Origin of the sequence: Kitasatospora sp. NPDC018619, assembly GCF_044391605.1 — a bacterium.
Taxonomy (GTDB): Bacteria; Actinomycetota; Actinomycetes; order Streptomycetales; family Streptomycetaceae; genus Kitasatospora.
In genome coordinates this window covers 354,220-410,505 of the sequence record NZ_JBISAI010000004.1, presented here as the reverse complement: position 1 = coordinate 410,505, position 56,286 = coordinate 354,220, and the positions used below count along the sequence as shown (strand labels likewise).

Genomic DNA, 56,286 nt, shown 5'->3' with positions numbered 1-56,286 from the left:
GACCTGGTGGTGGGTGAAGTCGTCGGCCTGCGGGTGGACGCCGAGGTCCTCGTCGTACGGGACGTACATCGCGGCGGCCGCGTCGCGCCAGGCGGCCGTCTCCTCGGTGTCCACGCCGAGCCGCGCGGCCTCGCGCGGGTGGCGCACCGCGGCCTCGGCGGCGGCGCGCAGGTTGGTCTGCGCCATCAGGTTGGTGAAGACGTTGTTGTCCGCGACGGCGCTGTACTCGTCGGGGCCGGTGACGCCCTCGATACGGAACTTCCCGGCCACGTCGTGGTGGCCGAGCGAACGCCACATCCGGGCCGTCTCGACGAGCAGTTCGAGCCCGTACTCGCGCTCGAACTCGGCGTCCCCGGTGGCCCGGACGTAACGGGCGACGGCGGCGGCGATGTCGGCGCCGATGTGGAAGGCCGCGGTGCCGGCCGGCCAGTACCCGGAGCACTCCTCGCCGCGGATCGTCCGCCACGGGAACACCGCGCCGGACAGGCCGAGTTGGGCCGCCCGCTCACGGGCCAGCGGGAGCGTGGTGTGCCGCCAGCGCAGGGCCTGGTTGACGGCGCTGGGCAGGCAGTAGGTGAGCACCGGCAGCACGAAGGTCTCGGTGTCCCAGAAGCTGTGCCCGTCGTATCCGGGCCCGGTCAGCCCCTTGGCGGGGATGGCCCGCTCCTCGCTGCGGGCGCCGGCCTGGAGGACGTGGAAGACCGCGAACCGCACGGCCTGCTGGAGTTCGACGTCGCCCTCGATCTCGATGTCGCTGGTATCCCAGAACTCCCGCAGGAAGGCGGCCTGTTCGGCGACCAGACCGTCCCAGCCGGTGTACCGGGCGGCCGTCAGCGCGGCCTCCACCTGGTCCCGGACGGCGGGCAGCGAGCGGGTGCCGGACCAGCCGTAGGCCATGAACTTGGTCAGTCGCAGCCGCTGCCCGGCCTTGAGCACCGTGGTGACGCTGATCCGGCAGTGGTCGGCCTCGGACTCGGCGACGGTGTCGGACTTCTCCGGGCCCTCGATGACGTGGTCCATCCCGGCCGCGACCCGGATGCCGCTGTAGCGGGTGCGGTGCACCAGCACGGCCTTGCTGCCGCTGGCGTGGTGCGCCTCGGGGAGCAGCGGCGCCTCCATCACGGCGGCGGTCCGCGGGTCGCCCTCGGGGCCGCCGGGCAGCTGCTCGTTGGCGACCAGCTCGGACTGGAGGACGATCCGCACCGGGCCGTCCACCGCCTCGACGCTGTACTCGACGGCGGCGACGGCGCGCTGGGTGAGCGAGACCAGCCGGGAGGAGCGCACCCGGATCGTCCGCCCGGCCGGGGAGGTCCACTCGGCCTCGCGGTGCAGTATGCCCTCTCGGAAGTCCAACCAGCGCTTGTGGCCCAGGAGTTCGCCGTAGCGCAGGTCGAAGGGCTCGTCGTCCACCAGCAGCCGGATGATCTTTCCGTTGGTGACGTTGATGACGCTCTGGCTGGACTCCGGGTAGCCGTAGCCGCCCTCGCCGTACGGCAGCGGGCGCAGCTCGAAGACGCCGTTGAGGTAGGTGCCGGGCAGGCCGTGCGGCTCGCCCTCGTCCAGGTTGGCGCGCAGGCCGATGTGGCCGTTGGAGAGCGCGAAGACGGACTCGGCGCGGGCCATCGAGGCCAGGTCCAGGCCCTGTTCGGTGATCTGCCAGGGGTCGACCGTGAAGTTGTCCGCCGGGCTCATGCGCCCTCCTCCCCCAGCAGTTCGGCGAGGTCCCGGACGACCACGGTGGCGCCGTCCCGGCGCAGTTCGGCGGCCTGGCCGGTGCGGTCCACCCCGACCACCGCGCCGAAGCCGCCGGCCCGGCCGGAGGCCACCCCGGCCAGCGCGTCCTCGAAGACCGCGGCGTGGGCCGGGTCGACGCCCAGGGCGCGGGCGGCGTACAGGTAGGTGTCGGGGGCGGGCTTGCCGGGCAGGCCCTGCGCCCTGGCGACGTTGCCGTCCACGATCACGTCGAACAGCTCCTCGATGCCGGCCGCCCGCAGCACGTCGCGGCAGTTGGCACTGGAGGAGACCACCGCGCTGGGCAGCCCCGCCGCGCGCAGCCGGTGCACGTAGTCCACCGAGCCCTGGTACGGCTGGACGCCCTGCTCCCGGATCAGCCGCAGCACGGTGTCGTTCTTGGCCCGGCTGATCCCCTGGACCGTCCGGGAGTTGGGCGGGTCGTCCGGGGTGCCCTCGGGCAGCTCGATGCCCCGGCTGAGCAGGAAGGCGCGGGTGCCGTCCAGGCGCGGGCGGCCGTCCACGTAGGTGTCGTAGTCGGTGACGGCGTCGAAGGGGACGAACTGCCCGCCGGTGCGGGCCGATTCGGCGCGCAGGAAGGCGTCGAAGGTGTCCTTCCAGGCCGCGGCGTGCACCTTCGCGGTCTGGGTGAGCACTCCGTCGAGGTCGAAGAGGAAAGCGCGGATGTCGTCCGGTAGCCCCAGCATGGGTGCAGTCTTACCCGGGAAACGCCGGGAAGCCCCCCATTCCCGGCGGCGCGTCGCGGGAAGGGCGGCTTCCGGCGGCCCGGGCGGGCCGGGGCGGGCCCGCCCCGCCCGGCCGCGGCGGGGTCACAGCGGGTCGGGCACCTGCGCCTCGGGCGCCTCGATGACCGCGAAGACCGCGCCCTGCGGGTCCTGGACCACCGCCATCCGGCCGGACTGCATGTCGAAGGCCGGCTGGACCACCGAGCCCCCGGCCTTGACCAGGGCGTCCACCGTGGAGTCGGTGCCGTCCACCGAGAAGTAGGTCATCCAGTGCGAGGGCGTTCCGGGCGCCAGGTAGTCGGGGATCGCCTGCATGCCGCCCACCGTGCGCTCGCCGACGTTGAGCGAGAAGCAGCCGTCCATGCCCTGGATGGTGGCCGGGCGCAGCCCGAGGGCCGGCTGGTAGAAGCGGCCGGCCGCGGCGGTGTCGGCGGTGTTGAGCTCGTTCCAGACCAGCGCGCCGGGCTCGTTGACCACGCCCGCGCCGATGAAGTCCATCGCCTGCCAGACCCCGAACACCGCGCCGGTCGGGTCGGCGGCGACCAGCATCCGGCCGATCGTGCCGACGTCCATCGGGTCGCACAGGACGGTGCCGCCGGCCCGCGCGATGGACTCCCGGGCCGCGTCGGCGTCGTCCGCGGCGAGGTAGGTGGTCCAGGCGACGGGCGGCTCCGGCTGGCCCTCGGGCGCCGACCTCGCCATGATCCCGGCCACCGGGCGGTCGTTGAGCGTGCACACGGCGTAGCCGCCGAACTCGGCCGGGCCGACCTCGCCCTGCCAGCCGAACAGGTCGCGGTAGAAGTCGAGCGCGGCCTGCTGGTCGCTCGCCATCAGGTCGACCCAGCACGGGGTGCCGGGCTTGTACGGATCGGTGACTACGGGCATTGCTGGGCCTCCCGGAGGTGGTGGTGGCCGGCTGTGGTGGGCGGGGCGGTCGGGCCGCCGCCGCGGCCGGGCCGGGTGGGGTGCGGCCGGCCGGGGCGACGGCGGGTACACCGCCACCATCGGCCCGCCGCCGCGATCCCGCCACCGGACGGCGCCCTGCGGGCGACCGGCGGGCGGGCCGGCCCGGCCGCCGGGGTGTTCACGGGGCGTCGTGGCGGTGCGCGGTGACGAAGTAGGGCTGCTCCTTGCCGCTCTGCGCGTAGTCCTTGAGGCGGACCAGCAGCTCGGCCCAGGTGCCGGCCACCGCCGGGACGCCCTCCTCGCTGCCCGGCTGCCAGCCGCCGTGCCGGAACAGCAGCCGGGTGTGCTCGGCCTCGGCGGGACGGTCGGCGGGGGCAGGGGCGGCAGGGCGGTCGGCGGGGGCAGGGGCGGCGGGGCGGTCGGCGGGGGCAGGGGCGGCGGGCCGGTCGGCCAGGTCCCAGCTGATCCAGGTGCCCGCCCAGTGCGGCGGGAAGGACCCGGCGTTGGTCCACACCACCCGGTCCCGGTCGGCCCGTTCCACCCGCAGCCGCAACGGCTCGGGGACGCCGGGCAGCTCGAACAGCAGGACGTCGTCGTCCCGGTCCACGCCGGTGGTCCACCAGGCGGTCAGCCCGCCGTGGGTGGTGAGCGCGGCGAGCACGACGTCCCGGGGCGCGGCGATGTCCAGCTGGAGGGCGATCTCGGGCACGGGGACCGCCTTTCGGAGACAGGCCCTACCGCCCCACCATGGCACGACCCCCGGGCCCGCGCGCCCCGGAGGACGCCGGCCCGGGGGTCGTCCCCGTGCTCCGGCGGGTGCGGTCAGCCGCCGGAGCCGTAGCTGGTGTTCGCGCAGATGTCGTCGTCCGCGGACCGGGCCTCGTTGGTGATGGTGGTCGGCAGCGGCTGCGGGGGCGCCGGGACGCCCGGGGTCGCGGTCGGTGCCCCGCCGGCGGCCATCCCCATCGCGGCGGCGAAGTCCTGGCCGGTGATCACCGAGATGCCCCGGGCTCCGCTGGGCTCCAGGCTGGCGCCCGGGAACAGCGCGGCGACCTTCTCGGCGTTCGCCTTCTGCCCGGATCCGTACTCGATCGTGGTGGTCTTGTACCTGGTGCTCGACGCCTGACCGGCCGTGCTGGCGGCGAACTTGGCGCCCTTCAGCTGCTCCGTCGCCTTGCCGGCCAGGCCGTTGACGGTCGTTCCGTTGTAGACCGCCACCCGGACCGCGGAGTTGCCGGCGTCCCCGGCCGACGTGGCGGGAGCGGCCGGGGTGGTGGGCTGCGCGGGCGCCTGCGGGGCCGGGCTGGTGCCCTCGGCCGGGGCGTCCGGCTGCTGGCCGGTGGCGTTCTGGCCGTCGATGGTCTGGTCGGCCTTGAGGGTCGCCCAGAGCTTGGCCGCGTCCGCCTGGACGATGTCGAGGTCCTGGTCCTGGGTGCGGTAACGCCAGGGCACCGTCACGAACTTGAGGTCGTGCATGTCGATGTTCTTCAGCGACAGGCCGAAGGAGAGCAGCTTGTCGGCGGAGTCCAGGCCCGGGTCGACGACCAGGGACTTGGTGGCGGCGTCCGCCAGCGGCAGGAGGGTGGTGGGGTTCATCCCCTCCTTCTTGATCTTGCTGGCCAGCGAGCCGAGGAAGGCCTGCTGGCGCTTCATCCGGCCGATGTCCGAGCCGTCGCCGATGCCGTGCCGCAGCCGGACGTAGTCGAGCGCCTTCTGGCCCTGGACGGTCTGCTTGCCCTGCGGCAGGACGACCGCGCCCTTCTTGGGCAGGTTGGGGTTGATGTCGCCCTCGTAGATCGGCTTCGGCAGGCAGATGTCCACGCCGTTGACGGCCGAGGTCATCGAGGCGAAGCCGTTGAAGTCGACCACGAGGGTGTGGTCGACGCGGATGCCGGTGAGCTTCTCCACCGCGTTCTGGGTGCAGGCCGGGTTGCCGTCGTCGCTGCCGCCCATCGAGAAGGCGGCGTTGAACAGGTCGGTGTTGCCGCCCTTGGTCCACTTCCCGTTGGGCAGCTTGCAGGACGGCATCTCGATCTTGGCGTTGCGCGGTATCGAGATCCCCACGGCGTGCTTGTGGTCGGCGTAGACGTGCAGCAGGATCGTGGTGTCCGAGCGGGCACCGCCGTCCTCGCCGCCGCCGAGGTCGGCGTTGTTCTTGCCGCGGCTGTCCGAGCCGATCAGCAGCACGTTGACGGGCCGGTTGCCGTCCGCGTCGGCCTGGGCCTCCGGGGGGCGGTTACGGGCTATCGCGTCGCCGTCGAAGGACTTGATGTTGGCGTTCAGCTTGAGGTAGATCGCGCCGCCGATGCCGGCGACGACCACCAGCACGCCGGCCGTCGACCAGGCGACGATCTTCTTCACGTTCTTCTTGGGCTTGGCGCTCTTGCGCGCCGCGGCCCGCCCGCCCGCCGCCGGGGCGGCGTCCGCCTTCCCGCCACCGCCCTTGCCCTGGGCGGCACGGCGCGCCTCCGCCCGGCCGCCGGCCCTCGGGGAGGGCACGGAGCCCGCGGCGTCCTCCGTCGTGGGCACGTCCTCACCCCGAGCCGGGCTCTCGCCCCTCCGACCTGACATGCGCGTACCTTTCACCGACGGAAGCGACGCCCCTGACGATCCGGCGCACCGCACACAGAGAGACGGTCCGGACCGTTCCCAGGTTGCACATACGACCGTCACCACTAACCGACGATCGTGGCTTCCGATCATATTTAGGCCCGACGCGATCACCGACCCTCGGGCCTCGGCCAACCCCGCCGCCCGGCGGGGAACACCCCCGCAGAACAGCGGAAAACACCCGATTCCGACGTGACCCATGCCACGTCGGCGTCCCCGCGCCGACGCCGGTTTCCGGCCACGGCGGAGCCCGGCGGGAGGCGCCGCGCGGCCCGGGCGCACACCGCCCGCGCCACGCACCCGAGTTCGCTCAGCCACGGCCACGACGGCGGCCCGCCCGGACCGCCGAGGCCGCGAGGGCGACCACCGTGACCAGCCCGGCGCTCGCACCCGTCACCGCCGACGCCCGGGTCAGGGCGGTCCGGTCGGGGGGCGGCGCGACGGACACCGGCTCGGTGGTGGCGCCGGGCGCGCCGGTGGCCGGCGGCTGGGCCGTCACGGCGGCCACCACGTCCAGTGTCCCCCAGCCCACTGCGGGGTCCGGAAGCGTCGAACCCGGGCGGTACGCCGTCGACTTGAGCCGTTCGGCGACCTGCGCCGGGGTCCACCCCGGCTCCCGGGAGACCAGCGGGGCGGCCGCCCCGGCGACCAGCGCGGCGGCCCCGCTGGGCCCCGAGGAGGTTGAAGTAGCCGCCCCCGGGTCCGGCGGCCTGGAGCCCCTCGCCGGGGGCCGCCAGGTCGACCCGCACGCCCGGAGCGCCGGCACCGGAGGAGCCCGCACCCGCGGCCCCCGTGGGACGGCCCGCCGCCCGGCCCGACCGGGGCCGCCACGAGCACTCCCGGGAGCCCGGCCGGGAAGACCCCTCCCCTGCCCTGCTGCCCGTCCGGCCCGGCCGGGGCGACCAGCAGCAGGCCCTTCGCCGCGGCGTACTCGACGGCGTCGGCGAGCGCCTGGTTCGACGCCGGCACCGGATCCCCGACCACGGCGACCCGGGCGCCGCCGTCGGCCGCCGCCCGGATGCCCTGGGCGAGCAGGTCGGGCATGGTCGTCCCGGCGTCGTCGGTGACGGCGACGGCCGGCACCGTCGCCTCCGGCGCGAGGCCGGCCGGTCCGCTGTCGGGGGTGCGGCGGCCGGCGACCAGCCCGGCGAGGAAGGTGCCGTGGCCCACGCAGTCCCGCCCGGCGTCGCCCTGCCCGTGCAGCCGGGGGCCGAGCCGCAGCCGCCCGGCCGGCACCCCGGAGCCGGTGCCCGCCGAGGCGTCCACGCCGGAGCCGAGCACGGCGACCGTCACCCCGGCACCCCGGGAGAGCGGCCGGACCGCCCCGGGCCGCAGGTGGACCTGGGCCCACGGGGGCCGGTCCACGGCGGTGCGGGCGGACGGCTCGCGACAGCCGTTCTCCCGGACGTCGGGGAGCGTCTGGGCCATCGCCGGGAGGTCGCCGGCCGCGGGCGTGGCGGCCGCCACCGCCCCCGCCAGGGCGGGCCCGGCCCGCCGGCCCGTGCCCGCGGGCGTCATACCGAGCTGCCCAGCCGGTCCACCGCGATGTCCTGCGGCAGCAGCAGGCTCAGCTCGGAGAGGTCGGCGAAGTCGAGCCGGCTGAGCCGGCCGGCCTGACGGGTGATCATGCCCTCCAGGGTCTGCCGGGCGAAGCGCCCGTTGCCGAAGGTGCGGTCGCGCGGGACGGCCCCGAACAGCCCCGCCAGCGCCTCCAGGGTCTCCGGCGCGCAGGTGTAGCCGGCCTGCTCGGCGAGCCGGCCCACGATGGTGACCAGCTCGTCGTCGGTGTAGTGGCCGAACTCCACCTGCCGGGAGAAGCGGGAGGCCAGGCCGGGGTTGGAGGCCAGGAAGTGCCGCATCTCGTCCTCGTACCCGGCGACGATCACCACCACCTCGTCCCGGTGGTCCTCCATCAGCTTCATCAGGGTGTCGACGGCCTCCTGGCCGAAGTCGCTGCCGCCGCCGTGGCGCGGGGTGAGCGTGTACGCCTCGTCGATGAAGAGCACCCCGCCGCGGGCCCGGTCGAAGGCCTCCTTGGTGAGCTGGGCGGTGTGGCCGACGTAGCGGCCGACCAGGTCGGCGCGGGCCGTCTCGACCAGCTGCCCGCCCGGCAGCACGCCCAGCTCGGCGAGGAGCTGTCCGTAGAGCCGGGCGACGGTGGTCTTGCCGGTGCCGGGCGGCCCCGCGAAGACCAGGTGGCGGCTGATGGTGGCGGTGGGCAGCCCGGCCTCCTCCCGCCGGCGCACCTGGCGGATCAGGTTGACCAGGTCCTCGACCTGCTCCTTGGCGGCCGGCAGGCCGACCATCGCGCGCAGTTCGGCGAGCAGCTCGGTGCCGTCCTTGCGGGCGGCCCTCGGGGCCTCGCCGGGAGCGACGTCCCCGGGGACCAGCAGGGCCAGGTCGCGGTCGGAGATGTCGGCCCGGGTGGAGAGCCTGGTCGCCTGCCGGTCGACCATCTCCTCGAACACCTTGCGGGCCGCCCGGCCGTTGCCGAAGTCCTCGCCCTTGGGCATCCGCGCGAACAGGGCGGACAGCGCCTCCCGGGTGCCGTCGACCAGCTCGTAGCCGTGGCCGGCCGCGGCCCGCTCAACGATGGTGACCAGCTCCTCCTCCGAGTAGTTGGCGAACTCCACGGTGCGGCTGAACCGCGAGGCCAGGCCCGGGTTGGAGGCCAGGAAGTCGGTCATCTCGGCGGAGTAGCCGGCCACGATCACCACGACGTCGTCGCGGTGGTCCTCCATCAGCTTGACCAGGGTGTCGATCGCCTCCCGGCCGAAGTCCGGCCCGCTGCCGCCGGAGCCCGCCGAGAGCGTGTACGCCTCGTCGAGGAAGAGCACCCCGCCGAGCGCCGACCGGAACACCTCGGTGGTCTTGAGCGCGGTGCCGCCGATGACGGAGGCGACCAGGTCGGCGCGGGCCACCTCGGTCAGGTGGCCGCTGCGCAGCACCCCGAGGTCGGCCAGGATGCTGCCGTACAGCCGGGCCACGGTGGTCTTGCCGGTGCCGGGCGGGCCCGCGAAGACCAGGTGGCGGCTCATCGGCAGCGCGGGCATCCCGGCCAGCTCCCGGCGCCGGGCCAGCTTGTTGAGGTTCACCAGGGTGGCGACCTGCTCCTTGACCCCGGCCAGGCCGACCAGCGACGCCAGCACCTCCAGCGGGCCGGGCCGGGCGGCCGGTGGGGACGCGCTCCCGGGAGCGGGCTCCCCGGCCGGTCCGCCGCCCGGGGAGCCCGCGACGGCACCGGGCCGCTCGGCGGCCGCCGGGGCGGGCGCGGAGCCCGCGGTGGCGGTGCCGTGCGCGTCCGGCAGCTCGTTGTCCTCGCTGACCAGCTCCTCCACCGACAGCCGCTCGCTCGGCACGCTCTGGCGCAGGCCGGAGCCGCGGTTGCGGGAGAGCGTGCAGCCGGTGAGCCGGACGGCCTCGACGGAGTCGGTGCGCACCCCGTCCCCGGTGTTCTCGCTCGCGGTGAGCTGGGCCAGGACGGCCCGGGCGCCGGCCCCGACCCGCACGCCGTGGCGGCGGTTGCCGGTCACCCGCCCCCGGGTGCAGGTCAGTTCGGCGCCGTCCTCGGCCGTGACGCCGTCCTCCGCGGAGCCGGACACCTCGCAGTCGCGCAGTGTGGCCGTGCCGACCCGGCCGACCAGCACCCCGGAGCCGCCGGAGCCGCGCACCGCGGTGGCGCCCAGCCGGACGTCGGCGCCCTCCGCGATCCGCACGCCCGCCCGGCCCGCGTCCAGGACCTCGCAGTTCTCCAACTGCCCGCGCCCGTCGCGCAGCGCGGCCACGCCGTCGCCCTGCGCCCGGTGGACGGCGACCCGGCGCAGCCGGGGGTTGGCACCGTCGGTGATCAGCACGCCGGTGCCGGCGACGTCCCGCACCTCCATCCGGTCGACGTCGGCCGCGCTGGCGCCGGTCAGCTCGATCCCGTCGGTGCAGTCGCGGACGACGGTGCGGGCCAGCGTCGGGCCGGAGGAGTCGCCCACCCAGATGCCGGTGGTCTCGCCCCCGTCGATCTCGCAGTCCTCGAAGGTGCCGCGCGAGCGGGCCGTGACGTGGACGCCGTGGCCTGCCGTCCGGGAGGCCCGGCAGCGGACCAGCAGGGGGTCGGTGCCCCCGGCGAGCACGATGCCGTGGCCGGAGGTGCCGGAGACGGTGCAGTCCTCCAGGGCGACCCTGGCGGTGGAGCTGATGTAGACGCCGATGGTGGTGTCGCGCACGGTGGTGCGCACCAGCCGCGTGGTGCTGTTCTCCTCCAGGGCGATGCCGGGCTTGTCGGTGACGGAGACCTCGCAGCCCTCGAAGGTCCCCCGGGCCTCGCCGTTGGCGCAGATGCCGTTGCCGCGCGCGTCGCGCAGCACGCAGTTGCGCAGCAGCGGGTCGGCGCGCGCGCCGACCACCACGGCGGAGCTGCCGAGGTGCTCGACGACGCAGTCCTCGATGACGCTGCTGCCGGTGGAGGTCTCGACGATGCCGGCGCCGGCCGGGTTGGTGACGCGGCTGCCGCGCATCGCCAGGGTGCCGTCCCCGCGGGTGAGCAGGGCGGTCCAGGAGCTGCCGACCACCTCGCAGTCCTGGACGGCGGCCTGGCCGCGCGCCACGTCGATGGCGGGCAGCTCCTCGTCCTGCCCCTGGAGGATCAGGCCGGTCAGCTGCACCGCCTCGGCGGTGACCTGGACCACGCTGCCGCGCCGGGCGGTGATCCGGACGGTGCCCCGGGCCTCCGCGGCGGTGATGGTGACCAGCTTGTTGATCACCAGGTTCTCCTCGTAGCGCCCGGGGCGCACCGAGATCACCGCCCCGCTGCGGGCGGCCCCGAGCGCGTCGCCGATGGTGCGGTAGCGGCCGTCCCGCTGGTCCGGGCATACCGTCAGCACGTGGCGCGACATGGCGTGGCCTCCCCTCTCCTTGACTCGTCGATGACCCCGGCTGCCCGTCAGCCCGTGCAGTCGGCGCGCACGGCGGCGGCGGCATGGTGGGCCTTGTCCGCGCTGCCGCCCCAGTCGACGCCCCGGGAGTGCAGCGTCACGGCGATCCGCCCGCCGCTGACCGGGAAGCTGCCGGCGTTGACCCAGGCGCCGCGGTTCGCGGTCTGGTCGACGTTGAACGAACCGGCACCGCCCGAGGCGTTGTCCACGGTGTAGAAGGACGGCTTGCCGCCGACGGCCTTGAGGTCACCGTTGTTCGGGACGTAGACGGAGATCCGGCAGGTGCCGCTGGTGACCGGCGAGGTGGTGAAGGTCCACACCGCCGAGTTGTCCTTGTCGTCCTTGTTGGCGTCGCCGGACATCGGCATCGAGACGTACGAGCCGTTGCAGCCCGAACCGGCGTACCCGCCTGCCGAGTTGGACAGCCAGCCGGCCGAGCCGCTGGTCCACCAGCCGTTCTTGGCGAAGCTGACGGCGGAGCCGCCGCAGCCGTTGCCGCCGACCGCGCCGAAGGTGGGCGGGGCGGGCTTGGCGGGCGGCGGCTGGGGGGCGGGCTGTTGCGGAGCGGGCTGCTGGGGGGCCGGCTGCTGGGGCGCGGGGGCGCCCGGGGCCGTCCCGGTGCCGCCACCGCCGCCCGTACCGGTGCCGCCGCCACCGCTACCGCCGCCGGCCGCCGGGGCGCCGGGCGCGGGGCGGGTGAGCGGACCGCCGGCGGCGGCGACCGGGGCCGCGCCGGTGCCCGGGGCGGTGCCGGTGGTCGTACCGGGGACGCCGCCGGGAAGCGCCGGCGCCCCGGGGACGACCGCGTCCGTCAGGGCGACCGGGTCCCCGGGAGCCGGCTGGCCCTGCGTCGGCTCGGCCGCCGGGACCCCGGGGACGACCGGGTCCAGCGGCGCCGGGGGCAGGGTGGGATCGCCGAGTTCGGGGCCCGCGACGGGCGGCTGGTCCGCCCTGCTCCGGCCGGCGTCCGTCGAGCCGCCGTGGGCGGAGCCACCGCCGTCGGTGATCAGGAACGGCAGGCCCATCAGCACCACCCCGGCCGTGACGGCGGCGATCACGACCGGCCGCTTCAGCCGGGCGGAGCGCCCCACCGCAGGGCCGACGGGCTCGGGCTCGGCCATCGGCTCCGGCGCGGGCTCCGACTCGGGCACCGGCTCCGGCTCCGGCTCGGGCCCGGGCACCGGCTCCGGCCCGGGCATCGGCTCGGGCACCGGCTCCGGCTCGGGTCCGGGCACCGGCTCCGGCTCGGGTCCGGGCACCGGCTCCGGCCCGGGCACCGAGGCGGGCACGGCGGCGACCTGCCCGTACTGCGGCACGGCCGGCGGTACGGGCGCGGCGGCCCAGGCCGGTGCGGCCCCCTCGGCATCCTCCTCCATCTCCCAGACCACCGCGGGCAGCTGGAAGCCCGCCACCAGCCCGTTCTGGGACCGGTTACCAGCCGTGCTCGTGCCCACCTCAGCTCCTCGGCTCCACGTGCCGCCCCTGTCGGCGGGAGCGCCCGAGCGACAGGTCTGCGGACGTCCCCACTCCGTACCCACGGCCGGACCGGGCCCACAGGTTCAGCGCCTTGACGATCTCCTCCACCGGCGACGGCGTGAACTGGTCCTTCGCTCCCGGCTGCTGGGGCGGCGGGACCGGCGCCCCGGCCCGCCGAGCAGCTCCGCACCAGGGCCGCCGCGCCGTCGACGACAGACGGCGGCCCGGCGTCGGCCGCGCCTACTCCGACCAGTTGCTGCGCCGGCTCCAGGACGTCAACACCCCGGTCGCCCTGCTGTCCTGGCCGCCGAGCGAGGGCACCCTGTTCGGCAGCGTCAAGCCGCGCCGGCTGCCGCCCGGGCGCGCCCGGTACGTCACCCGGCGCCGGACCGTCCAGGTCCAGACCGGTCTGCTGCCGGAGCCGGCGGAGCCCCCGGCCTGACCGGGGCGCCCCGCGGTGGGCGGCTGAACCCGCGACCGGGCCGGGCCCGTTTACCTCGGCGATGAGTCCTTCCCGCAGCGGCCGCTCCGCCGACGACCCCGCTCCGCGTCGCCGGTTCGGCCGGTGGCGCGGAGCTGCGGCCGCCCTGTCCCCCGGCCGGGGCGGCGCCGACGCGAGCGCCCCGGTGCCCGCCGGCGGGCCGCCGGGCGGCGCCCCGGCCGCCCCACGGTCCGAACTGCGGCCGGTCGGACCGCACTTCGTGATCGCTCCGGCCACCGCCGGGCAGGACGAGCTCTCCGCCACCGTCGGCGCCCTGCGGCCGGTGCCGGACAGCCTCATCGTGGTCGCCGCCGCCCCCGACTCGGCCCCCGTGCTGCGCGACCGGATGGCCGACCTCGGCGTGATCGCCCGCGCCCGCGGCGCCACCAGCCTGGTCCTCGCCGCCTCCGGCCTCGCCGCGCTCGCGCCCAACGGACGCCGGCCGGCCGAGGTCGTCGCCGACCGGGCGGGCCTGCCCGTGCTCGCGCCGGACGGCCTGGTGGAGATCACCCACGACGGCAACCTCAAGGTCACCTCCCCCGACGGCGCCCCCGACGGCGCCTCGTGGTGGCACTGCGCGCCCGGCGCCGCGCCGCGCCGGGTGCGCGAGACCATCGGCGCCACCGCCCCGGTCGAACCGGCCCGCACCGCCCGCCCGGACGGCCTCCCCTCCGCCCGCCCGGGCGCCGGGGCCGTCGTCCAGCCCGCGCCGGCCGCCCCCGCCACCGTCGGCGGGCGCCCCCCGGCCGTCCACGTGCGGCCGCTGCCGAACGGCTACTGGCTCACCCACCCGGCCGCCCAGCCCACCGCACCGTTCACCGGCCTCGCCCTGGCCGACGCGCCGCCCGGCACCGTCGTCCTGGTCGTCGGCACGCCCGCGCTGCCCGTCCTGCCGCCCGAGGAGTTCGCGGACGCCGTGGCCGCCCTGCCCCTCGGGCCGGACCGGCCGCTGGTCAGCGCCCCCTGGGCCGCGCCCGCCGAACTCGCCACGCTCACCGGCGCGCTGTCCGCCCGGCTGGCCCGGCCGGTGAACGCCGCGATCGGCCTGCCGGTCATCGGTCCCGGCGGCCCCACCTCGTACGTGCTCGACTCCCACGGGCGCGCCTGCTGGGAGCCCTACCTGCTGCGCCTCGCCGCCGCGCCGGGCCGGGGCACCGTCCCCTCCGGCTGGCGCAACGGCGGGGCGGCCTGGCACACCGCGGGGCCCGCGGTCTTCGACGCGTTCCCGTACTGGGCCCTGGAGGCCGTCCCGGCCGGGCTCTGGCTGCGGCCGGAGCCCCCGCACGTCCTCACCCCGCGCTTCCGCGGGCCCGAGTCGGCCCGCCCGCTGCTGATCGTCGGCGAGCGGGACCGCCCCGTGGACGCCGAGGTCTTCGAGGAGCTCGGCCGACTGCTCGACCAGTTGCCGGAGGCCGGGGGCGAGGGCTTCGGGCTGCTGGTCCACGGGCTGCTGCAACCGGACGCCGAACGGGTCGCCCGCTTCGTCGCCCGGCTGCACGGCCTGGACTGGCTCGGCCCCGAACAGCCCACCGGGGCCGTACCGGACGTGGCTCCGGTGGCGTACGGGATCGGCCCGGCGGCGCACCCGACGACGGCGGCGCAGGGGGCGCCCGTCGCCATCACCGCCCCGCAGCCCGTCGCCGTCGCCGCGGCCGCCCCGGCGGCTCTGGCGCTCGCCGCACCGGCCGGCCCCGCGCCCCTCCCCGACCCGGCCCCCGGGCCACTGCCCGCGACCGTCGCACCGCCCGTCCGCACCTCGACCAGCGGCGGACCGGACGAACCCGCCGCGGGCGCCCGCCGACCGGTCGGCCCGGCCGGCGACGGCGCGGTGGCCGGCGCTCCGGCCGCCGCTGCCGCGCCTGTCCCTGCTCCGTCCCCCGCGCCCTCCCCTGTTCCCTCCCTCGCACCTGCTCCCGCCCGCACCGACCCCGAGGGCGGCCACCGGCCCGCACCGGCCCCCGCCCCGGACGCCGTGCCGGACGAGGAGCCGCACCCGCATCCGCACCCGGACGGCGGCTTCGCCTCGGACGGCGAGGAGCCCGAAGCCGAGGCCCCGGAGACCGGCCCCGACCCGGACGGCGCTGACCCGGACGGCGACGATCCGGACAGCCCCGACCCGGACGGCGTCCAAGCGCCCCCCGCCCGCCCGCAGTACCGCCTGCTCGCACCGGAGGGCTCCCCCTCCCCCGCCCCCTCCCCCGTCAGCAGCCCGGCCGACCGCGACGCCGTCCGGGCACTGCTCGGCGAGCACTACCACCGCTGCTCCGCCCGGGTCGACCAGGCCGCCGCCCGGCTCCCGGGGCTGCGCTCCACCGCCAAGGACGACATCGAGCCCGACCTCGCCACCGTCCTCCTCCACCACGGCGACACCGGGATCCCGGCCCCCCGCGCCGAGTTGGTCGCGGCCGCCCGCTCCGGCGCGCCGGAGCTCGCCCCCTTCCTGCGCTGCCTCGGCTCCGGTCTGCGCCACCTGCCCAGCCACCACGGCGCGGTCCTGCTCTGCGCCCCGCCCGGCCCCGACCCGGCGGCCCTGCTCGCCCACTACCGCGTCGGCCGACGGCTGACCGAGCCCGCCCCGGTCACCGGCCTGACCTCCCCTGCCGCCGAACTCGCCGCGGCCACTGTCGAGTTCTACGTCTGGTCGGTCACCGGACGGCGCACCGCCGCCTTCGGCTCCGGCACCGAGGAGCCACGGGTGACCTTCGCCCCGGGCACCGCCTTCACCGTCCTCGCCGCCACCCCGGCCGACCCGACCGGCCGCCCGGCCCGCGTCCTGCTGCGCGAGTCCGGACCCGCCGACACCGACTCCGCCGACCGCGACCGCAGCGCCCTGACCCGCCTCGACCGCTGGCTGGACCGCCGCGACCAGCTGCCCGCCGCCGAACGCCGCCCCGTCGAGGACCCGACCCCCTTCCACCACACCCCCGGCGTCGAACTCCTCCTCGCCCCCTCCTGACCCCCACCACCGACCGACCGGCCGCCCACCCGGCCCCGCCTTGGCCGGACGGCCCGCAGCTGCCGTCGACTTGACCGTCGGCGTCCTCGACTGTGCGGATCCTGCACGGCTGCACAGGCGCGGCAGCGAGGCCCGGCGCGGCGAAGCACGCCAGCGGGGCCGGGTCCTGGTCCTGCGGGTCGGCCCCCGGCCGCCGGATTGGCCGAGCACCAAATTCCCCTGCGAAAGAGCGAATTGACGCCACCTCAGACGAAACTCGGCCGCGATCTGCGCCGCGCGCCCGGCAGCCCGTACGGCGATCCGTCCGGGGCCGTCGCAGGCCGCCGACGGGGTTGATCGACCCGATCCCGCCGGATCCCTCCGTGGCACGATGCTGCCCGTCAAGATCACCGGGGCGCCGTCCAGTGCCGCTCCCGGGCCGATCGGTCGTCAGGACCACCGGCCCGTAGGACAAGAGAGAAGACCATGAAGAGGCACAGCACCGTCCGCGCACGGCTCCGTTCGGTCCTCCTGGCAGGCGTTGGCCTGAGCCTGGCGCTCACCGGCGTCCTCGGCGGTGCCGGGACCGCCCAGGCCTTCACCGGGTGGCACCGCATGTCCCATGTGTGGTTCGACCTGTCGGAGTACGGCCCGTCCGGGGACCAACGGATCGCCTACTCCAACTTCCTGGCCAGCCTGCGGGCGGCGGTGGCCGCCCCCAGCCTGGACCGCACCCAGGGCGAGAACGTCGGCCTGGTCATGGTCTCGCTGACCGCGCCCGACGACCGGGGCCGGCGCCGCCACCTCGACCTGTGGGTCAACCCCTCCAACCTCTACGTGTGGGGTTTCACCAACGAGAACGGCGTCACCTACCAGTTCAACGACATCGACAACGCGCTCAGGGACCGGCTCGCGGAGACCAACACCCCGGCGCCGCAGATCAACCCCGCCATCCAGACCCTGCCCTTCGGTTCGAACTACAACTCGCTGACCCAGGCAGCCGGCCGGGACCGGAACGCCATGCCCATCAGCTTCACCGACCTGCGGTACTCCATCGTGCAGCTCGCGGGCGAGAACAACCCGTGGGGCGACAGCCAGGCGACCGCCCGGTCCCTGAGCCTGATGATCCAGGCCGTGGCGGAGGCCGCCCGGTTCAACGATGTCGAGGGCACCTTCCGTGCGGTGATGAACGGGTGGGACGTCCGGACCCTGCCGATCGAGCAGCAGTGGCTGGAGAACAACTGGGACGCGCTGTCCCGCCTCGATGTGACGCTCCACGGGGACGAGCCCGCGGCCAACCCGCTCTGGATCCCGGAGGTCGGGCTGATCACCAACCGGACCACCCTGCGCCGGTACGTGCGGATGACCATGAGCGTCCCGCACGCCGACAACGGGGACTGGAGCCACGACGAACTCTGACGGCCCCGAGCCTCGACCGCGCGGCCGCCCTCCCCGGTCTCCCCGGTCTCCTCGGCCCGGTCGCACTCACTCCGTGCCCAGCTCCTGGCTCAGCTGGCCGCGGGACGTGATCCCGAGCTTCGGGAAGATCCGGTACAGGTGCGTGCCGATCGTCCGGGGCGACAGGTGCAGCTGCCGGCCTATCTCCTTGTTGGAGAGCCCTTGCGCCGCCAGCCGGGCGATCTGGACCTCCTGGGGGGTGAGGAGGTCCCGGTCGGGGCGGCCCTGGCTCCTGCTGCCCTCGCCGGCCGAGCGGAGCTCCTGGGCCGCCCGCTCGCGCCACGGCTCCACGCCCATGGCCGCGAAGGACTCCCGCGCGATCCGCAGCGGGGCCCTGGCCTCCATCACCCGGCGGCGCCGCCGCAGCCAGGTGCCGTAGGCGAGCATCAGCCGGGCACGGACGAAGGGCGTACGGGACATGTCCAGGTCGAACGCCGACCGGAAGTGCTCCTCGGCGTGCTCGTCGTCGGCGAGCAGCGCCCGGGCGAAGCCCAGGCTCACCCGGATCGTCTGGACCTCGCTCGCCGCGGCGGACGCGAGGAGCTCCTCCAGGGCGGCCTTCGCCATGGCCCGCTGGTCCTCGCCGGTGGCGGCCTCGGCCAACTCGGTGATGGCCATGGTCTGCAGGAACGGGTGGTAGGAGGGGTCGGCGGGGTCGAAGACCCGCCAGACGCAGGAGAACGCCTCGGCGAAGCGGCCCGCGGCGAGGCCGATGAGGCCGCGGGTGATCTGGATGTACGCGAGTTTGGAGGGATCGACCACGGTCAGCCCCTGGCCCTCCGCCTCGCCGATCGCGACCAGCGCGGTGTCCAGGTCCCCGCGCAGCGCGGCGAACTGTGCCGTCGCCACCCGCGCACCGGTCAGCCAGCGCGGTTGTGCGGTCTCCTCGGCCAGCCGGGCGGCCTCGGCCGCCGCCGGGAGTCCGGCCTCCCAGTCGACGGTGTGCACGCTGGCGAGGGCGAGGAGCACCAGGGTCTTCGTCAACGGGCCGTGGCGCCCCTGCCGGCGCAGTCCGTTCGCCGCGTGGCGGGCGAATCCGGTGACGTGGTCGAACGCGTTCACCATGATGGCCGCGTTGGCCAGCGTGGCGGCGGTCCCGACGTCGTACCCGCCCTCGCGTTCGAGGCGCCGCAGCCGGTCCATCACCCTCGCCGACGCCTCCAGCGGGGCGGCCCCCGCCAGCGTGCAGACCAGGTCCGGGTGGAGTTCGGGGACGGGTAGCCGCTCGGCGGCCGTCACGACCCGCTCCCGCAGTTCCCGCCCCGGGTCCCCCCACCAGCACCGCCACGCGGCCACCCGCAGCAGCCGCAGCGCGAGTCCGGGATCGCCGGCCGCGGCGGCCTGCTCGGCCGCGGCGACCAGCAGGTGGATCCGGTCCGTGCTCGTGTCGGACTCCGACTCCAGCCATTCCCGCAGCAGGACCACGCGGGCCCGCTCCGGTACGTCCAGGCCCAGCGATTCGGCCTGCTGGAGCAGCTCCGCCACCCGGTCCGCCTGCCCGAGTTCGAAGCGCAGCTCCGCGGCGCCCAGGAGGCGGGCCACCCTGCCCGACGGCACCTCGCTCAACGCGGTGGCGCGTTCCAGCGCGGTCAGCGCGGCCGCGGCGGCGCCGCGCTCCCTCGCGTCGGCCGCGGCCCGGTCCAGCTGCCGTGCCACCGCTTCGTCGGGCCGGCCGCCGGCCGCGGCCCGGTGCCACGCCTGCCGGTCGGGCTGGGCCTGGAGGGTGCGGGCCAGCGCGTCGTGAGCGGCGAGACGGTCCGCGAGCGGGGCCGCGCCGAGGACGGCGAAGCGCACCAGCGGGTGGGTGAAGTCGATCCGGAACCCGTCGACGCGCACCAGACCCGCGGCCACCGCGGGCTCCAGGGAGCGTACGGAGACCTCGGCGCCCGTCAGCGCCGAAGCCGCGGCGAGCACCTCGGTCAGCGCGCCGTGGTCGGCGGTGGCCGCGACCAGCAGCGCGTGCCGGGTGTCGGGTGGCAGGTCGCCCGGCGGCGCGGAGAAGGCGCGCTCCAGGCGGGTGGTGAGCGCGAGCTCCGGCAGCACCCCGGAGCCCACGGGTGCCCCGTCCGCCCCCAGGGTGAGCGGGAGCTCGGTCAGTGCGAGGGGGTTGCCGGCCGACAGCTCCGCCACCCGGCGGCGCGTCCCCGGGGCGAGAGCGGGGTGGCGGGCGTCCAGCAGGGCGTCGGCCGCGACCGGTGCCAGGGGCGCGAGGCGCAGTTCGCGGAGGCCGGCGAGGCCCTGCCACACCGGACGGTCCTCCCGGACGGCGACGAGCAGGGCGACGGGTTCGGCGCCGACCCGGCGGGCGACGAACGCGAGGACGTCCAGGGTCGGCGTGTCCAGCCACTGGGCGTCGTCCACGACCAGCAGCACAGGAGCGTCGGCGGATGCCTCGCCGAGCAGGCCGAGGACGGCCAGCGAGAGCACGAAGGGCGGCGGCCCGGAGGCGTCGGGGGACGGCTGCGCCAGGCCGAAGGCCCCCAGCAGCGCCTGCGCCTGGGGTGCGGGCAGCCGCGCGACGCGGTCCGACACGGTGTGGACGAGCTGGTGCAGCCCCGCGAACGGCAGCTCGCTCTCGGCCCGGACCCCCGAGGCCCTGAGGACGGTGAATCCGCGGGCGCGGGCCCGGGCGGCGGCGTGGTCCAGGAGGGCGGTCCTGCCGGTCCCGGGAGCCCCGTGGACCAGCAGCGCGTCGCCGCGCTCCGGCAGGGCGTCGACCAGTGCGTCGACGACCGTCAGTTCCTCGTCCCGGCCGAACAGTGTGGTGCCTGACATCCGATGTTCCTCTGCGCCTGCGCCAGTGCTCTGACCTGGACCGTTGCAGTGTAGATGCACGCATTGCACAGTCGGGGTGCGCTGAGAGTCATGTGCCCGGCGCCACACCACCCGCAGTCGCTTCCCAGTCATTCGGCCGCCGACGTAAGTCATCGCGTGTTCCATGCTGGATGCCGTGCCGACCGGAGGGAGAGGAACGTTGACGTCCGTGACCGACCAGGCCGGGCCCCCGCAGGACGGGGACACCGGTCGTCTCCGGAGCCGGGCCGGCTCCGTCGCCGCCATGCCGGTGACGGTCGCCCCGTACGAGCCCGCGCCGGGCCCGGGCCGGATGACGACCCGGCAGTTGGGGCACCTGCTCTTCGTCACGACGCAGGCCGGCCCCCGCCGCGTCACCCGCGGCGTGCGGGAGATCGCCCGTGGCACCAGGCCGGCCGAGGGGTTCCTCGTGGTCGCCGTCATGGGGGCCACCGGTGCCGTGGTGCACCAGGACGACCGGACGGCCGAGGTCCCCGCGGGAGGGGTTTCCTTCTGGTGCACGGAGACCCCCCACGTGGTCGACTACCCGGACGGCGTGGACGTCAGGGTGTGCCTGCTCCCCCGTCGGGCCTTGGGCGTACGCGACGAGCAGCTGGTACGGGTGACGGCCACCGTGGCCGACGCCGGCGGCCCGGTGGCCGCCCTGGTCAAGCAGTCCCTGCTGACCCTGGTCGAGGCGGCCGGGGACTGCTCGGGGCCCGTCGCCGGTCGGCTGGCGTGCAACTTCGCCGACCTGGTGGCCATCCTCGTCAACGAGCAGGCCGCCCCTGACGCGCCGGCCGCGGAGGACTCCCGGCACACCCGGATCTCGGAGATCCACGCCCACGTGGAACGGCACCTCAGGGATCCCGGGCTCGGACCGCAGACGATCGCGGCCGCGCACGGCATCTCCGTCCGCTCCCTCCACAAGCTCTTCGAAGGGGAGGGGACCACCGTCAGCCGGCTGATCCAGCGCCGCCGCCTCCAGGCGACTGCCGAGGACCTCTCCCGCGGGGACAGCGGCGACAGCACGGTCTCCGGCGTCGCCCAGCGGTGGGGCTTCACCGATCCGGCCCACTTCAGCCGGCTCTTCCGCGCCTCGTACGGCATCTCGCCGAGCCGGTGGCGCGACACCCGCGACGGCACCGAGCCGCCCGAGCCGCGGGACACCCGGGGCCCGGTGTCCCGATGACCGATCGACCCGAGGAGACCCAGGTGCCCGCAACCCTCGCCACCGCATCCCGCTCCACCGTGTCCCCCTCCACCGCGTCCCTCGCCACCGTGACCCCCTTCACCGCATCCCTCGCCACCGCGTCGCCGCCCCGCGCCGTCCGGGCGGAGAGTTGGCAGGACGCCGTGTCCCGCACCTTCGTGCCGGTGACCGTGGAGTTCCTGGAGGAGGTGCCGTTGCCCGGGGAGATCGTCAGCCACCGACTCGGGTCGGTGCGGATCTCCAGGGTCCAGGCGGGGCCGCAGACGATGACGCGCGACAGCCGCGCGAGCGCCGCGGACGGCGCTCCGTCGCTCATCCTCAGCCTCCAGCAGCAGGGCACCGCACTGAAGGAGCAGGACGGACGGAAGTCGGTCGTCCGGCCGGGCGAGTTCTCCCTCACCGACTCCTCCCGGGCGTTCCGGAACACGATGGAGGAGCCGTTCGTCTTCACCTCCTTCCACTTCCCCCGCGCGGACCTGGACGTTCCGGACCACGACCTGCGGGCACTGACCGCGACGGCCTTCAGCGGCACCGACGGCAGCGCCGCGCTGGTGGCCGGCTACCTGTCGCAGATGGCGCGCACCGCGGACGGCCTGGACGAGGCCGTCGGGCGCCGGGCCGCGGCGACGGCACTCGACCTGCTGGCACTGCTCGTCGACGACCGGGCCGGGCGCGCCCGGCCGCAGGGTCCACGGGCAGCGGCCTACCTGGAGCGGGTCAAGGAGCACATCCTGCGCAACCTGCGCGACCCGGACCTCTCGCCGTCCAGGATCGCGGAGGCGAACTTCATGTCCGTCCGCTTCCTCCACAAGCTGTTCCAGCAGGAGGGCACCACGGTCGGCGGGTGGATCCGCACGCAGCGGTTGGAGCGTTGCCATCGCGACCTGCTCCGGCCGATGGCGGAGGAGCTCGGGGTGGCGGGGATCGCCCGGCGCTGGGGCTTCGCCAACTCCAGCCACTTCACCCGCGCGTTCCGCGCCGCCTACGGCATGACGCCGAGTGACTGGCAGGCCAGCGCCCGCCACCTGCGCCGGAACGGCTGACGCGTCTCCTGCGCGGGTCGGCCGAGACCCGCCTAACCACGTGCGCGAGCGGGTAGACCGCGCCATTTGCCCACCCCGCGGACGCATCCGGGCAACTGGTGCTCGCTCACCCACGCTGCGGTAGCCAGGGCGTCCGCCTCCCATCCGCACCGCGGCCCCGCTGTGCCGTCGGACGCGGTCTGCCCTTGGACGAAGCCGCGACCCACCGCTGGACCAGCGAGGGGGCCGACCGCTCCCCTGCCGACAACCGGAGGCCGGCGGGTGGTCCGAGGTGACTGGGCCGCCGGGGCCCTTCAGCACACCCAGGGGCCGAGCCCCTGCCGCGACGGCTACCGGGTGAGGTGGCGCAGTTCGTGGTCGTAGAGCTGCGCCGGGTCGAAGCCCATGCCGGTGAAGTGGCCCGCGAGTTCGAGGGAGAGGACGCCGTGGAGGCGGGTCCAGAAGCGCAGGGCGCGGCGTAGCGCGGCGGGTGGGGCGGGGTGGTCGCCCGCCCAGTTGCGGTGTTCGGCCAGGTGGGCGTCCAGGTGTTCGTCCAGGTGGGCATCGGGGTGCTCGCCGGCGTCGTCCTGCGTGGTGTCGGTGGGGTTCTGGGCGGCGTCGAGGAGGGCGGTCATGATCTCGGCGGTGATCGCGGTGGTGTCCTCGGGCGCGTGGTAGCCGGGGACGGGTGTGCCGTAGAGGAGGAAGTAGCGCTGGGGGTCGGCCAGCGCCCAGTCGCGCAGGGCGTGGCCGAGGCCGGCGAGATCGGCGCCGCCGGCGGCAGCGGTACGGATCGTGTCGGCGAGGCTGCGGTAGGCGTCGCGGATCAGTTCGGTGATCAGTTCGTCCCGGCCGGCGAAGTAGCGGTAGAGGGCGGGGCCGCTGATGCCCATCTGCTTGGCGATGGCGTTGAGGGACAGTCCCGCGGCGCCGGAGGCGGCGATCTGCTCCCAGGCGCGCTCCTTGACCTCGGTGCGCAGTTGGGCGCGGTAGCGCTCGCGGGGGGTCCCGTTGCCGGCGGTGGCCATGTGCTCGTTCCCTTCGGTGCCGATCGGCTTCCGGTTAGAGGCTATTACGAACGCTGTTGACTGTCACTCCATGGCAGTTATAGCCTCTAACGAATGCACCACCCGCTAACGCACCGGGTGGGGAGTCGAGGGAGGTCGTCGTGAACGCCGGGGAACTGATCGAGGTCGTACTGCCGGGCAAGGTCGAGCCGGAGGGTCTCCGGGTGCGGCACGGATCCGTCCCCGCCGCCGGACCGGGCCGGGCCGTCGTCCGCATGGAGGCGACCGGGGTCTCGTTCGCCGAGCAGCAGATGCGCCGCGGGCGCTACTACGACCAGCCGCCCTTCCCGTTCGTCCCCGGCTACGACCTGGTCGGCACGGTCGAGGCGGTCGGGCCCTGCGTCGACGCCGGGCTGGTCGGCACGCGGGTGGCGGCGCTGCTGAAGGTCGGCGGCTGGGCCAGCCACGTGTCCGTGGACGCCGCCGACCTCGTCCCGGTGCCCGAGGGCATCGACGCGGCACAGGCCGAGACGGTGGTGGTCAACGGCATCACCGCGTGGCAGATGCTGCACCGCAAGGCACGCGTCCGGGCCGGGCAGACCGTCCTGGTGCACGGGGCCAACGGCGGCGTCGGCTCGGTCCTGGTCCAGCTCGCCCTGGCCGCCGGGGCGAAGGTGATCGGCACCGCCTCCGCACGCCACCACGCGGCGCTGCGCGAACGGGGGGTCAGCCCGATCGACTACCGCGCCGAGGACGTCCCCGCCCGCGTGCGGGAACACGCCCCCGCCGGCGTGGACGCCGTCTTCGACCACATCGGCGGCCGGGGCATCGCCGCCTCCTGGCGCCTGCTCGCCCCCGGCGGCACGCTCGTCTCCTACGGCAGCGCATCCACCCGCGACGACGAGGGCTCCAAGCAGTGGCCGGTGCTCAAGCTGATCGGCCGGACGTGGCTGTGGAACGCCCTGCCCAACGGCCGCCACGCCTACTTCTACAACGTCTGGGCAGGCCGGGCACTGAACCGCGACCGCTTCCGGACCCGGCTGCGCAGCGACCTCGGCAAGGTGTTCGCGGCACTGCGCAACGGCGAGATCACCGCGCAGATCGCCGCCGAACTCCCCCTCACCCGCGCCGCCGAGGCCATGCGCCTGGCCGAGTCCGGCACCGCCGCCGGAAAGGTCGTCCTGCGCGGCTGACCGCCGGCCGGCCTGCCACCGCCCGCCCGCCCCCAACGCCACCGCTTCCCGGAAACCGCCAAGGAGAAGGCCTGGCCATGCTCCGGACCAGCCTGCACACCTGCCTCCGGTGCGTTCCCACCGCCACACTCGCCGCTACCGCCACCCTCGCCGCCCCGCCACCCTCGCCCCCCGGCCATGGCGCCGGCGAACGAGGGAAGCCGATGCGCAGCGCCAGGCGCAGCTGCTCGATCGACGAACCGCCGGCTCCGTCGTTGAGCAGGAGGGTGCCCCGGCGGCGGGTCTGGTCCTCGGCGGGGCGGCGGACGAGCGCGAGGTCGAGGCCGCCGGCACGGGGTGGGCGTAGTCGACGGGGACGTGCAGCGTGTCGCACTGCATGCCCGAACTGAGCCGCTTCGGCCTCGTCGCCCGCGCCTCGTTGCGGGCACTCGACAACCGACGTCGCCCCGGCCGCAGGGGGAAAGCGATCCTCCGCCCCAGCCGATCACCCCCGACGGAAGAGCAGAGCTGACGCCCCGTCAGCAACCAGGGCAGTGGTCCTGCACTCGTGGCCACACCCAGGCCGCACCATGGGCTGCATGCGATCACCAACTGGCCGACCCGCAGGTGAAGGAACGGAAAAGGCCCAGGTCGGAGGGTGTCCGACCTGGACCTGGAGGGTGGGGCACCAGGGGCTCGAACCCTGAACCTACGGATTAAAAGTCCGCAGCTCTGCCAATTGAGCTAGTGCCCCGCGGCCCTTGGTCCCGGTGGTGCCTGGCGGGGAGGGCCATGGTGATCCTACCCGGTGGGGCCCGCGGCTCCGCCAGTGGATTGCACGGGCGCGCCGGGTTCGTGGAGCGGGTCTTGAGGCGGGGTGTAGTGGGCGGCGCGGACCCGGCGGAGCCAGTCCTCGACCGGACGCGGGTCGGGCGCGGCGGGCAGGACGCCGGGGCCGGCGAGGCGTTCGGCGGCGTCGGCGAGCAGGCCCTCCGCGAGGGCGGGGCGGTCGGCGATGCGTTCGCCGAGTTCGCGGACGCGTGCGGGGTCGGGCAACCGGATCGGGTTGCGGCCGGTTCGGTGCAGGCGGACGGCCTGCTCGACCAGCCGGACCAGGTGGCGGGCGTGCTTGGCGGCCCGGCGGCGGGTGGCCGGGTCGGCGGTGTCCCGCGTCAGCAGCTTGCGGAACTGCTGGTCGGCGTAGCCGAGGTAGGCCTTCCGCACGGCCGGCGCACTGAGGAAGGCCGTGCGCAGGCCGACCAGTTCCTCGCCGAGCGGGGTGCGGACCTCGTACAGCCCGTCCGGCAGCCAGACCAGCTCGGAGGCGGTCGGGTTGCAGTTCAGCGCCAGCCGGCACCACTTGGCGGCCTCGTGCAGGGTGAGGTCCGGCGCGGTGCCGACGTGGGACTCCGCGGGGCGGTGCAGGCCGTGCAACTCCTCGGTGGGGACGGCGAACAGGCCCAGCCGGTCGAGGTCGGAGCCCGGGTGGGCGAGGCCGTACGCGGTGGAGCCGACGACGCCCGAGAGCAGCACGGTGCCGGTCGCGGCGGGGAAGCCGGACAGCGCGGGAATGCCGGACGAAGCAGGGACGCCGCACGAAGCAGGGACGCCGCTCGCCGCAGGAGCGCCGCTCGCCGCGGGACGGGCGGGGACGGTCGACATCGGCGGGCTCCTCTCGCACGGACGGGCGGGCACCGCATCCTCGTCCGGGCATCCTCCCCGGCACGGCCGCGCCGGGCGAGCGAATTGCGGTCCGGGCCGGTGCCACCGAGGTGTCGGCCGCCCCCGGCCGGGCCGCGGGGTAGCGTACGGGCCATGTCGACCACCCCCACCGGCGAGGTCCTGATCGTCACCGGCGCCGGCCGCGGCATCGGTGCCGCCACCGCCCTGCTGGCCGCCCGCCGCGGCTACCGGGTCTGCGTCAACTACCGCACGGACGAGGCCGCGGCAGCCACCGTCGTGGACGGGATCCGCTCCGCGGGCGGCACCGCCCTCGCGGTCCGCGCCGACGTCTCCCGCACCGCCGAGGTGGAGCGGCTGTTCGCCACCGTGGACGCCGAACTCGGCCCGCTCACCGGGCTGGTGAACAACGCCGGCACCCTGGAGCGGCAGTGCCGGCTGGAGGAGATCGACGAGGACCGGCTGAACCGGATCTGGGCCGCCAACATCACCGGCCCGTTCCTGTGCGCGGCCCAGGCCGTCCGCCGGATGTCCACCCGGCACGGCGGGCGCGGCGGGGCCATCGTCAACGTCGGCTCGGCCGCCTCCCGGATCGGAGCGCCGAACGAGTACGTCGACTACGCGGCCGCCAAGGGCGCGCTGGACTCGATGACCCGCGGCCTCGCCCTGGAGGTCGCCGCCGAGGGCATCCGGGTCAACGCGGTGCGGCCGGGGCTGATCCACACCGGCATCCACGCACTGGGCGGCGAGCCGGGCCGGGTCGACCGGGTCGCGCCCGGCCTGCCGATGCGCCGCGGCGGGCAGCCCGAGGAGGTCGCCGAGGCGATCCTCTTCCTGCTCTCCCCGGCGGCCTCGTACACCACCGGGGCGTTCCTGGAGGTCTCCGGCGGACGCTGAGCCCGTCGGGGTCGACCCGTGCGCCGTCCGCCCGCCCCGGCCTTCTCCTTCCGCCCGCCCGCCCCCGCCCGTACGGTGGTGGCCATGACCGACGCCTTCATCGACATCCCCGGGGTGCGCAACTTCCGTGACGCGGGCGGGATCGGCGCCGTACGCCGGGGCGTGCTCTACCGCTCCGGTTCCTTCCACACCCTCAGCGAGGAGGGCGCCCGGCGGCTCAAGGCCCTCGGTCTGCGGACGGTGATCGACCTGCGCAGCGCCTTCGAGCTGGAGACCTGGCCGGACCAGCGGTACGACCTCGACCACGAGACCCTCAGCCTGCCGACCCTGCCTCCGCACACCGAGGGCTCCGACCGGCCCTGGCCCGAGGACCAGGCCGCGCTCTACCCCTTCATGGCCGAGACGGCCGGCCCCTCGCTCGCCGCCGTCGTCCGCCGCCTCGCCGCCCCCGGGTCGCTGGCCGTCGTCGTCCACTGCGCCGTCGGCAAGGACCGCACCGGGCTCACGATCGCCGTCCTCCAGTCCCTGCTGGGCGCCTCGGACGCGGAGATCACCGCCGACTTCCTGCTCTCCAACGCCGGCCTCGGCCTGGACAAGGGCCCCACCCCGTACATCGACGAGACCGGCACCGAGCGGCTCTCCCGCCCCGTCGGCGCCGAACTCCTCGCCTCCTCCCTGGCCTGGATCCACGAGAACCACGGCGGGATCCCCGGCTACCTCCTGCACCACGGCGCCACCGAGGCCGAACTCGACGGCGTCCGGGCCAACCTGGCGGGCTGACAGGCCGCCCCGGGCCCGGCCCCTCAGCCGCCCCGGCGTTCGAAGCGCCACCACTGGGCCGGGGTGTCGGCGTCCTCGCGCTGGTGGACGTCGGCCTCCGGGGTGTCGCCCGCCGTCAGGGGCTTGCCGCTGACGAAGCTGGTGACGGTGTAGGTGCCCGGGGCGTCGACGTGCGCCTCCAGCAGCCACTCCTGGGCGCCGAAGGCGTTGGCCGACCACTGCTGGATCCGCACGCCGTCCTCCGTCGAGGCGCCGGTGACGTCCAGCCGCTTGCCGCTGCCGGCGTTCTCGACGTGGAACAGCGCGCCGCCCGGGTGGACGGCGGTGAGGCGCCAGAGCTGGGCGTCGCTGCCGTCGTCCGCACCCAGGACGATCCGGGCGCCGCTGCGCCGCGAGGCGTCGGCGACCTGCAGCAGCAGGCCGCTGCCGACGTTGCGGACGAGGTAGCTGCCGTCGGTGATCACGGAGTCTGTCACGGCCGCAGTCTGCCACCGGGCACCGACAACGGCGGCCCGGCCGGGCCCCGCCGGCGGCCCGCGCACCACCGCCGGGCCGGGGGCGCCGGGCGGTTTCCGCCCGACCGGCCCGGGCCCCTATGCTGCGGCGAATGTCCACCGAGCAGATACCGCCGCACCGTCAACAACCCACCTTCTCCGAAGCCGTGGCCGCGCTGGAGGCCGCCGTCGCGGCCGGCGACGACGAGCGGTTCGGCCCCGCCCTCGGGCTGGTCGGCGGGCTGTTCGGTACGGCCGACCCGGCGGAGCGGGTGGCGGCCGGGCCACGGCTGGCCGCGTTGCTGCCGGACGCCCCGTCCTTCCCCCGCGCGCACCTGGCCATGGTGGTGGGCGCCTGCGTGGAGCACGGCGCCCACCCGGTCGCCTGCGCCGGCCCGGTGCTGGCCGGCCTGCGCGGGGCGCTGACCGGCGCCCAGGTGCTGGTCCGGCGCTGGGCCTCCACCGGCGGCGGCCCGCTGCCCGACGTGGAGCAGGACGATCCGGCCGAGGCCCACGAGCGGATCGCCGACCCGGCCCACCTGGACGAGTGGCACGCGCACCTGGCCGTGGTCGCCTGGTGGACGCTGCACCTGTGGCAGCAGGCGGCGTGGGCGGTGTACGCGCACGCGGAGGTCCGGGCCGAGGCCCGCGCCTCCGGCGTGACGGAGGTGCTCCTGGAGCTGTTCGACCGCTACGAGGGCGGGCAGCACGACTTCAAGGGCCTGGTCCACCTCGCCCTGGTGCTGGACGACGAGCCGCTGCTGGTGCTCGACCGTCCCACCGGCACCGGCTACCTGCTGCGGATGAGCGGCCTGAGCGACACCTTCCAGCTGCACACCCTGCTCGCCGACGTACTGATCGGCGGCGGCCACCTGCCCGGCACCCCGCAGGACCGGGAGGTGGTGGCACTGGCCCGGACGGCCTTCCTGGACGGCCGCCGGGTGATCGCCACCGGCGCCTTCGACCTGGTCGCGCCGGACGGCTCCTGGATCTGGAACGAGGGGACGCCGAGCGACGTCCCGGTGGTGGACGGCGTGCGCACCCTGGTGCTGGAGCCGCTGCCGTACGAGCGGAGCTGGTCGGCCGGGCGGTTCATCCAGGAGGTGCCGGGCGACCTCCGGCTGGAGCGGGTGCTCGACCAGGCGGAGGCCGCCCGCCGGCTGGCCGCCACGGTGCCGGGGCAGACGCCCGCCGAGGCGTTCCGGTAACGGGGCCCGCCCCCGGTGCCGAACGGGCGGAGCGTCGCGCCCGGCGCCGGCGGGAGGCCCCGGCCGCTCCGCCCGTCCGGCGGGTTATGGTCGGAAACCGACACAGCCCCCTACGAGTGGAGTCGACGATGGCGAAGGTCCCGAACGCGCTCGCGGCCGCCGCGCCCGCCGCGCTGACCGCGGCGAGCGGTCTGGTCGGCGGCTACGGCGTGGCCCGCTGGAGCGGCCGGCGCGAACTGGGCGGCGCGGTGCTGGCGGTGGCCGGCGCCGGGGCGGCCGCGCAGTGGCGCCGGAGCGCGGGCACAGGCACCGCGGCGGCGCTGACCGGCCTGTACGTGGCGGCCTTCGGCGGCTCGCACCCGCTGGCGAAGCGGATCGGTGCCTGGCCGTCGGTCTTCGCCGTGACCGGTGTGGTCGCGGCGGCCTCCACCGCCGCGACGGTGCTCTCCGCCCGCCGGAAGTAGCCGCCGGGGGCGGCTACGGGCGGTTCACGGCGGCCTCCTGGCGGATCACGGCAGTTCGCGGCGGTCTACGGGCGGCTCTCCGGGCGGTCTACAGGCGGCTCTCCGGGCCGAACCTGGCCTCGAAGGCGGCCCGGTTCGCCGAGACCGGCGAGCGGTCCCAGACCGCGAACACCACCCGCTCGAAGGCCGCCCCGTACCGGGCCAGCGCCCCCTCGAAGGCCTCCGCGACCTGCGCCGGGTCGTTGCGGAACACCCCGCAGCCCCAGGCTCCGAGCACCAGCGCGCGCACCTCGTGCCGGGCGGCCGCCGCCAGCACCCGCACGGCCCGCTCGGCGAGCACGCCCCGCACCTCCACCCCGGCCGAACGCCGTTCCAGCTGACCGGCGTTGGGCGCGGGCGAGGTCAGGAAGGTGACGGGGTACGGCTGCGCCAGCAGGCCGCCGTGCCCGTCCCGGATCACCGGCACCGCCGGCGAGACGATCACCCGGTGGCTGTACCGGAGGTCTCCGCAGGCCCGGTGCGCCTCGTAGTAGTCCGGGGCCTCCAGCAGGCAGCCGTACAGCAGCGCGCTGCGGCACAGGTCCTCCTCCTGGGCGCGGGCGCCGCGCAGGTAGCCGCCGCCGGGGTTGCGCGCGGAGGCGAAGTTCAGCACCCCGACCGGCCCCTCCCCGGCCCCGACCAGGCGCCGGGCGGCCTGGATGCTCCCCTCGGCCGTCACCTCGATCCGCCCGGCCGCCGGGCCCGGCCCGGGCTCCCCCGCCGCCAGCAGCGCGTCCAGCCCGGCCGGCGCGTACGACACCGTGCCGGCCTTCGCCGCCGCCAACTCCTCGGCCACCCGCACGAGTTCGCCCCGGGCCGTCCGGTAGCTCCCCCGCTCGGCGATCTCCTCGTTCACCCGCGCCGTCTCGCGCAGTCCGCTGCTCATGGCGGCGACGCTACGGGACTACCGCGCCCGGACGCCACAGGTTATTCTCACTCCAAGAACAACACCTCGGGGGGCATGGCGAGGTGCGTGGGGGAACGCGAAGGGCCCGCTCCGGGGGACGGAGCGGGCCCTTCGTACGTTCAGCCGGGCCGGCGGTCGGCTACCGCCGGTGCGGCGTCAGTTCTTCCAGCGCGGCTTGCGGTCGTCGCGGTCGAAACCGCCCGAGCGGCGGTCGTCGCGGTCACGGCCACCGCCGAAGCCGCCACGGTCCCGGTTGAAGCCGCCGCGGTCGGACTGCGGACGGCCGCCGGAGCGGTGGTCGTCGCGGCGCGAGAACGGACGGCTGCTGCCGCCGCGCTCGTCGCGGTCACGGCCGAAGGACGGGCGGTCGCCGCCGAAGGAGCGGGCCGGACGGTCGCCACCGAAGGAGCGGCCGCCACGGTCGTCGCGGTCCCGGTTGAAACCGCCGCGCTCGCGGTCGCCACCGAAGGAACGGCCACCGCGGTCGTCGCGGTCCCGGTTGAAGCCACCGCGCTCGCGGTCGCCACCGAAGGAGCGGGCCGGACGGTCGCCACCGAAGGAGCGGCCGCCACGGTCGTCGCGGTCCCGGTTGAAGCCACCGCGCTCGCGGTCGCCACCGAAGGAACGGCCACCGCGCTCGCGGTCGCCACCGAAGGAGCGGCCGCCACGGTCGTCGCGGTCCCGGCCACCGCCGAACCCGCCCGAACGGCGGTCGTCGCGGTCCCGGCCGAAGCCGCCGGAACGGCGGTCGTCCCGGTCCCGGTCCCGGTCGCGGTCACGGTCACGGCCGAAGGCCGGACGCTCGCTGCGCGCCTCGCGGTACGACGGGGCGCGCTCCTCGGCCTGCGGCGCGGCGGCCTCGGCGGCGGCCGGGGCGGCCTCCGTCGCGACGGCCTCGCCGGCCTCGGCCTCGGCGGCCGGCTCCTCGTCCACGATGCCCAGCTCGGCCCGCTCGCGCGCGGCACGGGCGGCCAGGCGGTCGGCCTCCTCGCGCAGCTCGGTGGCGCGGCGCTGCGCGCGCTCCAGCTGGCGGGTCATGTCGGCGATCTCGCGCTCGGCGGCACCGGCGATGTTGGCGGCGCTCTCCGCCTGGACCTCGATCAGCGAACGGGCGCCGGTGATCTTGGCGACCTCGGCGTCGAAGGCGTGGTCCAGGATGTGGCGCGTGGCGTCGACGCCCGCGTCCTCCATCAGGCGGAAGACGCCGCGGCGCTGGTGCGGCAGCACCAGGGTGACGACCGCGCCGGAGCGGCCGGCGCGCGCGGTGCGGCCGGAGCGGTGCAGGTAGTCCTTGTGGTCGCCGGCCGGGTCCACGTTGAGGACCAGGTCGATGCCGTCGACGTGGATGCCGCGGGCGGCGACGTCGGTGGCGACGACGACGTTGGTGTAGCCGTCCTTGAAGTCACCGAGGACGCGGGTGCGGGCGCCCTGGGTCATGCCGCCGTGCAGCGCGTCGGCCTTCACGCCGGCCTCGATCAGCTGCTCGGCGACGCGGTCGGCGCCCATCTGGGTGCGGACGAAGATGATCGTGCGGCCCTTGCGGGCGGCGATCGCGTTGGTGATCGGCGCCTTGTCCTTGGGCTTCACCACGAGGATGTGGTGGGTCATGGTGGTGACGGCGCCGGCCGACGGGTCGACCTCGTGGGTGACCGGGTTCTTCAGGTAGCGCTTCACCAGGGTGTCGATCTCGTTCTCCAGGGTGGCGGAGAACAGCAGGCGCTGGCCGCCGGCCGGCACCTGGTCGAGGATCTCGGTGACCTCGGGCAGGAAGCCCATGTCGGCCATCTGGTCGGCCTCGTCGAGGACGACGGTCCGGACGTCGTCCAGCTTGGCGGAGCCGCGGTTCAGCAGGTCGCGCAGCCGGCCGGGGGTGGCGACCAGGACGTCGACGCCGCGCTCCAGCGCGTAGATCTGGTTCGACATCGAGGTGCCGCCGCAGACGACCTTGAGGCGCAGGCCGAGCACCGAGCCGAAGGGCTCCAGGGCGTCGGCGACCTGCATGGCCAGCTCGCGGGTCGGGACCAGGATCAGGCCGCGCGGGTGCTTGGGCCGGGTGCGCTCGCCGTCGGCGAGGCGGGTCAGCAGCGGCAGGCCGAAGCTGAGGGTCTTGCCGGAGCCGGTGCGGCCGCGGCCCAGCACGTCCTTGCCGGCCAGGGCGTCCGGGATGGTCGCGGCCTGGATCGGGAACGGGGTGGTGACACCGCGCTTGGCGAGGGCGCGCACGACGTCGTCGTGCAGGCCCAGGTCGCCGAAGGTGACGGTCGGCTCGGCGGCCGCCTCCTCGGTGGCCTCCACGGCGTCGGCGATCACCTCGTCCGCGGCGGTGTGGGGGGTGTCGTCGGTGGCGGTGACATCGGCGGCGGCCTCGTTCGCGGGCATGGCGAAGCGGGCGTCGTCAACGAGAGACATGCAAAACCTTCCGGAAGTGGCACGCGCCAAAGTCCGGGGTTCTGTTTCACAACCGCCTCTATGCGGTCAGCCACGGATCGCCGGAACGCGCCAAGGGCGCCAGATGGAAATAGGGCGCCAGTCAAATGGATCAAACGAACGATCTACCACCATAGACGAGCCTGGGGATCGGAGGCAAACCCCCTGTTCAGCCCGTTACGGCAGCGCCGCGCGCGGGCTCGGCGCCGAGGAACCGGAGCTCCCGGCGGACGGGTCGGGGGCCGGCGGGGCGGTCGTGGCGGGCGAGCTGTGCTCGGGCGCGGGGGTGCCGGACGGGCGGCCGCTCGGGGTCGCCGAGGGCGTCCCGGCCGAGCCGCCGCCGGAGCGGCCCTCCCCGGGGCCGCCCGTACCACCCGTGCCGCCCGACCCGCCGGAGCCACCGCCCGGGTGCGGCGCGGGACTTGTGTTCGCGCCACCCGCCGCGCCGCCGCCCTGGCCGCCGTCGGAAGCGCCCGGCCCCGGCACCGGGACCACCCCGGCCACCGCGCCGTTCGCCCCCGGCAGCGCGTCGCCGGGGGCCGTCGTGGCGGCGCCGTTCGCCCCGCCCTCGGCCTGGAGGCCCCCCGGCCGCTCCGGGCGCCCCGAGGCCCCGCCCGGGTGCCCGGCCCCCGGCGGGGCCGAGGGCCCGCCCGTCGCCCCCGGCCGGACCGCCGGGCCGGCCTGCCCGACCGGTGCCACGCCGTGCTTCTCCTCCGCCGCCGGGCCGACCGACATGCACCCGGTCAGCCCGAGCCCGGCCACCGTCAGCAGGGCCGCCGCCCGTACCGCGCGCGAGCGCGGGACCGCCGCCGCCCGCGCCGGGGCCGTACGCGCCGCGGCCAGCCGCGCCCGCACCGCCCGTACCGCCCGCACCGTCCGTGCCGCCCGTACCGAAGCCACTGAGGTCCCTCTCTACCGCCCCACCCGGGCCGCCCACTCGCGCGCGGCCGCTTTCGGTGCCCAACGCGCGCCCGGCCCGGCGGGACACGGGCAGCGCGCAAGCCGCCTCGGCGCGGCAGGCCGGCCCGGGCTCCGGGGAGCCGTGCGGCCGCCCGCTCAGCCCCAGAGGGCCGAGGCCAGCCCCGCGCCGGCGTAGACGGCGGCCAGCCCGACTGCCACGCTGCCGGCCGCGTTGGCCAGCGCGTAGCGCCCGGCGCCGGTCTCGGCCAGCCGCAGGGTCTCGTACGAGAAGGTCGAGTAGGTGGTCAGCGCCCCGCAGAGCCCCGTCCCCAGCAGCAGCCGGACCTGCTCGGAGGCCGCCCCGGCCGCGACCGCGCCGGTCACCAGCCCGAGCACGAGGCAGCCGACCGCGTTCACCGTGAACGTCCCCCACGGGAACACCGAGTCGTGCCGGGACTGCACCGCCCGGTCGGTCAGGTACCGCAACGGCGCGCCGACCAGGGCGCCCGCCACCACCAGCAGCCAGTTCACTCCGCCGCCCCACCCCGGCCGGAGCCCGGCCCGGACGCCTCGCGGCCCGGCTCCCGGCCCCCGAAGGCCACCACCTCGCAGCGGTCCAGCAGCACCAGCCCCTGCGCCACCACCCCGTCCAGCTCCGGCAGGAACGCCCGCACCCGCTCCTCCTCGTCCACGACCACCACCGCCACCGGCAGGTCCTCGCTCAGCGACAGCAGCCGCGTGGTGTGCACCAGCGACGAGGCCCCGAACCCCTCGATCCCCCGGAACACGCTCGCCCCGGCCAGCCCGGCCGCCCGCGCCCGGTGCACGATCTCGCTGTACAGCGGGCGGTGGTGCCACCGGTCGGCCTCGCCGACCAGCACCGTCAGCCGCAGCGCGGGCCCGCCGAGCCGGCTCACCGCGCGGCCCCGCGGCGGACGGCCCGGTGGACCAGACGGCGGGTCAGCGCGGCCGCCGCCCACACCGCGCACAGCGCGCCCGCCAGCGTCAGCCCCAGGTACGCCACGGCGGGCCCGGGCCGGCCGGCCTCCAGCAGGCGGCGGACGTCCACCGCGTACGTCGAGAAGGTGGTGAACCCGCCCAGCACCCCGGTGCCGAAGAACGGCCGCACCAGCGGGTGGGCCCGGCGCCCCTCGGTGACCACCACCAGGAACACCCCGATCACCGCACAGCCGACCACGTTGACCAGCAGCGTCGTCCACGGGAAGGCCGCCGGGGCGGTCTCCCAGCCGAGCCCGGCCGCGTACCGCGCGGTGGCCCCGATCGCCCCGCCCGCCGCGACCACCGCCACCGCCCGCCCCTGCCCGCGCAGCACCGGCGGCCGGACGGGGCGCCCGGTCGGCGGCGGGCCCGGCCGCAGCGCACCGGCCGGGCCGGACGCACCGGTGCCGCCCGCGGCGTCGTCCACGGCACCCTCCGAAGTCGTCACGGCCCCATCAAACACCGGCCCCCGCCATCTGGCATGCCGTCATCCGGCACCGGACAATGATCCGGTGGAGATGACCCGGGAAGAGTTCGAAACGCTGGTCGGCGACGCCCTCGACCAGATCCCCCCGCAGCTCGCGGCCATGATGGACAACGTCGCGGTCTTCGTCGAGGACGAACCCGACCCGGGCGACCCGGAGCTCCTCGGCCTCTACGAGGGCACCCCGCTCACCGAGCGCGGCGAGTGGTACGCGGGTGTCCTGCCCGACCGCATCCTGGTCTACCGCGGCCCCACCCTGCGCCACTGCGAGACCCGCGAGCAGGTTGTCGAGGAGGTCCGCACCACCGTCATCCACGAGATCGCCCACCACTTCGGCTTCGACGACCACGAGCTGGACGAACTGGGCTGGTCCTGACCGCCCCCTCGGCCGCCCCGCCCCCATCCGGACGGAACCCGTTTTGGCGATCCGCCCCGCATCCCATATGCTTCTCGACGTCCCCGAACGCTGGGAACAGCGGGACAGGCCACAAGCCCTCATCGTCTAGTGGCCCAGGACGCCGCCCTTTCAAGGCGGTAGCACGGGTTCGAATCCCGTTGGGGGCACGCAGTACCGTAGTAAAGTGCAGTGCGCAAGACCTGAGTGGTTCGCCACTTCTGGTCCCGTGGAGCAGTTGGTTAGCTCGCCACCCTGTCAAGGTGGAGGTCGCGGGTTCAAGTCCCGTCGGGATCGCTCGTCTCTCCGGAGACGGTGCAGTACGGCCAGGTAGCTCAGTTGGTACGAGCGTCCGCCTGAAAAGCGGAAGGTCGCCGGTTCGACCCCGGCCCTGGCCACAACCGGGAAGCCCCCGTAGCGAGTTCGCTACGGGGGCTTCGGCGTTCCGGCGGCCGTGTCGAGGGTGCTCCGGCCGGCCCGGCCAGGAGGTCCGGGGCCGGTCGTCCGCGGTGCGCTCCACCGTGCCGTCCGCCCGGATGACGGTCGCGGTGCCGGTGCCCGGCTTCGCCGCCACCGGGCCGGAGCAGCGGGACGGGCGGTCCCCGGCCGCCGGCGGCACCGCCTCGGTGGTGCCGCCGGCCTTCCGGGCGGCCACGGCCCCGGGCACCTCGGGCCGGACTCCTTCGACACCGCCGCCGGGCCGCCCGCCGGGTGCCGCAGGCCGGGCGGGCGCCGTCGTCGGCGGCCGGGTACCCGCCGGGCGCGGAGACCGCGTGCGGGGAGTCGTCGGCCTGCCGTCCGCCGTCCACGGTGACTGGTGGTGCACCCGGTCGACGCGCTGGTCGAGGTTGCCCGCGACCTCCTGCGGGACGACCGGCGGCACGCTGCCGGTGCCTGCCGGACGGCGTCCGCCGTGCCCTCGCCGACCCGGCCCGGACGGGGTGGGAAGGGGGCCGGTCCGGCAGGGCGCGGTGACGGGGTACTCGACCGACCCTGGCGCCGGAACCGTCCGGCGTGCTCGTCGGCACGGCCCGGCGCACGTCGGCGTACGGAGCGTCCGCACCCCGGCCCCGGTTCCAGGCCGCGTACGCCCGCTCCCGCGCCTGCTGGACCGGGTCCTCGGTGCTGTGCCCGCCCCCCCCGGCGAGCGGGTACGCCGTCCGGAACAGCCGCGACCGGGCGCTGCCGACGAACCGCCCGGAGCCCCTCGTCCCGGGCGGCCCTGTGCGCTCCCGTGAGCACCTCCTCACCCACCCGAGCCCGGGAGGGCCGCGGACCGTCGCCCGTCGTTCGCGATTCGCCGCGTACGGCTGTGACACTGGAGGGGCTCGAAAACCGAGGTGCGCTCCGCCGTGCCTCCTTGCGAACCTAGAGGGATGCCCGCAGTGAGTTCTCCCGCAGTCCAGTCCGCCGCCGTACCCGCCGAGGGCCCCGGAATCGGCGAGCTGGCCGCCCGTCTGCCCGAGCTGACCCTGCGCGACCAGGTGCGGATCGGGCGCCGGCTGGAGGGGGCCCGTCGGGTCCGCAAGCCCGAGGCCCGGCAGAAGATCGCCGCCGAGATCGCCGCCGACATCGACCGCGCCGAGCTGGTCGTCGAGCGGCGCCGGCAGGCCGTCCCCAGGATCGGCTATCCCGCCGAGCTCCCGGTCAGCCAGAAGAAGGACGAGATCCTGGCCGCGATCCGGGACCACCAGGTGGTGATCGTCGCGGGCGAGACCGGCTCCGGCAAGACCACCCAGATCCCGAAGATCTGCCTGGAGCTCGGCCGCGGGGTGCGCGGCCTGGTCGGCCACACCCAGCCGCGCCGGATCGCCGCCCGCACCGTGGCCGAGCGGGTCGCGGAGGAGCTGGACAGCCCGCTCGGCGAGGCGGTCGGGTGGAAGGTCCGGTTCACCGACCAGGTCGGCCAGGACACCCTGGTCAAGCTGATGACGGACGGCATCCTGCTCGCGGAGATCCAGACCGACCGCGACCTCCACCAGTACGACACCCTGATCATCGACGAGGCGCACGAGCGCAGCCTCAACATCGACTTCATCCTCGGCTACGTCAAGCAGCTGCTCCCCCGCCGCCCGGACCTCAAGGTCGTCATCACCTCCGCGACCATCGACCCGGAACGCTTCGCCCGGCACTTCGGCGACGCCCCGATCATCGAGGTCTCCGGGCGCACCTACCCCGTCGAGGTCCGCTACCGGCCGATCGTCGACGACGCCGACGACGAGGCGGACGAGGCCGACCGCGACCGGGACCAGGTCCAGGCGATCTGCGACGCCGCCGAGGAGCTCCAGGCCGAGGGGCCGGGCGACATCCTGGTCTTCCTCTCCGGCGAGCGCGAGATCCGGGACACCGCCGACGCCCTCGGCCGGCTGAAGCTGAAGAACACCGAGATCCTGCCGCTGTACGCCCGGCTCAGCTCGGCGGAGCAGCACAAGGTCTTCCAGCGCTCGCGCAGCCGCCGGATCGTGCTGGCCACCAACGTCGCCGAGACCTCGCTGACCGTCCCCGGCATCAAGTACGTGATCGACCCGGGCACCGCCCGGATCTCCCGCTACAGCCACCGCACCAAGGTGCAGCGGCTGCCGATCGAGGCGATCAGCCAGGCCAGCGCCAACCAGCGCAAGGGCCGCTGCGGCCGCACCTCCGACGGCATCTGCATCCGGCTCTACTCGGAGGAGGACTTCCTCTCCCGCCCCGAGTTCACCGACGCCGAGATCCTGCGCACCAACCTGGCCTCGGTGATCCTCCAGATGACGGCGGCCGGCCTCGGCGACATCGCCGCCTTCCCGTTCCTGGACCCGCCGGACTCCCGCAACATCAAGGACGGCGTCCACCTGCTGCACGAGCTGGGCGCGCTCGACCCGGACGAGAAGGACCCGCGCAAGCGCCTGACCCCGCTGGGCCGCAAGCTCGCCCAGCTCCCGGTGGACCCGCGGATGGCCCGCATGGTGCTGGAGGCGGACCGCAACGGCTGCGTGCGCGACGTCATGGTGATCGCCGCCGCGCTCTCCATCCAGGACCCGCGCGAGCGCCCGGCCGAGAAGCGCCAGGCCGCCGACGAGCGGCACAGGCGGTTCAACTCGGAGACCTCCGACTTCCTCTCCTACCTGGCGATGTGGCGCTACGTCCGGGAGCAGCAGAGCGAGCTCTCCTCCTCGGCGTTCCGCCGGATGTGCAAGGCGGAGTTCCTCAACTACCTGCGGATACGGGAGTGGCAGGACATCTACGTCCAGCTGCGCACCGTCGCCAAGCAGTTGGGCGTCACGGTCGAGGAGCCGCACCCCGACGCGGAGCCGGACGCCGACCGGATCCACCAGTCGCTGCTGGCCGGCCTGCTCTCCCACATCGGCCTGTTCGACGCGGAGAAGCGCGAGTACGGCGGTGCGCGCGGCGCCCGCTTCGCGGTCTTCCCGGGCTCCGGGCTGTTCAAGAAGCCGCCGCGCTGGGTGATGTCGGCCGAGCTGGTGGAGACCTCCCGGCTGTGGGCGCGGATCAACGCGAAGATCGAGCCGGAGTGGGTCGAGCCGCTGGCCGGCCACCTGATCAAGCGCAGCTACAGCGAGCCGCACTGGGAGAAGAAGGCCGGCGCCGTGATGGCGTACGAGAAGGTGACCCTCTACGGGATGCCGGTCGTCGCCCAGCGCAAGGTCAACTACGGGCGGATCGACCCGGAGCTCTGTCGCGAGCTGTTCATCCGCAACGCCCTGGTCGAGGGCGACTGGGAGACCCACCACCGGTTCTTCGCGGAGAACCGGAAGCTGCTCGGCGAGGTCGAGGAGCTGGAGAACCGGGCGCGCCGCCGGGACATCCTGGTGGACGACCAGACGCTCTTCGACTTCTACGACGCCCGGCTGCCCGGGGAGGTCGTCTCCACCCGGCACTTCGACTCCTGGTGGAAGAAGGCCCGGCACGAGCAGCCGGACCTGCTGAACTTCGAGAAGTCGATGCTGATCAACGACGCCGCGGACGGCGTCACGGAGGCCGACTACCCGGACCACTGGCAGCAGGGCAAGCTCCGCTTCCGGCTGACGTACCAGTTCGAGCCGGGCAGCGACGCCGACGGCGTGACGGTGCACATCCCGCTGCCGGTGCTCAACCAGGTCACCTCGGAGGGCTTCGACTGGCAGATCCCCGGTCTGCGGGAGGAGCTGGTCACCGCGTACATCAAGTCGCTGCCGAAGGCGATCCGCCGCAACTTCGTCCCGGCGCCGGACTTCGCCCGGGCGGCACTGCGCGCGGTGAAGGACCGCCAGGAGCCGCTGCTGCCGGCCCTGGAGCACGCCCTGAAGCGCCTGACGGCCGTCACCGTGCCGCCGGAGGCCTGGGACGACGCGCGGGTGCCCGACCACCTCAAGGTGACCTTCCGGGTGGTGGACGGCAAGCGCCGGCTCGCCGAGTCCAAGGACCTGGAGGAGCTGCGGCTGAAGCTCCAGCCGAAGCTGAAGGAGACGCTCTCCTCGGCCGCCTCCGGCCGGGGCATCGAGCAGACCGGGCTGACCGCCTGGCCGGCCTCGCTGCCGGTGCTCCAGCGGACCTTCGAGCAGCGCTCGCGGGGCCACTCGATGCGCGCCTACCCGGCCCTGGTGGACGAGGGCCAGTCGGTCGGCGTCCGGCTGTTCGACACCCCGCAGGCGCAGGCCCAGGCGATGTGGGAGGGCACCAGGCGGCTGCTGATGCTGACCACCACCTCCCCGGCCAAGTCGATCCAGGGCCGGCTGGGCAACCAGGCGAAGCTGGCGCTCTCGCACAGCCCGCACGGCTCGATCGGCGCCCTGTTCGAGGACGTCGTGGCCGCCGCGACGGACCGGCTGATGACCCTGGCCGGCGGCCCGGCCTGGGACGGCGCGGCCTTCGGCGCGCTGCACGACAAGGTCCGCGCGGACCTGTACGACCTGTCCGCGGACACCACGCTGAAGACGGCCTCCGCGCTGATCGCCTTCCACAAGGCCTCGACCCGGCTGAAGTCGGTGAGCAGCCCGGTGCTGCTGAACGCGGTGAACGACGTCCGGCTGCACCTGGCCTCGCTGGTGCACCCGGGCTTCGTGACCGCCACCGGCTGGCAGCGGCTGCCGGACCTCAAGCGCTACCTGCTGGCGGTCGACCGCCGCCTGGAGGCGCTGCCCAACCACCCGCAGCGGGACGCCCAGCAGCTGCTGAAGGTGCAGCAGGTGCAACAGGCGTACGGGGAGCTGCTGGCGGCGGTGCCGGCCGGGCAGCAGCCGTCCGCGGAGGTGCGGGCGATCCGCTGGATGATCGAGGAGCTGCGGGTCAGCTTCTTCGCCCAGTCGCTGGGCACGCCGAGCCCGGTCTCCGAGAAGCGGATCATGAAGGCGATGGAGGCGGCGCGGGCGACGCTCTGACCCCCGGCGGGCGCCCGCCCCGCCCGGTGCGGCCGTGTGAGCTGCGGCGGGCCTTCAGGAGCCAGTTCGACCTGGGGGCCCACCATGGGCTACAGTCTGTCTTGTTCGCAGCGCGGCAAGCGAGTGAACGAGATCAGAGAATCTGGTCCCGTGGAGCAGTTGGTTAGCTCGCCACCCTGTCAAGGTGGAGGTCGCGGGTTCAAGTCCCGTCGGGATCGCCGCAGTGCGAGAGGCCCGGAACCGTCAGGTTCCGGGCCTCTCGCTTTTGACCGCCCGGCCTTGTACCAAGGCCTAGGTCTAGACCACAAGTGACAGACCGTGTGACGGTCGTCACGGGCCCTCCTCCGGAACCGGCCCTGCGGAAGCCCCTCCGGAAGCCTCTTAATTTAATATGTAAAATTGTACAGCTATTCACTGTAAATCCCCCCCGTCCCACCCGCATCAAACCGTTATCCGGAGTTCAACATTCCGACAACTCGACCGGCACCGGGCCCCCTCGGGCGGGCACGACAAAGGGGCCGCTTACCGGGCCCGGCGGAGTCCGGTAAGCGGCCCCTTTAAAGAGCCTTTGGCCTATCAGGCCTCAGTGCGCTGGGCGGGAATCCCGGCCAGCAGAGCGCGCACCTCCGCCTCACGGTAACGGCGGTGACCGCCGAGCGTGCGAATCGACGTCAGCTTGCCTGCCTTGGCCCAGCGGGTGACCGTCTTCGGGTCCACGCGGAACATGGTGGCAACCTCTGCCGGCGTCAGCAGCGGCTCAGCATCAGGGGTACGAGCGGTCATGAGCGGCCTCCTCGGGAGAACCGAACCAGGGCGGTTCTATCCTTCAAATTCTGCACCTTGACCCGCGATGCCCGAAATGGCATAGACGGGCCGAGTCGGTTATAGGACGAACGGCTTGTCCTGGTGTCTACAACTACACCATCCGTCCAGCCCTATCGACCAAACCGCCAAAATTGACCCCTCACGGGTTCAAGGCCGACGGATGGCGATGGACCACCTCATAACGGACAGTCACATAGCGATGACAACCGGTTACGAGGGGACCAGACCCTCCGTTTCCCCGCAAAGCACGCATCGACTCCAGAACCACCCAAAAGTGGGCACGCTCACGTGAAGTTGGGCTGGTTGTCCCATTTTTGCACATAGGGGTAAGTTCGCGTCAACGGTGAGTAGTGTCACGTTCGACAGCTATTGACCCGAACCAGGACCTTGGTCATCGCGGACGCGGTCCTTAGGCCTCTTACAGTCATACACGGGGGGTCGGACGTCAGTTCGCGTACCGCAGCGCCTGCACCCGCCGCCACCGCACCGTCAGCTCCCCGTACACCCGCAGCGCCTCCGCGGTGTCCCCCGCCCGCAGCGCGCGCAGCCCCTCCTCCAGCTCCCCCGCCGAACGGTCCGCCAGCAACCGTTCGGGGCCCAGCAGATGCACCAGCCCCCCGTAGTCCAGCTCCACCAGCGAACGCGGGTGGAACTCCTCCAGCCAGCGCCCGACCCGCTCCGCCCCCTGCACCAGTTCACCGTCCGGCACCGCCTCGCGCAGCGCCCGGAAGGCCCGCGCCACCCGTCGGCGCGCCTGCGCCATCGGCACCAGGTAGAACAACGCGGCCAGCCGGCCCCCCGGCTCACCCGCCCGCTCCGCGCCGTCCGCCGGACCGCCCGCCGGCCGCTCCCCCGGCCCGCCCCCGCCCGGCACGAAGCAGCGGTCCTCGTCCCCGAACGGCAGGAACCAGCGCACCGGCACCTCCCACCGGCTGGTCACGATCCACGGCCGGGCGTCCGGGTGCTCGGCCCGCCAGCGCTCCCGGTCCGCCTCGGCGGCCGCCCGGGCCACCGGCGGCAGCGCGGTGTCCAGCAGCGCCACCGGCGCCCCCGCCCGCAGCTCCTCCAGCGCCTGCCAACTGCGCAGCCGGGTGGCCCACGGGCAGACGTACAGCACGCCGTCCACCACCCGCAGGTACGCCCGTCCGCTCTCCCGCTCGGGCAGCGCCCGCGGCGTGCGGGCGGCCAGCCCGGCCAGCGCCTCCCGCTGCTCCTCCAGCACCGCCGCCGCCACCGGCTGGGCGGGCTCCGCGGCGTCCGGCCCGTGCTCCGCCGCATAGGCCTGCCAGCGCGCCCGCTCGGGCTCGGGGTAGGCGGCCAGCGGCTCGTAGACCCGCAGGTGGGCGGCGTAGGGCGGGTGTACGGAGGTGCGTACGACGGTCACGCCCTGCATGGTCGCACGGCCCGGGCGGCCCCGGGAGAGCGCGCCCCCGAACCCGTTCGCGCCCGCACCGCGACAGCCCGTCCGTCCCACCCCTCGGACGGTCGGCCCCGGCTCGGACGAGACGGCTGATCGGCGCCGCGTGCGCGGCTACGCTTCGCCCTAGGCGCCCGCACCACAGCAGCGGGCCTTCGATACTGGAGTCACCACAGTGACCGACGTACAGACCCCCGCCACGCACTCCGCATCCGGCGTGCTCAGCAGGATCTTCCGTACCGAACAGGACGGCGCCCCCGGCGACGGTCACGAGCAGGTCGTCCTCTGCCACGACCGCAGCTCGGGTCTGAAGGCGATCATCGCCATCCACTCGACCGCCCTGGGCCCGGCCCTCGGCGGCACCCGCTTCTTCCCCTACGCCTCCGAGGAGGAGGCGCTGGAGGACGCGCTGAACCTGTCCCGCGGGATGTCCTACAAGAACGCGCTGGCCGGCCTGGACCTCGGCGGCGGCAAGGCCGTCATCATCGGCGACCCGAACAAGGACAAGAACGAGGCGATGCTCCGGGCCTACGGCCGCTTCGTCGAGTCCCTGCGCGGCCGCTACATCACCGCCTGCGACGTGGGCACCTACGTCCAGGACATGGACGTCATCGCCCGCGAGACGGTCTCCGTGACGGGCCGCTCGCCCGAGCACGGCGGCGCCGGCGACTCGTCCATCCTGACCGCCTTCGGCGTCTTCCAGGGCATGCGCGCCTCCGCCCAGGCCCGCTGGGGCCAGCCGACCCTGCGCGGCAAGCGGGTCGGCGTCGCGGGCGTCGGCAAGGTCGGCCACTACCTGGTCGGCCACCTGGTCGCGGACGGCGCCACCGTCGTCGTCACCGACCCCTTCGAGGCCGCCGTCAACCGCGTGCGCGCGGCTCACCCGGAGGTGGAGGTCGTCGCCGACACCACCGCCCTGCTCCGGGCCCGGCTGGACGTCTACGCCCCCTGCGCCCTCGGCGGGGCGCTGACCGACGACACCGTCGCGGCGCTGGGCGAGTCCGGCACCTCGGTGGTCTGCGGCGCGGCCAACAACCAGCTGGCCCACCCGGGCGTCGAGAAGGACCTGGCCGACCGCGGCATCCTCTACGCCCCGGACTACCTGGTGAACTCCGGCGGCGTCATCCAGGTCGCCGACGAGATCGAGGGCTTCAACTTCGAGCGGGCCAAGAACAAGGCCACGAAGATCTTCGACACCACCCTGGAGATCTTCACCCGGGCCGCTTCCGACGGCATCCCGCCGGCGGTCGCCGCCGACCGCCTGGCCGAGAAGCGGATGCGCGAGATCAGCGCGCTGCGCACGGTGCTGCTGCCCGGCGCCCGCCGCTCCTGACCGGAGCCGCGGACGACCCCGTGGTGCGCGGGGGGCCGGGCCGTCCCCCTGGCCCCCCGCGCATCACGATGTGGAACCGGATTCTCACTTCTCCGGCCGAACGGGTGATCCGAGGCCCCCTCAGGGGGGATAATCAACCCTGGAACGACGGACCTCAGACACTTCCGGACAGCGCGAAAACCGCCGCAAAACCTCCCTTGACCTGGAAAGACCTTGTCTCGGGTGCAGTCGGTGCGCGCCACGTCACACCGACGACGTACCGTCCAGCGGCGGAAACAGGTACCGTTAATGCTCCAAGGGACGGCTTCTCCCATTCGGGCAGGCGCCGGTCCTGATCATGAACACGTGTCAGACTCGGGGCCGTGAGCCCCATCGTTGAGGGGGTCGACCCATGGGGCGCGGCCGGGCCAAGGCCAAGCAGACGAAGGTCGCCCGCGAGCTGAAGTACAACAGCGGCGGGTTTGACGCTAACCGTCTGTCCAACGAGCTGGGCGTATCGCCGTCCACCTCTTCGATCGAGCCGGAGCCGATCGAGGAAGTGGAGGACGACGACCCCTACGCGGAGTACGCCGCCCGCTACGCCGCCCTCGACGACGAGGACGACAGCGAGCCGGGCACCGGGGCCTCCCAGGCCTCCCGCCGCTCGTAACGAAGCAGTCCCGCCGGACCGGTCCGCGCGCCCTGGGCGCCGGGCCGGTCTTCGGCGTTCCCGCGGGCGGCCGGGCCCGTCACCGAACCCGGCCCGTCACCGAACCCGGGACGCGACAGGGCCCCTCCGGAGCACCGGAGGGGCCCTCGCGCCGTCCCGGGCCGGGTCAGCCCGCCCGGAAGCCCTCGTAGGCGTTGTAGAGGGCCGCGCCGCCCTCGTGCTCCGCGCCGCGCTCGACGATGTCGCCGAGCAGCCAGGACTCCACCCCGCGGTCCTCCAGGATCGACAGCACGACGTCCACCGAGTGCGGCGGGACGACCGCGACCATGCCGACGCCCATGTTCAGCGTCTTCTCGATCTCCAGGGTGGCCATCCGGCCGACCTCGGCGACGGTCTGGAACACCGGCAGCGGGGTCCAGGTTCCGCGGTCCAGGCGGGCGTGCAGGCCGTCCGGGATCACCCGGGCCAGGTTGGCCGCCAGGCCGCCGCCGGTGACGTGCGAGAAGGCGTGCACCTCGGTGGCGCGGGTGAGCGCCAGGCAGTCCAGCGAGTAGATCCGGGTCGGCTCCAGCAGCTCCTCGCCGAGGGTGCGGCCGAACTCCTCGACCTTGCGGTCCAGCTTCCAGCCGGCCTCGTTCAGCAGCACGTGGCGGACCAGCGAGTAGCCGTTGGAGTGCAGGCCGGAGGCGGCCATCGCGATCACCACGTCGCCGGCCCGGACCCGGTCCGCGCCGAGCAGTGCGTCGGCCTCCACCACGCCGGTGCCGGCGCCCGCGACGTCGTACTCGTCCGGGCCCAGCAGGCCCGGGTGCTCGGCGGTCTCGCCGCCGACCAGGGCGCAGCCGGCCAGCGCGCAGCCCTCGGCGATGCCCTTGACGATCGCGGCGACCCGCTCCGGGACGACCTTGCCCACGCAGATGTAGTCGGTCATGAACAGCGGCTCGGCGCCGCACACCACGAGGTCGTCGACGACCATGCCGACCAGGTCGTGACCGATGGTGTCGTGCTTGTCCAGGGCGGCGGCGATCGCCACCTTCGTCCCCACCCCGTCGGTGGCCGAGGCCAGCAGCGGCCGCTCGTAGTTCTTGAAGGCGGACGCGTCGAAGAGGCCGGCGAAGCCGCCGAGACCACCGACCACCTCGGGGCGGTTGGCCTTCTTGACCCACTGCTTCATGAGCTCGACGGCGCGGTCGCCCGCCTCGATGTCGACACCGGCGGCGGCGTAGGTGGCGCCGTTCTGGTTGGAGCTGGTCACTGCGTGCGGCCCTTTCGGGTCAGGTGGGTGGTTCGGGGACTACGGGGGTGGAACAGCGGTGGGGCCCCGGTTCGCGGGACCCCACCGTCGGTTCGTTACGGCCGGCGCAGCGCGTCGGCCGCGCCCGCCCCGCCGAGCAGCGACTGGACGCCGTCCAGGTCGCTGCCGCTGGTCGGCTTGCCGCGGACGGCCGGCTGCTGCTGGCCGCCCTTGATCTCGGCCTCCAGCAGGAGCTTGCCGAGCAGCGCCGGGTCCGGCAGCTCCATCGGGTACTCGCCGTCGAAGCAGGCCCGGCAGAGCCGGTCCTTGGGCTGCTTGGTGGCCTCGATCATGCCGTCGATCGAGATGTAGGCGAGCGAGTCCGCGCCGAGCGTGCGGCCGATCTCCTCGATGGTCATGCCGTTGGCGATCAGCTCCGCGCGGGTGGCGAAGTCGATGCCGAAGAAGCAGGGCCACTTCACCGGCGGGGAGGAGATCCGGATGTGGACCTCGGCCGCGCCGGCCTCGCGCAGCATCTTCACCAGCGCGCGCTGGGTGTTGCCGCGGACGATCGAGTCGTCCACGACCACCAGGCGCTTGCCCGCGATGACCTCGCGCAGCGGGTTGAGCTTGAGCCGGATGCCGAGCTGGCGGATGGTCTGGCTGGGCTGGATGAAGGTGCGCCCGACGTAGGCGTTCTTCACCAGGCCGGAGCCGTACGGGATGCCGCTGGCCTCGGCGTAGCCGATCGCGGCGGGGGTGCCGGACTCGGGCGTCGCTATCACCAGGTCGGCCTCGACGGGCGCCTCCGCGGCCAGCCGGCGGCCCATCTCCACGCGGGAGAGGTGCACGTTGCGGCCGGCGATGGAGGTGTCGGGGCGGGCCAGGTAGACGTACTCGAAGACGCAGCCCTTGGGCTTGGCCTGCGCGAAGCGGCTGCTGCGCATGCCGTTCTCGTCGATGGCGATGAGCTCGCCGGGCTCCACCTCGCGGATGAAGGAGGCGCCGCAGATGTCCAGCGCCGCCGTCTCGGAGGCGACCACCCAGCCGCGCTCCAGCCGGCCGAGCACCAGCGGGCGGATGCCCTGCGGGTCGCGGGCGGCGTAGAGGGTGTGCTCGTCCATGAAGACGAGCGAGAACGCGCCCTTGACCTCGGGCAGCACGACCTTGGCCGTCTCCTCGATGGAGAGGTCCGGGTGGCCGGCGAGCAGGGCCGTCACCAGGTCGGTGTCGTTGGTCGCGGCCGTCCGGCCGGAGCGCGAGACGTGCTCCTCACCGGGCAGTTCGGCGACCATGGCCGCCAGTTCGGCGGTGTTCACCAGGTTTCCGTTGTGCCCGAGGGCCAGCGAGCCGTGAACGGTCGCCCGGAAGGTCGGCTGGGCGTTCTCCCAGACCGAGGAACCGGTGGTCGAGTAGCGGGCGTGTCCGACGGCGATATGCCCGTGCAACGACCCCAGCGAGGCCTCGTCGAAGACCTGGGAGACGAGTCCCATGTCCTTGAAGACGAGAATCTGGGAGCCGTTGCTCACTGCGATGCCCGCGGATTCCTGACCGCGGTGCTGCAGGGCGTAAAGGCCGAAGAACGTGAGCTTGGCGACCTCCTCGCCGGGAGCCCAGACACCGAAGACGCCACACGCGTCCTGGGGGCCTTTCTCACCGGGAAGAAGATCGTGGTTGAGTCTTCCGTCACCACGTGGCACGCCTTCGAGTCTAGGGCAGTTGACCCGGGCTTCCGGACCCCGGGACTGCGGCTTTGTCCGGCGATCACGAGTTGATGCGCGTAGACAAAACCCCTTACCGGCCCGGCATTTCGGGTGGGGGGAATTCCGGCGAGTGGCGGTTGGCCTTGCGGTTCGCGCCTGTTGGGGAGTTCGGCGGGCGCGGCGGCGGGGGTCCGGGTGCGGACGAACGTGAGACTGCTCACCCGGGGTTCCTCCGCCGGTCGCCCGCCCGTCGCCTGCCGGCCGGGCGGGCCGGAGCACCGTTCGGTCAGGCGGCCGGTGGGCCACGCCGCCGTTCGGTCGGGCCACGTTCGGTCAGCCCGGCGTTCGGTCAGGCGGCCGTTCGCCACGCCGCCGGTCGCCACGCCGCCGGTCGCCACGCCGCCGGTCGGTCAGGCGGCCGGCAGCAGCAGGCCCCAGGCCCCCGGGTGCACCGTCCAGGTCCGGGCCCGGACCGGCCCGACCGGATGGCCGTCCGCCTCGTAGCCGAAGCCGCGCCCGACCACCGAGACGCTCGCCGCCCGGGCCCGCACCAGGGCCCCGGCGGCGGCGACCACCACCTCCATCTCGCCCGTCCCGTCCGAGCCGCCGGTCGGGAGCCTGACCTGGACCAGCCGCACCGGCCGGTGGACGTCGGCGAGCAGCCGGCCGTCGGCCTCGACCCGGACCCGGGACCCGTGGTCGGCACCGTCCGGCGTGAGTGCGTTCGCCTGCTCGGCCGCAGCCAGTTTCGCCCATAGCGAACGCCAGCCGCCCGAACGGCCCAGTGGCCGACGGGCGGCCCCGCCGGTGATCCGCACCCCGCCCAGCGCCACCCCGCCGCCGTCGTCCACCAGGAGGTCCAGCCGGCGCGGCGCGCCCGACAGCACCGCCCGCGCGGCCCGCACCGGCTCCCCCGGCACGCCGAGCGCGCGGGCCGCCAGCAGCTCCTCCGAGCGGCCGACCGGGACCATCCCCACCGCCTCGTCCCCCAGCTCACGCTGGCGATGGAGGGCCTGGAGCACCCGCTGCAGGGCGAGGTCGGAACCGATCACCACCGGTCGCCTCCGGCCCCGGTGCGAAAGCACCCGGTCGAGCTCGGAGGGGGTCTCCGGAAGGGCCACCTTGACGTCCGCACCTCCGCAGAGCACGTCCTTCGCGATCCGCACCGACTCGCCGTCGGTCTGCCGGGCCACCGGGTCGAGGAGCAGCAGGAGCGGCTCCGGGCCGCCGGTAGCAGGCGTGGACAGGGACGACACGACCGGTCCTTCCTCAGGTAATCTCTCGGTGCAAGAGCCCCTTGCGCCATTGCGCCAGGGGCTTCGTCTATCTCGGGGCAGACTGCGGCCTACGCAGGATGCCCCAACCGGAAGGGGTGTACGCCTGTGCCGGCACTCGTGCTCGTTGGCGCTCAGTGGGGAGACGAGGGCAAGGGGAAGGCCACCGACCTCCTCGGCGGCTCCGTCGACTACGTGGTCCGCTACCAGGGCGGCAACAACGCCGGTCACACGGTGGTCATCGGCGACCAGAAGTACGCCCTGCACCTGCTCCCTTCCGGAATCCTCAGCCCGAACGTGACGCCGGTGATCGGCAACGGCGTCGTGATCGACCCGGCCGTGCTGCTCTCCGAGCTGGCCGGTCTGAACGACCGCGGCATCGACACCTCGAAGCTGCTGATCTCGGGCAACGCCCATCTGATCACCCCGTACCACCGCACCCTGGACAAGGTCACCGAGCGCTTCCTCGGCAAGCGCCGGATCGGCACCACCGGCCGGGGCATCGGCCCGACCTACGCGGACAAGATCAACCGCGTCGGCATCCGGGTCCAGGACCTGTTCGACGAGTCGATCCTGCGCCAGAAGATCGAGGCGGCGCTGCACGACAAGAACCAGATCCTGGTCAAGCTGTACAACCGCCGCACCATCCCGGCCGACCTGGTGGTCGAGGAGTACCTGGGCTACGCGGAGAAGATCAAGCCCTTCCTCGCCGACACCACCCTCGTCCTGGACGAGGCGCTGAAGGCGGACAAGGTCGTCCTGCTGGAGGGCGGCCAGGGCACCCTGCTCGACGTCGACCACGGCACGTACCCCTTCGTGACCTCGTCGAACCCGACCGCGGGCGGCGCCTGCACCGGCGCCGGCATCGGCCCGACCAAGATCGACCGGGTCATCGGCATCCTCAAGGCCTACACCACCCGCGTCGGCTCCGGCCCGTTCCCGACCGAGCTGCTCGACGAGGACGGCGAGGCGCTGCGCCGGATCGGCGGCGAGCGCGGTGTCACCACCGGCCGCGACCGCCGCTGCGGCTGGTTCGACGCCGTGATCGCGCGCTACGCGACCCGGGTCAACGGCCTGACCGACTTCTTCCTCACCAAGCTGGACGTGCTGACCGGCTGGGAGCAGATCCCGGTCTGCGTCGCGTACGAGATCGACGGCAAGCGGGTCGAGGAGCTCCCCTACAACCAGTCGGACTTCCACCACGCGAAGCCGGTCTACGAGACCCTCCCGGGCTGGACGGAGGACATCAGCAAGGCGAAGACCTTCGCCGAGCTGCCGAAGAACGCCCAGGCGTACGTGAAGGCGCTGGAGGAGATGTCGGGCGCGCCGATCTCGGCCATCGGCGTCGGCCCGGGCCGCGACGAGACGATCCAGATCAACTCCTTCATCTGACCGTCCGTCCGCCCGGACACCGAAGGCCCCGCGGGATCCGTCCCGCGGGGCCTTCGTCCTTTCCGGACTGCGTGATTTGCACTAGTTCAAACATCTCTTGCCTCTAGTGCAGAAAGCGGTTAGCTTGGGGATCATGACCGCGAAGCTGCCCTCACCCGTCGTCCTCACCGGCCGCCACATCCGCCTGGAGCCGTTGGAGCGCCGCCACCTCGCCGACCTCTGGGCCACCGTCGGCTCCGACCCGGAGGTCTGGCGCTGGACCATGCACACGCCGCCCGCCTCCGCGGAGGAGTTCGGCACGATCGTCGACACCCGCGTGGCGGAGCAGGCCGCGGGCACGTCGGTGAACTTCGCCGCCGTCGAGCTCGCGAGCGGCCGGGCCGTCGGCGTCACCGGCTTCCACGACGCCGACGCCGGGAACGAGTCCGTGGAGATCGGCGGCACCTGGTACGCCCGCTCGGTGTGGCGCACGGCGGTGAACACCGAGGCGAAGCTGCTGCTCCTCACCCACGCCTTCGACGACCTCGGCATGGGCCGCGTCTTCTGGAAGACCGACGCCCGCAACGAGCGCTCCCGCGCCGCGATCCTGCGGCTCGGCGCCCGGTACGAGGGGGTCTTCCGCCGCCACCGCCTGCGCCCCGACGGCACCTGGCGGGACAGCGCCTACTTCTCGTTGCTCGCCGACGAGTGGCCGGCGGCCGGAGCCCGGCTGACGGAACGGCTCTCCCGGGGCTGAGCCGGCCCCGCCCCGGCGCCGACCCGGCCCCGGCGCGGGCGGACGGGCGCGGGCCGCGGCGGAGCGCGGGCGGACGGGCGGACGGGCGGACGGGCGGCGGCCGGCTACTTCCGCTCGCCGGAGGCGGGCCGACCGGCCGCGAACTCGTGTTTCGCCGCCCGGAGTTCATAGGGCTGGACGTTCACCAGCCAGACCAGCCAGCCGACGAACAGGACGGCGAGCAGGAGGGCCGACAGTCCGGCGACGAGAAGCGCATTCACCGCGAGGCGGGCATGCGCTGGGGTGGACGGGACCGGCCGGGGAGGCCGAGGGGCGTGGGGAAGGGCATGGCTGTCTCCGGTCGGTGAATTCGGGCGCCGCGACCATGCATCTGCTGTGCCATCGCGGCCGATTCCGGCCGCTTGACGACTGTTTGACGTCTGTTTAGGCGGCAACAAGTCAGTGAGTGACACGACGACCATAGGGTCAGGGTGCCAGAGTTGCTACCGAGCGAAGGCACGTTCACTCCATCGTGGGGTATCCCCCGTTTCGATAGCTAGCACCCGGTGTGCGCGGCACACTTCACCGGAAGCATCGACGCGAGCCGCGCCCCGGATAGGAGAGTCATGCCACCCCGCTTGTCGCCGACCGAGCGCCAGCAGCGCCTCGGGATCGAGTTGCGCAGGATGCGCGAACTCGTGGGCGTCACGCCCAAGAGCCTGGCCGCCGTCATCGGCACCGACCTGCCCAAGATCTCCCAGATGGAGAACGGGAAGTCGGGCATCAGCGCCGAGCGGCTGCGGGTCTGGGCACGGACCTGCGGCTGCGAGGACGGGCCCTACCTGGACGCGCTGCTGGCCATGACGCAGGACCGGCGCAAGTACTGGTGGGACGCCTACCGAGGCCGGCTGCCGAGCGGGATCATCGACATCGCGGAGATGGAGTACCACGCCACCTCCCTGTCCATCCTGAACAGCACCTTCATCCCCGGCCTGCTCCAGACCCCCGAGTACGCCGCCGCGGTGTTCGAGCGGCTTCCGCCCCAGTACCGGCAGGAGGCGGAGGTCCGGCGGGAGTTCCGGATCCAGCGCCAGCGGACCTTCGTCGAGCGCCCGAAGCCGTACAGCGCGTTCCTCCACGAGTCCGCGCTGCGCATGCAGTTCGGCGGCCCCGACGTGCTGCGCGACCAGTGGCTGGACCTGCTGAAGCGGTCGGAGCGGCCCGAGGTCGACATCCTGGTGATCCCGTTCAACGTGCCCACCTACACCGGCTCCGGGGAGAGCCTCTACCTCGCCCGCGGACCGGTCCCGGAGCTCGACACCGTCCAGATCGACCTCTCCCCGGGGCCCAAGTTCGTGCATACCCAGGTCGAACTGGCCTCCTACCGGCGGATCAAGGAGGAGGCCGCGGCGATCGCGCTCGGACCGGACGAGTCCCGGGAGTTCATCCGGGCACTGCTGAACGACTTCGCATGAACGACTGGCGCAAGGCGTCGGTCAGCGCCGAGAGCAGCGACTGCGTCGAAGTCCGGGCCACCGGCGGGCTGGTGGAGATCCGCGAGTCGGACCGGCCCGAGGTGGTCGTGCGGACCACCCCGCGCAAGTGGGCCGCCTTCGTCCGCGGAGTGAAGTCCGGGGAGTTCGACCGCTACGCCGACTTCTCCCGGCCGTGAGGCCCGGCCCGCGCCGGGCTGACGGCCCACAGTGCCCCTGGGCGCGGCTCGGCGGTGAAAGAAGCACACCGCGAACACCTTCCTCAAGCTCGACCTGCCGCCCTCGGAGGAGGACCACCGGCGGGTGCCGGCCGCACCGGCCTTCCTCCAGGTCGCGCCCTGAGCCCCCGCGCCCGGGCTACTCGGTGCGCTCCGGACCGGCCGCCGTCTGCGCGGCCACCCAGGCCAGGTAGTCGGCGCTGCCGCCCACCACCGGCACGGCGACCACCTCGGGCGTCTCGTAGGAGTGCTGCCCGGCCACGAACGCACCCAGCCGGTCGGCGAGTTCGGCCCTGGTCTTGAGGTCGATCCGCCACTCGTCGGCGTCCTGCACCTCGCCCTCCCACCAGTACACCGACCGTACGGGGTACACCTGGGCACAGGCCGCCAGCCGCTCCCGCACCACGGCGGAGGCCAGGGCCCGCGCCTGCTCCTCGCTCTCGTGGGTGGTGGTCACCACGACGTAGCCCTGCTCGCTCGCTGTCATGCCCCGACGGTACCGGCCGGTCCCCGCCGCCCGGGCGCCCGCCGCCGTTGCCCCGCCCCGCCCCGGTCGGAGCCCCCGGCCGCCCTGCTGGAGCGCGCCCGGACCCGCTCCGGGGGCCGGCTCGGAACCCAGCGGGCCGACCTGCCCGCCCAGTTCGACGAGCTCGGCGAGGCCGACCTGATCTGGTCCGGCAACGCCATCCACCACCTGGGCGACCAGCAGGCCGCGCTCACCGCGCTCGCCGGACTGCTGCGCCCCGGCGGTCTGCTCGCCGTCGCCGAGAGCGGCCTGCCGGCCCGCTACCTGCCACGCGACTTCGGCCTCGGCCGCCCCGGCTTCCAAGCCAGGACGGACGCCGCCCACGAGGACGCCTTCAGCGCCATGCGCGCCGAACTGCCCGACTCCACGGCGCAGATCGAGGACTGGCCGGCCATGCTCGGGCGGGCCGGGTGGACCTCCTCGCCCACTCGGCCGGCTGCCCGCTCGCGGTCCTGTACGCCCCGCGGCACCCCGCACGCACCGGACGGCCGGTCCTGGTCACGCCCAGCCTCCGGATCGTCGGCGCCACCGCCACCGAGGGCGACTTCCACGAGGCGGCCGAGGCCCGCGGCCTCGGCCGGGAGGAGTGGTGCCCGGCCGCCCGGGCCGCCGTCCGAACCCTCGCCGCCGGCGGCGACGCCGCCCCGGACGCCCTCGCGCCGCGCTTCCACGGCCGCTGGGACGCCGCCGCCCGGGCCCACGAAGCCGCCCGCGCCGCCCAGCGCACCCCGAGGCCGCCGCGGCGTACCACGGCGGCTGCGAGCCCGCCGAGGTCCGGGCCGGTGTCGCCGGGCTCGCCTGCCCCGTCCTGCTGGTGGCCGGTGCGTACGCCCCGGCCCCGCGGGCCGGGGCGGTCCGCGCCACGGCGGCGCTGTTCCGCCGCGCCCGTACCGCCGTCCAGCCCGCCGCCGGCCACTACCCCTGGCTGGACGACCCGGCCGCGTTCCGCCGCACGGTGGCCGACTTCCTCGGCGGCTGACCGGCGACGGCCCCGGGCGGCGCCTGGTCAGTCCCGGCGGGCGGTGTGGACGGTCATCGCGGAGAGGTAGAAGGCGTCCGGGCGGCGCAGGATGCCGGTCGGGGCGTCCTCGTCGAGCAGGGCGTCCAGGGTGGCCCGGTCCTGCGCGTCGAGCTGCTCGGCGAGCTGGTCGCGCTGCCGGGCCAGCCGGGTGTGCAGGTAGCCGCGGACCGGGTCGGCCAGCGGGGCGGGGTGGTCGACCAGGAAGGTGCGGGTGCCGGCCGGGGTCAGCCCGGCCCGCTCGAGCATGGCCGGCCAGTCCTCGATCTGCGCCGTGGAGTCGGGCAGTTCGGCGCGCATGGCGCTGAAGGCGTCCTCGTGGGCGGCGTCCGTCCTGGCCTGGAAGCCGGGGCGGCCGAGGCCGAAGTCGCGTGGCAGGTAGCGGGCCGGCAGGCCGCTCTCGGCGACGGCGAGCAGACCGCCGGGGCGCAGCAGTCCGGCGAGCGCGGTGAGCGCGGCCTGCTGGTCGCCCAGGTGGTGGATGGCGTTGCCGGACCAGATCAGGTCGGCCTCGCCGAGCTCGTCGAACTGGGCGGGCAGGTCGGCCCGACGGGTTCCGAGCCGGCCCCCGGAGCGGGTCCGGGCGCGCTCCAGCAGGGCGGCCGACTGGTCGACGGCCACCACCTCGGCCGCCGGGAACACCTCCGCCAGCAGCCCGGCGATCACCCCCGGCCCGCTGCCGACGTCCAGGACCCGGCGGACCGCGCCCTGCCCGCCCGCACCGCCCTGCCCGTGCAGGCCGAGCAGCCACCGGCCGGCCTCGGTGACGGCGCCGGCCCGCAGCTCGGCCTCCAGCTCCAGGTGCGCGGCGAGCGCGTCCCAGTCGAGGTCGGCGGCGGGGGCGTGGCCGTGCGAGTGGGCGTGGGCGTGCGAGTGCCCCTGGCCGTGGTGCTGGTGCTGGTGCTGCTGCTCTGACATCCGGATTCTCCGATCGTGGGTGCGGGTTGACGAAAGCTTCACGGTTCAGCCGGACAGGACGGCGCC

The 56,286-nt window shown here is 74.6% G+C and carries 46 protein-coding genes, 5 tRNA genes and 3 pseudogenes (2 of these 54 cut by a window edge); 24 read left to right on the top strand and 30 right to left on the bottom strand.

The window, feature by feature from the left end; all coding sequences use genetic code 11:
* The 10 genes and pseudogenes from ACH5AR_RS09055 to ACH5AR_RS09010 form a co-directional block, all read right to left on the bottom strand.
* A protein-coding gene (locus ACH5AR_RS09055; protein WP_396300688.1) for a glycoside hydrolase family 65 protein crosses the window boundary here: on the bottom strand, positions 1 to 1,692 show its 5' portion. 714 nt of this gene lie to the left of the window's left edge; only the first 1,692 of its 2,406 coding nucleotides appear in the window; its start codon is at positions 1,690 to 1,692; its stop codon lies beyond the left edge, outside the window.
* Positions 1,689 to 2,438 (bottom strand): HAD family hydrolase, encoded by a 750-nt coding sequence (locus tag ACH5AR_RS09050; protein WP_396300687.1) that lies wholly within the window; start codon positions 2,436 to 2,438, stop codon positions 1,689 to 1,691. Before ACH5AR_RS09050 ends, ACH5AR_RS09055 begins: the two co-directional genes overlap by 4 nt.
* Positions 2,439 to 2,561: 123 nt before the next feature.
* Positions 2,562 to 3,362 carry a VOC family protein gene (locus ACH5AR_RS09045; RefSeq protein ID WP_396300686.1) on the bottom strand — a complete coding sequence of 267 codons (801 nt, stop codon included), beginning with the start codon at positions 3,360 to 3,362 and terminating at the stop codon, positions 2,562 to 2,564.
* Positions 3,363 to 3,561: 199 nt separating this feature from the next.
* Positions 3,562 to 4,092 carry an SRPBCC domain-containing protein gene (locus ACH5AR_RS09040; protein WP_396300685.1) on the bottom strand — a complete coding sequence of 177 codons (531 nt, stop codon included), beginning with the start codon at positions 4,090 to 4,092 and terminating at the stop codon, positions 3,562 to 3,564.
* Positions 4,093 to 4,205: 113 nt separating this feature from the next.
* Positions 4,206 to 5,912 (bottom strand): LCP family protein, encoded by a 1,707-nt coding sequence (locus ACH5AR_RS09035; protein ID WP_396300684.1) that lies wholly within the window; start codon positions 5,910 to 5,912, stop codon positions 4,206 to 4,208.
* Positions 5,913 to 6,303: 391 nt separating this feature from the next.
* Complete coding sequence (locus ACH5AR_RS09030) at positions 6,304 to 6,501, bottom strand: hypothetical protein (RefSeq protein ID WP_396300739.1); 198 nt, start codon at positions 6,499 to 6,501, stop codon at positions 6,304 to 6,306.
* Between the two features lie 72 nt (positions 6,502 to 6,573).
* Positions 6,574 to 6,759, bottom strand: a pseudogene (locus tag ACH5AR_RS09025) (S8 family serine peptidase); the annotation flags it as partial.
* Between the two features lie 71 nt (positions 6,760 to 6,830).
* Positions 6,831 to 7,421, bottom strand: a pseudogene (locus ACH5AR_RS09020) (S8 family peptidase); the annotation flags it as partial.
* 86 nt (positions 7,422 to 7,507) lie between these two features.
* Positions 7,508 to 10,879: a right-handed parallel beta-helix repeat-containing protein gene (locus ACH5AR_RS09015; RefSeq protein ID WP_396300683.1), complete on the bottom strand. Its 3,372-nt coding sequence runs from the start codon at positions 10,877 to 10,879 to the stop codon at positions 7,508 to 7,510.
* A 47-nt stretch (positions 10,880 to 10,926) separates the two neighbouring features.
* Positions 10,927 to 12,372: a hypothetical protein gene (locus ACH5AR_RS09010; protein WP_396300682.1), complete on the bottom strand. Its 1,446-nt coding sequence runs from the start codon at positions 12,370 to 12,372 to the stop codon at positions 10,927 to 10,929.
* A gap of 113 nt (positions 12,373 to 12,485) precedes the next feature.
* Here ACH5AR_RS09010 and ACH5AR_RS09005 point away from each other — a divergent pair, with 113 nt between their 5' ends.
* From ACH5AR_RS09005 to ACH5AR_RS08995, 3 genes are all read left to right on the top strand, one after another.
* Positions 12,486 to 12,836 carry a hypothetical protein gene (locus ACH5AR_RS09005; RefSeq protein ID WP_396300681.1) on the top strand — a complete coding sequence of 117 codons (351 nt, stop codon included), beginning with the start codon at positions 12,486 to 12,488 and terminating at the stop codon, positions 12,834 to 12,836.
* Between the two features lie 61 nt (positions 12,837 to 12,897).
* Positions 12,898 to 15,831: a hypothetical protein gene (locus ACH5AR_RS09000; protein WP_396300680.1), complete on the top strand. Its 2,934-nt coding sequence runs from the start codon at positions 12,898 to 12,900 to the stop codon at positions 15,829 to 15,831.
* Positions 15,832 to 16,296: 465 nt separating this feature from the next.
* Positions 16,297 to 17,229 (top strand): ribosome-inactivating family protein, encoded by a 933-nt coding sequence (locus ACH5AR_RS08995; protein WP_396300679.1) that lies wholly within the window; start codon positions 16,297 to 16,299, stop codon positions 17,227 to 17,229.
* Between the two features lie 66 nt (positions 17,230 to 17,295).
* Here ACH5AR_RS08995 and ACH5AR_RS08990 read toward each other — a convergent pair whose 3' ends face one another.
* Positions 17,296 to 20,043, bottom strand: a complete 2,748-nt coding sequence (locus ACH5AR_RS08990) for a helix-turn-helix transcriptional regulator (RefSeq protein ID WP_396300678.1) — start codon at positions 20,041 to 20,043, stop codon at positions 17,296 to 17,298.
* A 208-nt stretch (positions 20,044 to 20,251) separates the two neighbouring features.
* Between ACH5AR_RS08990 and ACH5AR_RS08985 the strand changes: the two genes are divergently transcribed.
* The gene (locus ACH5AR_RS08985) at positions 20,252 to 21,253 is read left to right on the top strand and encodes a helix-turn-helix domain-containing protein (protein WP_396300736.1); all 1,002 of its coding nucleotides are present in this window, start codon (positions 20,252 to 20,254) and stop codon (positions 21,251 to 21,253) included.
* Positions 21,250 to 22,317: a helix-turn-helix domain-containing protein gene (locus ACH5AR_RS08980; RefSeq protein WP_396300677.1), complete on the top strand. Its 1,068-nt coding sequence runs from the start codon at positions 21,250 to 21,252 to the stop codon at positions 22,315 to 22,317. The genes ACH5AR_RS08985 and ACH5AR_RS08980 overlap by 4 nt, the downstream gene beginning before the upstream one ends.
* Before the next feature lie 329 nt (positions 22,318 to 22,646).
* On the opposite strand, the gene ACH5AR_RS08975 is transcribed toward ACH5AR_RS08980, so the two are convergent.
* A complete protein-coding gene (locus tag ACH5AR_RS08975) occupies positions 22,647 to 23,324 on the bottom strand; it encodes a TetR/AcrR family transcriptional regulator (protein WP_396300676.1) in 678 nt (225 codons plus the stop codon).
* A 140-nt stretch (positions 23,325 to 23,464) separates the two neighbouring features.
* Between ACH5AR_RS08975 and ACH5AR_RS08970 the strand changes: the two genes are divergently transcribed.
* Entirely contained in the window at positions 23,465 to 24,496 is a 1,032-nt protein-coding gene (locus ACH5AR_RS08970) for a medium chain dehydrogenase/reductase family protein (RefSeq protein WP_396300675.1), read from the top strand.
* A gap of 660 nt (positions 24,497 to 25,156) precedes the next feature.
* On the opposite strand, the gene ACH5AR_RS08965 is transcribed toward ACH5AR_RS08970, so the two are convergent.
* Together ACH5AR_RS08965 and ACH5AR_RS08960 are read right to left on the bottom strand one after the other, a co-directional pair.
* Positions 25,157 to 25,229 (bottom strand) — tRNA-Lys (locus ACH5AR_RS08965).
* Positions 25,230 to 25,276: 47 nt separating this feature from the next.
* Entirely contained in the window at positions 25,277 to 26,137 is an 861-nt protein-coding gene (locus tag ACH5AR_RS08960; protein ID WP_396300674.1) for a DNA polymerase beta superfamily protein, read from the bottom strand.
* Positions 26,138 to 26,290: 153 nt separating this feature from the next.
* Here ACH5AR_RS08960 and ACH5AR_RS08955 point away from each other — a divergent pair, with 153 nt between their 5' ends.
* Entirely contained in the window at positions 26,291 to 27,052 is a 762-nt protein-coding gene (locus tag ACH5AR_RS08955; protein WP_396300673.1) for an SDR family oxidoreductase, read from the top strand.
* Between the two features lie 84 nt (positions 27,053 to 27,136).
* The gene (locus ACH5AR_RS08950; RefSeq protein WP_396300672.1) at positions 27,137 to 27,832 is read left to right on the top strand and encodes a tyrosine-protein phosphatase; all 696 of its coding nucleotides are present in this window, start codon (positions 27,137 to 27,139) and stop codon (positions 27,830 to 27,832) included.
* Between the two features lie 23 nt (positions 27,833 to 27,855).
* Here ACH5AR_RS08950 and ACH5AR_RS08945 read toward each other — a convergent pair whose 3' ends face one another.
* Complete coding sequence (locus tag ACH5AR_RS08945) at positions 27,856 to 28,374, bottom strand: RICIN domain-containing protein (RefSeq protein WP_396300671.1); 519 nt, start codon at positions 28,372 to 28,374, stop codon at positions 27,856 to 27,858.
* 65 nt (positions 28,375 to 28,439) lie between these two features.
* On the opposite strand from ACH5AR_RS08945, the gene ACH5AR_RS08940 reads away from it, so the two are divergent.
* Positions 28,440 to 29,534 carry a hypothetical protein gene (locus ACH5AR_RS08940; protein WP_396300670.1) on the top strand — a complete coding sequence of 365 codons (1,095 nt, stop codon included), beginning with the start codon at positions 28,440 to 28,442 and terminating at the stop codon, positions 29,532 to 29,534.
* Positions 29,535 to 29,662: 128 nt separating this feature from the next.
* Positions 29,663 to 29,998: a hypothetical protein gene (locus ACH5AR_RS08935; RefSeq protein ID WP_396300669.1), complete on the top strand. Its 336-nt coding sequence runs from the start codon at positions 29,663 to 29,665 to the stop codon at positions 29,996 to 29,998.
* Positions 29,999 to 30,086: 88 nt separating this feature from the next.
* Here the strand turns inward: ACH5AR_RS08935 and ACH5AR_RS08930 are convergent, their stop codons facing one another.
* From ACH5AR_RS08930 to crcB (ACH5AR_RS08905), 6 genes are all read right to left on the bottom strand, one after another.
* Positions 30,087 to 30,923, bottom strand: coding sequence for a TIGR02452 family protein (locus ACH5AR_RS08930; protein ID WP_396300668.1), 837 nt, complete (start codon positions 30,921 to 30,923; stop codon positions 30,087 to 30,089).
* Positions 30,924 to 31,100: 177 nt separating this feature from the next.
* Positions 31,101 to 33,353 carry a DEAD/DEAH box helicase gene (locus ACH5AR_RS08925; protein WP_396300667.1) on the bottom strand — a complete coding sequence of 751 codons (2,253 nt, stop codon included), beginning with the start codon at positions 33,351 to 33,353 and terminating at the stop codon, positions 31,101 to 31,103.
* A 195-nt stretch (positions 33,354 to 33,548) separates the two neighbouring features.
* On the bottom strand, positions 33,549 to 34,271 hold the full coding sequence (locus tag ACH5AR_RS08920; protein ID WP_396300666.1) for a hypothetical protein: 723 nt from the start codon (positions 34,269 to 34,271) through the stop codon (positions 33,549 to 33,551).
* 156 nt (positions 34,272 to 34,427) lie between these two features.
* Positions 34,428 to 34,802 (bottom strand): fluoride efflux transporter CrcB, encoded by a 375-nt coding sequence (gene crcB, locus ACH5AR_RS08915; RefSeq protein WP_396300665.1) that lies wholly within the window; start codon positions 34,800 to 34,802, stop codon positions 34,428 to 34,430.
* On the bottom strand, positions 34,799 to 35,188 hold the full coding sequence (locus tag ACH5AR_RS08910; protein ID WP_396300664.1) for a DUF190 domain-containing protein: 390 nt from the start codon (positions 35,186 to 35,188) through the stop codon (positions 34,799 to 34,801). The genes crcB (ACH5AR_RS08915) and ACH5AR_RS08910 overlap by 4 nt, the downstream gene beginning before the upstream one ends.
* Positions 35,185 to 35,649 (bottom strand): fluoride efflux transporter CrcB, encoded by a 465-nt coding sequence (crcB, locus tag ACH5AR_RS08905; RefSeq protein ID WP_396300735.1) that lies wholly within the window; start codon positions 35,647 to 35,649, stop codon positions 35,185 to 35,187. The genes ACH5AR_RS08910 and crcB (ACH5AR_RS08905) overlap by 4 nt, the downstream gene beginning before the upstream one ends.
* A gap of 139 nt (positions 35,650 to 35,788) precedes the next feature.
* Here crcB (ACH5AR_RS08905) and ACH5AR_RS08900 point away from each other — a divergent pair, with 139 nt between their 5' ends.
* The 6 genes from ACH5AR_RS08900 to ACH5AR_RS08875 all read left to right on the top strand — a co-directional run bounded on the left by ACH5AR_RS08900 (position 35,789) and on the right by ACH5AR_RS08875 (position 41,723).
* Complete coding sequence (locus tag ACH5AR_RS08900; protein ID WP_396300663.1) at positions 35,789 to 36,130, top strand: metallopeptidase family protein; 342 nt, start codon at positions 35,789 to 35,791, stop codon at positions 36,128 to 36,130.
* 115 nt (positions 36,131 to 36,245) lie between these two features.
* Positions 36,246 to 36,318, top strand: a tRNA-Glu gene (locus tag ACH5AR_RS08895).
* 53 nt (positions 36,319 to 36,371) lie between these two features.
* Positions 36,372 to 36,445 (top strand) — tRNA-Asp (locus ACH5AR_RS08890).
* Positions 36,446 to 36,472: 27 nt separating this feature from the next.
* Positions 36,473 to 36,546, top strand: a tRNA-Phe gene (locus ACH5AR_RS08885).
* Positions 36,547 to 37,524: 978 nt separating this feature from the next.
* Positions 37,525 to 41,505 (top strand): ATP-dependent RNA helicase HrpA, encoded by a 3,981-nt coding sequence (gene hrpA / locus ACH5AR_RS08880; protein ID WP_396300662.1) that lies wholly within the window; start codon positions 37,525 to 37,527, stop codon positions 41,503 to 41,505.
* A 144-nt stretch (positions 41,506 to 41,649) separates the two neighbouring features.
* Positions 41,650 to 41,723, top strand: a tRNA-Asp gene (locus tag ACH5AR_RS08875).
* 358 nt (positions 41,724 to 42,081) lie between these two features.
* Here the strand turns inward: ACH5AR_RS08875 and bldC are convergent.
* Together bldC and ACH5AR_RS08865 are read right to left on the bottom strand one after the other, a co-directional pair.
* A complete protein-coding gene (gene bldC / locus ACH5AR_RS08870) occupies positions 42,082 to 42,288 on the bottom strand; it encodes a developmental transcriptional regulator BldC (protein WP_014137253.1) in 207 nt (68 codons plus the stop codon).
* A 487-nt stretch (positions 42,289 to 42,775) separates the two neighbouring features.
* Complete coding sequence (locus ACH5AR_RS08865) at positions 42,776 to 43,723, bottom strand: hypothetical protein (protein ID WP_396300661.1); 948 nt, start codon at positions 43,721 to 43,723, stop codon at positions 42,776 to 42,778.
* A gap of 199 nt (positions 43,724 to 43,922) precedes the next feature.
* On the opposite strand from ACH5AR_RS08865, the gene ACH5AR_RS08860 reads away from it, so the two are divergent.
* Positions 43,923 to 45,080 carry a Glu/Leu/Phe/Val dehydrogenase dimerization domain-containing protein gene (locus ACH5AR_RS08860; RefSeq protein ID WP_396300660.1) on the top strand — a complete coding sequence of 386 codons (1,158 nt, stop codon included), beginning with the start codon at positions 43,923 to 43,925 and terminating at the stop codon, positions 45,078 to 45,080.
* Between the two features lie 391 nt (positions 45,081 to 45,471).
* On the top strand, positions 45,472 to 45,729 hold the full coding sequence (locus tag ACH5AR_RS08855) for a DUF3073 family protein (protein WP_396300659.1): 258 nt from the start codon (positions 45,472 to 45,474) through the stop codon (positions 45,727 to 45,729).
* Between the two features lie 166 nt (positions 45,730 to 45,895).
* Here ACH5AR_RS08855 and purM read toward each other — a convergent pair whose 3' ends face one another.
* The 3 genes from purM to ACH5AR_RS08840 form a co-directional block, all read right to left on the bottom strand.
* Positions 45,896 to 46,984 carry a phosphoribosylformylglycinamidine cyclo-ligase gene (gene purM, locus ACH5AR_RS08850; protein WP_396300658.1) on the bottom strand — a complete coding sequence of 363 codons (1,089 nt, stop codon included), beginning with the start codon at positions 46,982 to 46,984 and terminating at the stop codon, positions 45,896 to 45,898.
* A 95-nt stretch (positions 46,985 to 47,079) separates the two neighbouring features.
* Positions 47,080 to 48,663 (bottom strand): amidophosphoribosyltransferase, encoded by a 1,584-nt coding sequence (gene purF, locus ACH5AR_RS08845; RefSeq protein ID WP_396300657.1) that lies wholly within the window; start codon positions 48,661 to 48,663, stop codon positions 47,080 to 47,082.
* Between the two features lie 413 nt (positions 48,664 to 49,076).
* A complete protein-coding gene (locus ACH5AR_RS08840; protein WP_396300656.1) occupies positions 49,077 to 49,922 on the bottom strand; it encodes a diacylglycerol kinase in 846 nt (281 codons plus the stop codon).
* Between the two features lie 126 nt (positions 49,923 to 50,048).
* Here ACH5AR_RS08840 and ACH5AR_RS08835 point away from each other — a divergent pair, with 126 nt between their 5' ends.
* Positions 50,049 to 51,332, top strand: coding sequence for an adenylosuccinate synthase (locus tag ACH5AR_RS08835; RefSeq protein ID WP_396300655.1), 1,284 nt, complete (start codon positions 50,049 to 50,051; stop codon positions 51,330 to 51,332).
* A gap of 133 nt (positions 51,333 to 51,465) precedes the next feature.
* Positions 51,466 to 52,068, top strand: coding sequence for a GNAT family N-acetyltransferase (locus ACH5AR_RS08830; protein ID WP_396300654.1), 603 nt, complete (start codon positions 51,466 to 51,468; stop codon positions 52,066 to 52,068).
* Between the two features lie 104 nt (positions 52,069 to 52,172).
* On the opposite strand, the gene ACH5AR_RS08825 is transcribed toward ACH5AR_RS08830, so the two are convergent.
* On the bottom strand, positions 52,173 to 52,328 hold the full coding sequence (locus ACH5AR_RS08825; RefSeq protein WP_396300653.1) for a hypothetical protein: 156 nt from the start codon (positions 52,326 to 52,328) through the stop codon (positions 52,173 to 52,175).
* Between the two features lie 345 nt (positions 52,329 to 52,673).
* Here ACH5AR_RS08825 and ACH5AR_RS08820 point away from each other — a divergent pair, with 345 nt between their 5' ends.
* Together ACH5AR_RS08820 and ACH5AR_RS08815 are read left to right on the top strand one after the other, a co-directional pair.
* The gene (locus ACH5AR_RS08820) at positions 52,674 to 53,522 is read left to right on the top strand and encodes a helix-turn-helix domain-containing protein (protein WP_396300652.1); all 849 of its coding nucleotides are present in this window, start codon (positions 52,674 to 52,676) and stop codon (positions 53,520 to 53,522) included.
* A complete protein-coding gene (locus ACH5AR_RS08815) occupies positions 53,519 to 53,719 on the top strand; it encodes a DUF397 domain-containing protein (RefSeq protein WP_396300651.1) in 201 nt (66 codons plus the stop codon). The genes ACH5AR_RS08820 and ACH5AR_RS08815 overlap by 4 nt, the downstream gene beginning before the upstream one ends.
* Positions 53,720 to 53,897: 178 nt before the next feature.
* Here ACH5AR_RS08815 and cutA read toward each other — a convergent pair whose 3' ends face one another.
* The gene (cutA, locus tag ACH5AR_RS08810) at positions 53,898 to 54,245 is read right to left on the bottom strand and encodes a divalent-cation tolerance protein CutA (protein WP_396300650.1); all 348 of its coding nucleotides are present in this window, start codon (positions 54,243 to 54,245) and stop codon (positions 53,898 to 53,900) included.
* Between cutA and ACH5AR_RS08805 the strand changes: the two are divergent.
* Positions 54,201 to 54,506 (top strand): annotated as a pseudogene (locus ACH5AR_RS08805) (methyltransferase domain-containing protein); the annotation flags it as partial. The gene cutA and the pseudogene ACH5AR_RS08805 sit on opposite strands and share 45 nt — an antisense overlap.
* Before the next feature lie 592 nt (positions 54,507 to 55,098).
* Positions 55,099 to 55,263, top strand: coding sequence for an alpha/beta fold hydrolase (locus ACH5AR_RS08800; protein WP_396300649.1), 165 nt, complete (start codon positions 55,099 to 55,101; stop codon positions 55,261 to 55,263).
* Positions 55,264 to 55,290: 27 nt separating this feature from the next.
* Here ACH5AR_RS08800 and ACH5AR_RS08795 read toward each other — a convergent pair whose 3' ends face one another.
* Positions 55,291 to 56,220, bottom strand: coding sequence for a class I SAM-dependent methyltransferase (locus ACH5AR_RS08795; protein ID WP_396300648.1), 930 nt, complete (start codon positions 56,218 to 56,220; stop codon positions 55,291 to 55,293).
* Between the two features lie 45 nt (positions 56,221 to 56,265).
* On the bottom strand, positions 56,266 to 56,286 hold the 3' portion of the coding sequence (locus tag ACH5AR_RS08790) for an NAD(P)/FAD-dependent oxidoreductase (protein WP_396300647.1). It continues 957 nt past the right edge of the window; only the last 21 of its 978 coding nucleotides appear in the window; the start codon falls outside the window, past its right edge; the stop codon is at positions 56,266 to 56,268.

Bases quoted from the DNA above. Each gene is read 5' to 3' on its own strand.
- ACH5AR_RS09050 (WP_396300687.1), bottom strand. From the start codon at position 2,438: ATGCTGGGGCTACCGGACGACATCCGCGCTTTCCTCTTCGACCTCGAC.
- ACH5AR_RS09045 (WP_396300686.1), bottom strand. From the start codon at position 3,362: ATGCCCGTAGTCACCGATCCGTACAAGCCCGGCACCCCGTGCTGGGTC.
- ACH5AR_RS09015 (WP_396300683.1), bottom strand. From the start codon at position 10,879: ATGTCGCGCCACGTGCTGACGGTATGCCCGGACCAGCGGGACGGCCGC.
- ACH5AR_RS09000 (WP_396300680.1), top strand. From the start codon at position 12,898: ATGAGTCCTTCCCGCAGCGGCCGCTCCGCCGACGACCCCGCTCCGCGT.
- ACH5AR_RS08995 (WP_396300679.1), top strand. From the start codon at position 16,297: ATGAAGAGGCACAGCACCGTCCGCGCACGGCTCCGTTCGGTCCTCCTG.
- ACH5AR_RS08990 (WP_396300678.1), bottom strand. From the start codon at position 20,043: ATGTCAGGCACCACACTGTTCGGCCGGGACGAGGAACTGACGGTCGTC.
- ACH5AR_RS08980 (WP_396300677.1), top strand. From the start codon at position 21,250: ATGACCGATCGACCCGAGGAGACCCAGGTGCCCGCAACCCTCGCCACC.
- ACH5AR_RS08975 (WP_396300676.1), bottom strand. From the start codon at position 23,324: ATGGCCACCGCCGGCAACGGGACCCCCCGCGAGCGCTACCGCGCCCAA.
- ACH5AR_RS08960 (WP_396300674.1), bottom strand. From the start codon at position 26,137: ATGTCGACCGTCCCCGCCCGTCCCGCGGCGAGCGGCGCTCCTGCGGCG.
- ACH5AR_RS08955 (WP_396300673.1), top strand. From the start codon at position 26,291: ATGTCGACCACCCCCACCGGCGAGGTCCTGATCGTCACCGGCGCCGGC.
- ACH5AR_RS08950 (WP_396300672.1), top strand. From the start codon at position 27,137: ATGACCGACGCCTTCATCGACATCCCCGGGGTGCGCAACTTCCGTGAC.
- ACH5AR_RS08940 (WP_396300670.1), top strand. From the start codon at position 28,440: ATGTCCACCGAGCAGATACCGCCGCACCGTCAACAACCCACCTTCTCC.
- ACH5AR_RS08935 (WP_396300669.1), top strand. From the start codon at position 29,663: ATGGCGAAGGTCCCGAACGCGCTCGCGGCCGCCGCGCCCGCCGCGCTG.
- ACH5AR_RS08930 (WP_396300668.1), bottom strand. From the start codon at position 30,923: ATGAGCAGCGGACTGCGCGAGACGGCGCGGGTGAACGAGGAGATCGCC.
- ACH5AR_RS08925 (WP_396300667.1), bottom strand. From the start codon at position 33,353: ATGTCTCTCGTTGACGACGCCCGCTTCGCCATGCCCGCGAACGAGGCC.
- ACH5AR_RS08900 (WP_396300663.1), top strand. From the start codon at position 35,789: ATGACCCGGGAAGAGTTCGAAACGCTGGTCGGCGACGCCCTCGACCAG.
- hrpA (WP_396300662.1), top strand. From the start codon at position 37,525: ATGCCCGCAGTGAGTTCTCCCGCAGTCCAGTCCGCCGCCGTACCCGCC.
- bldC (WP_014137253.1), bottom strand. From the start codon at position 42,288: ATGACCGCTCGTACCCCTGATGCTGAGCCGCTGCTGACGCCGGCAGAG.
- ACH5AR_RS08865 (WP_396300661.1), bottom strand. From the start codon at position 43,723: ATGCAGGGCGTGACCGTCGTACGCACCTCCGTACACCCGCCCTACGCC.
- ACH5AR_RS08855 (WP_396300659.1), top strand. From the start codon at position 45,472: ATGGGGCGCGGCCGGGCCAAGGCCAAGCAGACGAAGGTCGCCCGCGAG.
- ACH5AR_RS08830 (WP_396300654.1), top strand. From the start codon at position 51,466: ATGACCGCGAAGCTGCCCTCACCCGTCGTCCTCACCGGCCGCCACATC.
- ACH5AR_RS08820 (WP_396300652.1), top strand. From the start codon at position 52,674: ATGCCACCCCGCTTGTCGCCGACCGAGCGCCAGCAGCGCCTCGGGATC.
- ACH5AR_RS08815 (WP_396300651.1), top strand. From the start codon at position 53,519: ATGAACGACTGGCGCAAGGCGTCGGTCAGCGCCGAGAGCAGCGACTGC.
- cutA (WP_396300650.1), bottom strand. From the start codon at position 54,245: ATGACAGCGAGCGAGCAGGGCTACGTCGTGGTGACCACCACCCACGAG.
- ACH5AR_RS08795 (WP_396300648.1), bottom strand. From the start codon at position 56,220: ATGTCAGAGCAGCAGCACCAGCACCAGCACCACGGCCAGGGGCACTCG.